Source organism: Kineococcus sp. G2, assembly GCF_037154035.1.
Classification (GTDB): Bacteria; Actinomycetota; Actinomycetes; order Actinomycetales; family Kineococcaceae; genus Kineococcus.
Window position 1 is genome coordinate 1 of record NZ_JBBBEM010000123.1, and the last position, 54,318, is coordinate 54,318.

At 72.8% G+C, this 54,318-nt stretch carries 47 protein-coding genes, 2 rRNA genes and 1 pseudogene; 18 read left to right on the top strand and 32 right to left on the bottom strand.

The window, feature by feature from the left end:
• A partial coding sequence (locus V9U69_RS17125; RefSeq protein WP_337063068.1) for a hypothetical protein occupies nucleotides 1-229 on the top strand: 229 nt, incomplete at its 5' end.
• A gap of 25 nt (nucleotides 230-254) precedes the next feature.
• Nucleotides 255-443: a helix-turn-helix transcriptional regulator gene (locus V9U69_RS17130; RefSeq protein WP_337063069.1), complete on the top strand. Its 189-nt coding sequence runs from the start codon at nucleotides 255-257 to the stop codon at nucleotides 441-443.
• A 113-nt stretch (nucleotides 444-556) separates the two neighbouring features.
• Here the strand turns inward: V9U69_RS17130 and V9U69_RS17135 are convergent.
• A protein-coding gene (locus V9U69_RS17135; protein ID WP_337063115.1) for an IS3 family transposase occupies nucleotides 557-1,725 on the bottom strand; the annotation gives its coding sequence in 2 pieces (ribosomal slippage) (nucleotides 557-1,437 and nucleotides 1,437-1,725; 1,170 coding nt in all).
• Nucleotides 1,726-1,807: 82 nt separating this feature from the next.
• Between V9U69_RS17135 and V9U69_RS17140 the strand changes: the two genes are divergently transcribed.
• The 3 genes from V9U69_RS17140 (at nucleotide 1,808) to V9U69_RS17155 (ending at nucleotide 6,610) form a co-directional block, all read left to right on the top strand.
• Entirely contained in the window at nucleotides 1,808-1,939 is a 132-nt protein-coding gene (locus V9U69_RS17140; RefSeq protein ID WP_337063070.1) for a helix-turn-helix domain-containing protein, read from the top strand.
• 2 nt (nucleotides 1,940-1,941) lie between these two features.
• The gene (locus tag V9U69_RS17145) at nucleotides 1,942-3,090 is read left to right on the top strand and encodes a site-specific integrase (protein ID WP_337063071.1); all 1,149 of its coding nucleotides are present in this window, start codon (nucleotides 1,942-1,944) and stop codon (nucleotides 3,088-3,090) included.
• 400 nt (nucleotides 3,091-3,490) lie between these two features.
• Nucleotides 3,491-6,610, top strand: a complete 3,120-nt coding sequence (locus V9U69_RS17155) for a DUF3427 domain-containing protein (RefSeq protein WP_442907807.1) — start codon at nucleotides 3,491-3,493, stop codon at nucleotides 6,608-6,610.
• Between the two features lie 88 nt (nucleotides 6,611-6,698).
• Here the strand turns inward: V9U69_RS17155 and V9U69_RS17160 are convergent, their stop codons facing one another.
• Both V9U69_RS17160 and V9U69_RS17165 read right to left on the bottom strand, forming a co-directional pair.
• Entirely contained in the window at nucleotides 6,699-8,801 is a 2,103-nt protein-coding gene (locus V9U69_RS17160) for a nuclease-related domain-containing DEAD/DEAH box helicase (RefSeq protein WP_337063074.1), read from the bottom strand.
• Nucleotides 8,798-10,369, bottom strand: coding sequence for a hypothetical protein (locus V9U69_RS17165; protein ID WP_337063075.1), 1,572 nt, complete (start codon nucleotides 10,367-10,369; stop codon nucleotides 8,798-8,800). Before V9U69_RS17165 ends, V9U69_RS17160 begins: the two co-directional genes overlap by 4 nt.
• 382 nt (nucleotides 10,370-10,751) lie before the next feature.
• On the opposite strand from V9U69_RS17165, the gene V9U69_RS17170 reads away from it, so the two are divergent.
• Nucleotides 10,752-10,973 (top strand): nucleotidyltransferase domain-containing protein, encoded by a 222-nt coding sequence (locus V9U69_RS17170; protein ID WP_337063076.1) that lies wholly within the window; start codon nucleotides 10,752-10,754, stop codon nucleotides 10,971-10,973.
• 49 nt (nucleotides 10,974-11,022) lie between these two features.
• Here the strand turns inward: V9U69_RS17170 and V9U69_RS17175 are convergent, their stop codons facing one another.
• The 4 genes from V9U69_RS17175 to V9U69_RS17190 all read right to left on the bottom strand — a co-directional run bounded on the left by V9U69_RS17175 (nucleotide 11,023) and on the right by V9U69_RS17190 (nucleotide 13,920).
• Entirely contained in the window at nucleotides 11,023-11,400 is a 378-nt protein-coding gene (locus V9U69_RS17175; RefSeq protein WP_337063077.1) for a hypothetical protein, read from the bottom strand.
• Between the two features lie 114 nt (nucleotides 11,401-11,514).
• A complete protein-coding gene (locus V9U69_RS17180) occupies nucleotides 11,515-12,333 on the bottom strand; it encodes a hypothetical protein (RefSeq protein ID WP_337063078.1) in 819 nt (272 codons plus the stop codon).
• Between the two features lie 61 nt (nucleotides 12,334-12,394).
• Nucleotides 12,395-13,654 (bottom strand): HipA domain-containing protein, encoded by a 1,260-nt coding sequence (locus V9U69_RS17185; protein WP_337063079.1) that lies wholly within the window; start codon nucleotides 13,652-13,654, stop codon nucleotides 12,395-12,397.
• The gene (locus V9U69_RS17190; protein ID WP_337063080.1) at nucleotides 13,651-13,920 is read right to left on the bottom strand and encodes a helix-turn-helix transcriptional regulator; all 270 of its coding nucleotides are present in this window, start codon (nucleotides 13,918-13,920) and stop codon (nucleotides 13,651-13,653) included. The genes V9U69_RS17185 and V9U69_RS17190 overlap by 4 nt, the downstream gene beginning before the upstream one ends.
• A 239-nt stretch (nucleotides 13,921-14,159) precedes the next feature.
• Here V9U69_RS17190 and V9U69_RS17195 point away from each other — a divergent pair, with 239 nt between their 5' ends.
• Entirely contained in the window at nucleotides 14,160-15,839 is a 1,680-nt protein-coding gene (locus tag V9U69_RS17195; RefSeq protein ID WP_337063081.1) for an amidase, read from the top strand.
• A 105-nt stretch (nucleotides 15,840-15,944) separates the two neighbouring features.
• Here the strand turns inward: V9U69_RS17195 and V9U69_RS17200 are convergent, their stop codons facing one another.
• On the bottom strand, nucleotides 15,945-17,192 hold the full coding sequence (locus tag V9U69_RS17200) for an ATP-binding protein (protein ID WP_337063082.1): 1,248 nt from the start codon (nucleotides 17,190-17,192) through the stop codon (nucleotides 15,945-15,947).
• A 125-nt stretch (nucleotides 17,193-17,317) separates the two neighbouring features.
• Nucleotides 17,318-18,283 (bottom strand): exonuclease domain-containing protein, encoded by a 966-nt coding sequence (locus V9U69_RS17205; protein WP_337063083.1) that lies wholly within the window; start codon nucleotides 18,281-18,283, stop codon nucleotides 17,318-17,320.
• Nucleotides 18,284-18,389: 106 nt separating this feature from the next.
• Here V9U69_RS17205 and V9U69_RS17210 point away from each other — a divergent pair, with 106 nt between their 5' ends.
• Nucleotides 18,390-19,919, top strand: coding sequence for an ATP-binding protein (locus V9U69_RS17210; protein WP_337063084.1), 1,530 nt, complete (start codon nucleotides 18,390-18,392; stop codon nucleotides 19,917-19,919).
• Nucleotides 19,920-19,931: 12 nt separating this feature from the next.
• Here the strand turns inward: V9U69_RS17210 and V9U69_RS17215 are convergent, their stop codons facing one another.
• On the bottom strand, nucleotides 19,932-20,705 hold the full coding sequence (locus V9U69_RS17215; RefSeq protein WP_337063085.1) for a hypothetical protein: 774 nt from the start codon (nucleotides 20,703-20,705) through the stop codon (nucleotides 19,932-19,934).
• Nucleotides 20,706-20,858: 153 nt separating this feature from the next.
• Here V9U69_RS17215 and V9U69_RS17220 point away from each other — a divergent pair, with 153 nt between their 5' ends.
• The 4 genes from V9U69_RS17220 (at nucleotide 20,859) to V9U69_RS17235 (ending at nucleotide 24,653) form a co-directional block, all read left to right on the top strand.
• Nucleotides 20,859-22,148, top strand: coding sequence for a four-carbon acid sugar kinase family protein (locus V9U69_RS17220; RefSeq protein WP_337063086.1), 1,290 nt, complete (start codon nucleotides 20,859-20,861; stop codon nucleotides 22,146-22,148).
• Nucleotides 22,145-23,191 carry a 4-hydroxythreonine-4-phosphate dehydrogenase PdxA gene (gene pdxA, locus V9U69_RS17225; RefSeq protein WP_337063087.1) on the top strand — a complete coding sequence of 349 codons (1,047 nt, stop codon included), beginning with the start codon at nucleotides 22,145-22,147 and terminating at the stop codon, nucleotides 23,189-23,191. The genes V9U69_RS17220 and pdxA overlap by 4 nt, the downstream gene beginning before the upstream one ends.
• 106 nt (nucleotides 23,192-23,297) lie before the next feature.
• A complete protein-coding gene (locus V9U69_RS17230) occupies nucleotides 23,298-24,161 on the top strand; it encodes a hypothetical protein (protein WP_337063088.1) in 864 nt (287 codons plus the stop codon).
• A gap of 45 nt (nucleotides 24,162-24,206) precedes the next feature.
• Nucleotides 24,207-24,653: a macro domain-containing protein gene (locus V9U69_RS17235; RefSeq protein WP_337063089.1), complete on the top strand. Its 447-nt coding sequence runs from the start codon at nucleotides 24,207-24,209 to the stop codon at nucleotides 24,651-24,653.
• A gap of 5 nt (nucleotides 24,654-24,658) precedes the next feature.
• On the opposite strand, the pseudogene V9U69_RS19400 reads toward V9U69_RS17235, so the two are convergent.
• From V9U69_RS19400 to V9U69_RS17300, 13 genes and pseudogenes are all read right to left on the bottom strand, one after another.
• Nucleotides 24,659-25,036 (bottom strand): annotated as a pseudogene (locus V9U69_RS19400) (very short patch repair endonuclease); the annotation flags it as partial.
• Between the two features lie 165 nt (nucleotides 25,037-25,201).
• Complete coding sequence (locus V9U69_RS17245) at nucleotides 25,202-26,812, bottom strand: amidase family protein (RefSeq protein WP_337063090.1); 1,611 nt, start codon at nucleotides 26,810-26,812, stop codon at nucleotides 25,202-25,204.
• Nucleotides 26,813-26,835: 23 nt separating this feature from the next.
• Nucleotides 26,836-27,027, bottom strand: coding sequence for a hypothetical protein (locus tag V9U69_RS17250; RefSeq protein ID WP_337063091.1), 192 nt, complete (start codon nucleotides 27,025-27,027; stop codon nucleotides 26,836-26,838).
• On the bottom strand, nucleotides 27,024-28,466 hold the full coding sequence (locus V9U69_RS17255) for an amidase (RefSeq protein ID WP_337063092.1): 1,443 nt from the start codon (nucleotides 28,464-28,466) through the stop codon (nucleotides 27,024-27,026). Before V9U69_RS17255 ends, V9U69_RS17250 begins: the two co-directional genes overlap by 4 nt.
• Complete coding sequence (locus tag V9U69_RS17260) at nucleotides 28,463-29,905, bottom strand: amidase (protein ID WP_337063093.1); 1,443 nt, start codon at nucleotides 29,903-29,905, stop codon at nucleotides 28,463-28,465. Before V9U69_RS17260 ends, V9U69_RS17255 begins: the two co-directional genes overlap by 4 nt.
• The gene (locus V9U69_RS17265; RefSeq protein WP_337063094.1) at nucleotides 29,902-30,147 is read right to left on the bottom strand and encodes a hypothetical protein; all 246 of its coding nucleotides are present in this window, start codon (nucleotides 30,145-30,147) and stop codon (nucleotides 29,902-29,904) included. Before V9U69_RS17265 ends, V9U69_RS17260 begins: the two co-directional genes overlap by 4 nt.
• Nucleotides 30,144-31,367 (bottom strand): MFS transporter, encoded by a 1,224-nt coding sequence (locus V9U69_RS17270; protein ID WP_337063095.1) that lies wholly within the window; start codon nucleotides 31,365-31,367, stop codon nucleotides 30,144-30,146. The genes V9U69_RS17265 and V9U69_RS17270 overlap by 4 nt, the downstream gene beginning before the upstream one ends.
• Entirely contained in the window at nucleotides 31,364-33,004 is a 1,641-nt protein-coding gene (locus tag V9U69_RS17275) for an ABC transporter substrate-binding protein (protein ID WP_337063096.1), read from the bottom strand. Before V9U69_RS17275 ends, V9U69_RS17270 begins: the two co-directional genes overlap by 4 nt.
• A 30-nt stretch (nucleotides 33,005-33,034) precedes the next feature.
• Complete coding sequence (locus tag V9U69_RS17280; RefSeq protein ID WP_337063097.1) at nucleotides 33,035-34,021, bottom strand: ABC transporter ATP-binding protein; 987 nt, start codon at nucleotides 34,019-34,021, stop codon at nucleotides 33,035-33,037.
• On the bottom strand, nucleotides 34,018-35,058 hold the full coding sequence (locus V9U69_RS17285) for an ABC transporter ATP-binding protein (RefSeq protein ID WP_337063098.1): 1,041 nt from the start codon (nucleotides 35,056-35,058) through the stop codon (nucleotides 34,018-34,020). The genes V9U69_RS17280 and V9U69_RS17285 overlap by 4 nt, the downstream gene beginning before the upstream one ends.
• On the bottom strand, nucleotides 35,055-35,936 hold the full coding sequence (locus tag V9U69_RS17290; RefSeq protein WP_337063099.1) for an ABC transporter permease: 882 nt from the start codon (nucleotides 35,934-35,936) through the stop codon (nucleotides 35,055-35,057). The genes V9U69_RS17285 and V9U69_RS17290 overlap by 4 nt, the downstream gene beginning before the upstream one ends.
• A gap of 128 nt (nucleotides 35,937-36,064) precedes the next feature.
• The gene (locus tag V9U69_RS17295) at nucleotides 36,065-37,009 is read right to left on the bottom strand and encodes an ABC transporter permease (RefSeq protein ID WP_337063100.1); all 945 of its coding nucleotides are present in this window, start codon (nucleotides 37,007-37,009) and stop codon (nucleotides 36,065-36,067) included.
• A complete protein-coding gene (locus tag V9U69_RS17300) occupies nucleotides 37,006-37,764 on the bottom strand; it encodes a GntR family transcriptional regulator (protein WP_337063101.1) in 759 nt (252 codons plus the stop codon). The genes V9U69_RS17295 and V9U69_RS17300 overlap by 4 nt, the downstream gene beginning before the upstream one ends.
• A gap of 208 nt (nucleotides 37,765-37,972) precedes the next feature.
• Here V9U69_RS17300 and V9U69_RS17305 point away from each other — a divergent pair, with 208 nt between their 5' ends.
• Nucleotides 37,973-38,833 (top strand): nuclease-related domain-containing protein, encoded by an 861-nt coding sequence (locus V9U69_RS17305; protein ID WP_337063102.1) that lies wholly within the window; start codon nucleotides 37,973-37,975, stop codon nucleotides 38,831-38,833.
• 35 nt (nucleotides 38,834-38,868) lie between these two features.
• Here V9U69_RS17305 and V9U69_RS17310 read toward each other — a convergent pair whose 3' ends face one another.
• From V9U69_RS17310 to V9U69_RS17325, 4 genes are all read right to left on the bottom strand, one after another.
• The gene (locus V9U69_RS17310) at nucleotides 38,869-39,093 is read right to left on the bottom strand and encodes a hypothetical protein (RefSeq protein WP_337063103.1); all 225 of its coding nucleotides are present in this window, start codon (nucleotides 39,091-39,093) and stop codon (nucleotides 38,869-38,871) included.
• A gap of 66 nt (nucleotides 39,094-39,159) precedes the next feature.
• Nucleotides 39,160-40,812, bottom strand: a complete 1,653-nt coding sequence (locus V9U69_RS17315) for a thiamine pyrophosphate-binding protein (RefSeq protein WP_337063104.1) — start codon at nucleotides 40,810-40,812, stop codon at nucleotides 39,160-39,162.
• Nucleotides 40,813-40,814: 2 nt separating this feature from the next.
• Nucleotides 40,815-41,591 (bottom strand): cyclase family protein, encoded by a 777-nt coding sequence (locus V9U69_RS17320; RefSeq protein ID WP_337063105.1) that lies wholly within the window; start codon nucleotides 41,589-41,591, stop codon nucleotides 40,815-40,817.
• 71 nt (nucleotides 41,592-41,662) lie between these two features.
• Nucleotides 41,663-42,811, bottom strand: a complete 1,149-nt coding sequence (locus V9U69_RS17325; protein ID WP_337063106.1) for an exonuclease domain-containing protein — start codon at nucleotides 42,809-42,811, stop codon at nucleotides 41,663-41,665.
• A 117-nt stretch (nucleotides 42,812-42,928) separates the two neighbouring features.
• Here V9U69_RS17325 and V9U69_RS17330 point away from each other — a divergent pair, with 117 nt between their 5' ends.
• From V9U69_RS17330 to V9U69_RS17340, 3 genes are all read left to right on the top strand, one after another.
• Nucleotides 42,929-43,999: an HNH endonuclease gene (locus V9U69_RS17330; protein WP_337063107.1), complete on the top strand. Its 1,071-nt coding sequence runs from the start codon at nucleotides 42,929-42,931 to the stop codon at nucleotides 43,997-43,999.
• A gap of 67 nt (nucleotides 44,000-44,066) precedes the next feature.
• On the top strand, nucleotides 44,067-44,678 hold the full coding sequence (locus V9U69_RS17335; protein WP_337063108.1) for a DUF6318 family protein: 612 nt from the start codon (nucleotides 44,067-44,069) through the stop codon (nucleotides 44,676-44,678).
• A 344-nt stretch (nucleotides 44,679-45,022) separates the two neighbouring features.
• Nucleotides 45,023-45,532, top strand: coding sequence for a PKD domain-containing protein (locus V9U69_RS17340; protein WP_337063109.1), 510 nt, complete (start codon nucleotides 45,023-45,025; stop codon nucleotides 45,530-45,532).
• Nucleotides 45,533-45,537: 5 nt separating this feature from the next.
• On the opposite strand, the gene V9U69_RS17345 is transcribed toward V9U69_RS17340, so the two are convergent.
• Nucleotides 45,538-46,398, bottom strand: coding sequence for a LacI family DNA-binding transcriptional regulator (locus V9U69_RS17345; protein ID WP_337063110.1), 861 nt, complete (start codon nucleotides 46,396-46,398; stop codon nucleotides 45,538-45,540).
• A gap of 68 nt (nucleotides 46,399-46,466) precedes the next feature.
• Between V9U69_RS17345 and V9U69_RS17350 the strand changes: the two genes are divergently transcribed.
• Together V9U69_RS17350 and V9U69_RS17355 are read left to right on the top strand one after the other, a co-directional pair.
• Nucleotides 46,467-47,612 (top strand): ROK family transcriptional regulator, encoded by a 1,146-nt coding sequence (locus V9U69_RS17350; RefSeq protein WP_337063111.1) that lies wholly within the window; start codon nucleotides 46,467-46,469, stop codon nucleotides 47,610-47,612.
• Between the two features lie 58 nt (nucleotides 47,613-47,670).
• On the top strand, nucleotides 47,671-49,026 hold the full coding sequence (locus tag V9U69_RS17355) for a 6-phospho-beta-glucosidase (RefSeq protein WP_337063112.1): 1,356 nt from the start codon (nucleotides 47,671-47,673) through the stop codon (nucleotides 49,024-49,026).
• An 8-nt stretch (nucleotides 49,027-49,034) separates the two neighbouring features.
• Here V9U69_RS17355 and V9U69_RS17360 read toward each other — a convergent pair whose 3' ends face one another.
• The 4 genes from V9U69_RS17360 to V9U69_RS17375 all read right to left on the bottom strand — a co-directional run bounded on the left by V9U69_RS17360 (nucleotide 49,035) and on the right by V9U69_RS17375 (nucleotide 54,169).
• Nucleotides 49,035-49,250 (bottom strand): hypothetical protein, encoded by a 216-nt coding sequence (locus V9U69_RS17360; RefSeq protein WP_337063113.1) that lies wholly within the window; start codon nucleotides 49,248-49,250, stop codon nucleotides 49,035-49,037.
• Between the two features lie 69 nt (nucleotides 49,251-49,319).
• Nucleotides 49,320-50,333, bottom strand: a complete 1,014-nt coding sequence (locus tag V9U69_RS17365; RefSeq protein ID WP_337063114.1) for a hypothetical protein — start codon at nucleotides 50,331-50,333, stop codon at nucleotides 49,320-49,322.
• 369 nt (nucleotides 50,334-50,702) lie between these two features.
• Nucleotides 50,703-50,819 (bottom strand): 5S ribosomal RNA (gene rrf / locus V9U69_RS17370).
• Nucleotides 50,820-51,012: 193 nt separating this feature from the next.
• Nucleotides 51,013-54,169, bottom strand: a 23S ribosomal RNA gene (locus V9U69_RS17375).
• Nucleotides 54,170-54,318: the final 149 nt, after the last annotated feature.

Sequence of the window (54,318 nt, forward strand, 5' to 3'; positions counted from 1 at the left end):
GGCCGGCGCAGCCCTCACCACACATCTGAAACAGTCACTGATTCTTCTTCGTCGCCTCGGTTGCCTGCGCCATCTCGTCTCCTACCGGGTCGCACTTCAACGGTCGCTGTCCATGACGGAGATCGCTCTTGCCGGTGACCACTGTGGCGACAACGGACGGGCCGCGCTACTTCAAGCCACGACACCGGAACTGGTCCAGCATCGAACGATTTCTCGAATCAGCGAATGACGACAACGCACGAGAGGAGAACCCCGTGACCCACCACCACGCGCCTGACCGGCTCTGGACGGTCCAGCAGGTCGCCGACTTCCTGGCCGTTCCTGTCACCACGCTCTACCAGTGGCGCTACCTCCACACCGGCCCCGCGGCGTACCGCGTCGGCCGGCACCTGCGCTACGACCCGGCCGCCGTGCGGGCCTGGCTCGCCGAGAACGCCGTCTGACCACCTGAATGACAAGACCGAGGAGACGAACGACATGGACAAGCTGTTGCTGACCGCCAACGAGGCCGCCGGGGTCTGCCCCTACTTCGGTTGACTCTCGCGGGTAGGGGCGGTCAAGCCGCGTGAGCGGCTTGGAGGAGTGTCTCGTACTCGATGGGCGTTAGTCGACCGAGCGCCCGCTGCCGGCGCCGGCGGTGGTAGGTCCGCTCGATCCAGGAGACGATGGCAATGCGTAGCTCCTCCCGGTTGGCCCAGCGCCGGCGGTTGAGAACGTTCTTCTGCAGCAGGCTGAAGAACGACTCCATCGCAGCGTTGTCCGCGCAGGTCCCGACCCGGCCCATCGACCCGCGTGCCTGCGCTGCCGAGAGGACGCGAAGGTAGCGGTGCGAACGGAATTGCGCTCCGCGGTCGGAGTGGACCACGAGCTCGAGGACATCGGTCCCGCCGCGCAACGTCAGCGCGTTCTGCAACGCCTGGACCGCGAGGTCGGCGGTCATTCGGGTGTCGATGGAGTAGCCGACGATGCGGTTGGAGCAGGCGTCCTTGATCGCGCAAAGGTAGAGCTTGCCCTCGGCGGTGGGGTGCTCGGTGATGTCGGTCAGCCAGAGGGTGTTCGGCATCTGGGCGGTGAACTTCCGGCGGACCAGGTCGTCGTGGACGGGCGGGCCTGGTCGGAGCCCTGCGCCGCGTCTGCGGGCGTGGGCTGAGAACAGCTTCTGCAGGCTGCACAGGCGCTGGACGCGGTTGCGCGAGGCTGTCACGCCTTGCTGCTCGAGTTCGTCAGCGATGAAGCGGTAGCCGAACTCGGGATCGTCGTGGTGGATGTCGATGGCGGCGTTAATGAGGTGGGCGTCGCTCCAGTCCCGGTCGGTGACGGGCGAGGTGCGCCATTTGTAGTAGGCCTGTTTGGAGAAGTCCAGCACCCGGCAGGCCACCGCGACGGGGATCCCGTCCTCGGCAAGGTCACGGACCAGCGGGTAGATCATTTTGGAAGGACGTCGCGGGCGAAGTACGCCGTTGCCCGCCGCAGGATCTCGTTCTCCTGTTCCAGCAGCTTGTTGCGTTTGCGCAGCTCTCGTAGCTCAGCGTCGGACTCTGCCGATGCCCCGTCAGGCGAGGTGGGGACGGTCAGGCCGTCCTCGCGGTCGGCGATCCTCAGCCAGCGACCCAGGCAGGACTCGGAGATCCCGAAGCTGCGGGCCACCTGGGCCCGGGTCTGCCCACCTTGGCGGGCGACGGCGATCACGTCGCGGCGGAACTCCTCGGGGTAGCGCTTGTGCACGATGGTCATCCTTCCAGCGAGGACCATGATCCTCATAGGTTGGAGTCAACCAAAGCGGGGGCAGACCCCCGCGGTGCTCGGGGTGGGCCGGTCGAAGGTGTACGAGCTGATGGCCGGCGGGCAGCTGCCGTCGGTGCACATCGGCAAGCTGCGCCGCATCCCGTCGACCTGCCTGGCGGAGTACGTCGAGCGGCTGCGCCAGGACGCGGCGTAGCGATGGCGGGCAGGGGCCGGCGCGGGCACGGGGAGGGCTCGATCTTCCAGACCGCGGACGGCCGGTGGCGCGCTTCGGTGGACCTCGGCTGGCACGACGGCCGGCGCCGGCGGAAGTACGCGCTGCGCCGCACCCGCCGGGAGGCGGCGACCTGGTTGCAGGAGACGCTGCAGGCGCAGCGCAACGGCACCCTTGTGCGGGAGTCGGTGACCGTCTCGGCGTGGTTCCCGACGTACCTGGAGAAGGTCGCGGCGCCGAAGGTCCGCCCGTCCACGCTGGTGAACTACGAGCGGGACTTCCGCCGGCACATCGAGCCGAGCCTCGGGCGGATCAAGCTGGACAAGCTGGAGCCCCGCCACCTCGCCGACCTCTACGCGGCGAAGACCGCGGCGGGGCTGTCGGCGGCGAGCGTGCGGCACATCCACGCCACGCTGCGCCGCTCGCTCAACGTCGCGATGAAGTGGGGCCTCGTCAGCCGCAACGTCGCTCTCCTCGTCGACCCGCCCTCGCGGCAGGAGTATCGCGTCGAGCCGCTGACGGTGGACGAGGCGCGGCAGGTCCTCAGCGCCGCCCCGGGTGAGCGGCTCGAGGCGCGCTGGGTCGCGGCGCTCACCCTCGGGCTGCGCCAGGGCGAGGCGCTGGGGCTGTGCTGGGAGGACGTCGACCTGGACACCGCCACCGTGCGGATCCGGCGGCAGCTCGCCCGGGGCCGGGCCGGGGAGCCGGCGCGCTTCACGTCGCTGAAGTCGGCCCGCTCCGCCCGGACGTTGTCGATGCCGCCCTACCTCGTCGAGGCGCTCCGCCGGCACCGGGAGGCGCAGGAGGTGGAGCGGGCGGCGGCGCTGGTGTGGGTGGACCCGCAGCTCGTCTTCACCACGCCCATCGGCTCGGCCCTCGACGCCAGCAACGACGCGAAGGCGTTCAAGGCGCTGCTGCGCGTCGCCGGGGTCCGGCCGGTCCGGCTGCACGACCTGCGCCACACGGCGGCCTCGCTGCTGCTGGCGCAGGGCATGCACCCGCGGGTCGTCATGGAAGTCCTCGGGCACTCCCAGATCGGCCTGACCATGAACACGTACTCGCACGTGATGCCGTCGATGCTGGGTGAGGCGGCGACGTCGATGCAGACGGCTCTCTGGGGTGAGCGGCCATGATCGGGGCCTTGGCTGCACCTTTGGCTGCACCTGAGCCGACAATCACGACCGCGGCGGGCGTTTCCGCAGGTCAGCGGGGAGCCGGCACGGGGACTCGAACCCCGAACCGCCCGATTACAAGTCGGTAGCCGGGGGACGCTTATGAGGCCTCATTTGGCGCGCTACAGATGAGAACGAGCGGCAGGTGGCCACGTAGCGATAGATGGCGCGCCATGAGGCGCACCGCACGGCTGGTCGGCCATGTCCACCTCATCGCCATACCGACCTATGGTCGATACCTTCATGTCCATGTCTGCGTGCACCAGGCCGGCTAGTCCGGTTCGACCGTCTCGGCTCGCAGCTCGACGCAGTAGCCGGCGATTAGCCAAGGCAGCGTGCGCTCGTCTGGGACAGTGAGTGGGTGAGCGAAGAGGGCCTTCCGTCGACCGACAACCTCGTCGAAGGCCTGCATGAGAGCCTCGTAGCCGCCGACCTGGACTTGGTCCTGCGCCAGGCTGAGAACTGGGCAACTGTCCTCCGCAGCGTCGACGACGCAGATGTACCCCACGTGCTCGCTCGGCACGTCAGCGCGGTCGTCCAGCGAGCGCTGGAGACGACGACCGATCACACCGACCGCCTCACCCTCGTCCGTGACCTGCTCGGCGTCCTCGGCGAGCACGGGGCGGTGCCCGTCCCCGACGAGAAGGGCGCCCCGCAGCAGCTGCTGGCGGCCCACCGGCGGCGGACCCTCGCCCAACCGTCGACCGTCCGGCCGGCGACACCGCTGTCGGAAGCGGCTCTGCTGACGAACAGCACCGCCGACCCGAGCCTCGCGGCGGAGCTGCGGGCGGAGCTGGCCAGCGCGGACCGCGTCGACCTGCTGTGCGCCTTCGTCAAGTGGTCGGGCCTGCGCCTGCTGGAGACCGCGCTGCGGGACCTCAAGGACCGCGGTGTGCCCTTCCGGGTCATCACGACCACGTACATGGGCGCGACGGAACGCCGGGCCGTGGACGCCCTCGTGGACGAGTTCGGCGCCGAGGTGAAGGTCATCTACGAGACGACCCGCACCCGGCTGCACGCGAAGGCGTGGGTGGTGCACCGCGCCACCGGCTTCAGCACCGCCTACGTCGGCTCCTCCAACCTGTCCCGCTCCGCGCTGCTCGACGGCCTGGAGTGGAACGTCCGCCTGTCCGCGGTGGCGAACCCGGCGCTGCTGACGAAGTTCGACGCGACCTTCGCCAGCTACTGGGAGAGCAGCAACTTCGAGGCGTACGTGCCGGCGCGGGACGCAGACCGGTTGGACGCCGCGCTCGCTGAGGCCGGCGGGCAGCGCGGCCCGGGGACGCCGGTCGACCTGTCGGGGCTGGAGGTGACCCCGCGACCCCACCAGCAGGAGATGCTCGAGCAGCTGGCCGGGGAGCGGCAGCTGCACGACCGGCACCGCAACCTCGTCGTCGCAGCCACCGGCACCGGCAAGACCGTCCTCGCCGCCTTCGACTACCGGCAGCTGCGCGAGCAGCACGGGCGCGACCTGACCCTGCTGTTCGTCGCTCATCGCCGGGAACTGCTGGAGCAGGCGCGGCGCACCTACCGGGAGGTGCTGGGCGACGGCGCGTTCGGGGAGCTGCTCGTCGGCGAGGAGCGCCCGCGCCGGGGCCGGCACGTCTTCGCCAGCGTGCAGTCGTTGAACGCCGACCTCCTCGCCAGCATGGACCCGCGCCAGTACGACGTCGTCGTGCTCGACGAGTGCCACCACGCCAGCGCCGGCAGCTACCAGCGCGTCCTCGACCGGCTGGAGCCGATCGAGCTGCTAGGACTCACGGCGACGCCGGAGCGCGCCGACGGCCAGGACGTGCTTGCGCTCTTCGGCGGGCGCACCGCGGCGGAGCTGCGGTTGTGGGACGCGCTCGCCGACGACCTGCTGGTGCCGTTCCACTACTTCGCCGTGGACGACGGCACGGACCTGCGCGACCTCACCTGGCGCCGCGGTGGTTACGACGTCGAGGGGCTGACGAACCTCTACACCGGTGACGACGCCCGGGCGCGGCTGGTGCTGCGGGAGCTGCGCCGCCGGGTCGGCGATGTGGGTTCGATGCGAGCGATCGGCTTCTGCGTCAGCGTCGAGCACGCGCACTACATGGCGCGCGTCTTCCGCGAGGCGGGCATCGACGCGCTCGCCGTCAGCGGCAGCAGCACCCCCGAGGAACGCACGGGGGCGCTGCGGCGGTTGAAGGACAGCGAGGTGCGCGTCCTCTTCGCCGTCGACCTCTACAACGAGGGCGTGGACGTGCCGCAGGTGGACACCGTCCTCTTCCTGCGACCGACGGAGTCCTCGACCGTCTTCCTCCAGCAGCTCGGCCGCGGTCTGCGCACCTCTCCCGGCAAGGCGGTGCTGACCGCGCTGGACTTCGTCGGCCACCAGAACGCCGACTTCCGCTTCGACACCCGCTTCCGGGCGCTCACCGGTGTCAGCCGCGGCGCGCTGCAGCACCAGGCCGAGCAGGGGTTTCCCTTCCTGCCGGCGGGGTGCTCCATCGTCCTCGACGAGGTGGTGCAGGACCGTGTCGTCACGAGCATCAAGCGCCAGCTCAGCCCGCGCACCCCGGGGCTCGTCAGCGAGGTGCGGGCGCACCCGAGCAGCAGCATCGCGGCCTTCCTCATCGCCAGCGGGCTCAGCGTGCGGGAGCTGCTCGGCGCCAACCGCTCGTGGACCGACCTGCGCCGCCGCGCCGGGACGGAGACGCGTCCGGCCGGCCCCGCGGAGGGCGCGCTGCTGAAGCGAGTGCGCGCCGTCACCCACGTCGACGACCGGCTGCGTCGCGATGCCTACGCCCGACTGCTCGCCGACGACGTCTCCCTCGACGCGCTCTCCCCCGCCGAACGCCACCTCGCCGGGATGCTCACCGCGGCTTTCTGGCCATCCGGTGCGCCCGGCGACCTGCCGCACGTCCTCGACGTGCTGCGGGGTGAACCCGCCGTCCGCGACGAGCTGCGTCAGCTCGTCGACATCGCCTTCGACGCTGCCCGCCACCCCACGGCGGCGCTCGCCGGTGAGCTGGCCGACCTGCCGCTGAGCGTGCACGCCCGCTACTCCCGTGACGAGATCGTTAGCGCGCTCGGCGTCGCCACTGCCGCTCGCCCGCCGATGTCGTTCCGTGAAGGTGTCGTCTGGGCGCCCGACCGGCGCACGGACGCCTTGCTCATCACCCTGACGAAGTCGGAAGCCGACTACTCCCCGACGACGATGTACCGCGACTACCCGTTGACGCGGGAGCTGTTCCACTGGGAGTCGCAGTCGCGCACGACGGTCGCCTCACCGACGGGTCAGCGGTACCTGAACCACCGCGCGATGGGCACCCACGTGCTGCTCTTCGCTCGGCAGCGCAAGCAGGGTGACCTCGGGGCGGAGCCGTACCTGTTCCTCGGTCCGGCCGACTACGTCTCGCACCAGGGCGAGCGACCCATCGGCATCACGTGGCGGTTGCACCACGCGATGCCGATGGACTTCTTCACCGAGGCGGCACTCGTCAACGCGAGCTGACCAGATCCGCAGTAGAAAGTGCCCGATGCCGCGTCCCTGCCCTCCTCGTCGATCATCTCGGGCAGCCGTGGTCCCGCTGCGCCGAGCGTCACTGCAGGAAGCCCAACCACAAGCTGTCGCGCGCCCTCGTCATCCCCACGTACAGCTCCCGCCGCTCCACCTCCAGCCGCTCCCGCCACGCGGTCTCCGACTCCCCCGGCTTGGCGGCGGACCCGCCCTCGCGCAAGCCGGGCAGGAAGACGTGCTTGAACTCCAGGCCCTTGGCCCGCTTGATGGTGCCGACCTTGAGCCGCCCGCACGTCTGCCCCACGTACTCCTCCAGCGGCACGAGCGGCAGCCCGGCTCGGCGCAGGAGACCGGCGTACCGGGACGCGTCCGCGGTGGTGGCGGTGAGCAGGGCGCAGTCCCCGAGACCGGCTCCCGAGGCCGCGAGGTCGGTCACGGCCTGGACGAGCGCCATCTCCAGGCTGCGCACGTCGGGGGCGTCGACGCGCACGGTCACCCCGCCGTCGCGGGCGACCTCCATCCGCCGGGCACCCGCTTCGAGGGAGTCGTCGAGGTCGCCGAAGGCGTCGGAGGCGACAACGGCCACGGCCGCCTCGAGGATCTTGGAGGCGTTGCGGTAGTTGGTCTCCAGGACGGTGGAGCGGCCGCGGACGTTGATGCCCGCTTCGGACAGGGTGAAACCGCCCGGGTAGACGGCCTGCTGGCCGTCGCCGATGAGCAGCAGCCCGTCGGGGCCGTCGCCGCCGAGCGCGTGCAGCAGCTGCACGCCCACGCGGCTGAGGTCCTGTACCTCATCGACGATGACGGCGACGTAGGGCTCCTCCAGCGGGCGCCGCAGCACCTCGGCAAGCGCGAGGAAGAGGAGGTCCGCCGCGTCATGCAGCTCGCGGGAGCGCAGCAGCTGGCAGTAGTGCGCATGCAGCTGCCAGACCGCCTCGCGCTGGGCGCGGTTCAAGGGCGTGGAGCGCCCCACCCGGGTGAGGTCGGCGTACTCGGAGAAGTCGGTCAACCCCCGCCCCTTGATGACGGAAGCGATCTCCTCCTTCCAGTACTGCACGGGCACCGGAACCTCGGCGAGCGCCGAGTAACGCCCCACGCTCGCCCACGACCGCCAGAAGCACGTGTCGGCGGCCTTGAGGTCGACGCGGTGGCGCACACCGCGCTCGGTGAGGAACCGCCGCGCCCACGAGTGCAGCCCGCGGAACTCGACCCGTTCGACGTGCTGGGGTGCCAGCCGGGCGAAGGTGGCAGCCAGCACGGTCGGCAGGGTGCGGACGAACGAGACGTACAGCAGCCGGCCGGGGCGGGTTCCGGCGAGGTAGGCGGCGCGGTGCAGGCCGATGACGGTCTTGCCGGTGCCGGCGGGGCCCCGCACCCGGGCGGGGCCGTTGCGGCTCTGGCGGACGAGCTTGGCCTGGCTGGGGTGCAGGAACGCCATCCAGTCCTCGATGGGGGCGGCGAGCGCACCGTCGAGGAGGGACGCTTCGAGTTCCTCGGCACTGAAGAGGGCTTGCTGCTCCGGCTGCTCCTCGGCGGCCTGCAGCGGCAGGACGGGCGGGACCACGACAGGGCTGATCTCGACCGGGCCGGCGTCCTCGTGGGGCGGGAAGTCGCGTTCGAGGACGGCCAGCACCTCGGGCAGCTTCTCGGCGTCGAGGCGATCGCCGCGGCGGTTGATCCACGGCACGAGGTGCTTCTCGCCCATCACCGTGACCCGGCCCAGGGTCAGCGGCCCGAACGCCTTGCCGACGAAGACGAGGACCGGCACCACCTCCAGCGGTGCGAGTCCCACCTCGGCGACGGTCTGCTCGGCGAGCTCGGCGATGCGCAGCACCTTGTCGACGTCGTCGTGCGCGTCCTCCTGCCCGCGGTACAGGCGTCCGTCCTCGACGTGCACCTCCCGCCAGTTCTTGACGTCGACGACGAGCACTCCGCCGGGACCCACGTGCAGCAGGTCCACGTTGGCCGCCCGGGTGCCCGGCCAACGGCGGTCGGCCAGCAGCGTCCAACCGGAGCTGGACATGGGCTGCAGCAGCGCACCGATCTTGCGCTCACCCGCACCGCCGGCCTCGTGGCGGCGGACGATCCGCTGCTGCTGCGCGGCGAGGCGCAGGTACTCCTCGGCGAGGGCACGCGCGCGTCGGGCCTCGACGTCCTGGGAGGCTCCCGCCGTCACGGCGCTCACAGGTCGTGCACCCCGACGTGGTGCACGACGAACCGCGCCGGGTCGCTCTGGTGGGCGAAGTAGACGCGCCCGCACTCGCGGGGGCTCTTGGCGTCGCCGAGCTTGACGTGCGGGACGCCGTCGAGGCGGTGGCCCTCGAACTCGAAGTTCGCGCGGCCGGACTGCTTGAGCGCCAGGTCGGTCGTGGCCACGTCGAGGCCGAACTCCGCCCGGAACCAGTCCGTCAACCGGCCGGTGATGCGGCCCTGGGAGTCGGCGAAGGCCACCGAGGCCCGGGCGAGCGTCACGAGCGCGGAACGCATGAGGTCCGGGTGCAGGTAGCCGGACTTGCGCCAACTGCGGGCAGCACCGCTGGTGAAGCGCAGCCGGCCGCCGCTGCGCTCCTCGAGGAAGTCCAGCAGCGGTCCAGCGTCGTCGGGTTCCAGCGGTGGGGCGTCCTCCCAGTCGGGGACGCGGTGGAGTGACGGGACCCGCCCGAGCCCGCCGAGGGCGACCGTCAGCGAGGCGACCTCGTCCTCGAGCCGGTGCACCTCCTGAACCCACTCCTCGATCTCGCACCGGGCCGCGTCGAGCTCGCCGCGCAGCGCGTCGACCTGCCGGTGCTCGTCCCCGGCGGCCGTGGCGGCCTCCAGCCGGCGCTGGGCGTCCAGGCGCGCCAGGGCGCGGGCCGCCCGCTCGGTCGTGCGGTACGCGACGTCGATGCCGCGGGAGACCACCGCCAGCGGGGCGATCATCCCGAGGACCTCGTCGACAACGTCGAGACCGCGCCGGGCCGCGATCCGCTCCGGGCCGAACACCGGGTGCGTCAGCGGCTCCAGGTGCGGCCAGACCAGCCGCGCACCACCGACGGGCACGTCGAGCCCGCGCCCCAGCCGGGCGACGAGGTCCCGGGCACCGCGCGAGCGCAGGCAGACGACGTTCGCCAGCCCCGGCAGCTCCAGCGCGGCGACGTCCGCGAACTCCAGGTGCCAGGTCTCGGCGGGTGCGACGAGCAGCACCGGCAACCGGTCGGTGCGGCGCAGCGCCTCGGCGAGCAGCTCGGCCTCGGCGGGGCCGGTGACGTCGGCGCGCCGGCCGTCGACGCGGCGGCCGTACGCGGAGACCACGAGGTCGGGGTCCTCGACGACGCGGCGCACGAGCACCGGGCGGCGCAGGAACGTCTGCGGTGCCGGGGCGATCCAGCCGCCGTGCGACTCGCGGCCGGTGACGACGCGCAGCGTCGCCGTGGGGTGGTCGGCTCCGGCGGCGAGCGTGACACCGGTGACGTGGGTGACCGGAACACCCTGAACGGGCACCCGCAGGTCGAGGCGCTGCGCGGTGCTGCTCGCGGTGGCCACCCGGTGCCAGGACAACTGCCGGGGACCGGCGGCGGCGGGCGAGCCGGGGTGGGGTTCCCGGCGGGTCAGGGCGCACGAGCCGTCAGCGGGCAGGGCGGCCAGGTCGGGCACGCCCTCGTGCCCGGTCTCCAGCCACTCCTGCACGTGCCGCAGCAGCACGTCGTGGACGGCGGGCGCGGTCGGGTGCGTGCGGGAGCGGACGTCGAAGTCGACGACGTACTGGACCTGCACGACCGCTCCTCCCCGTGCTGCTCGAGAACCTGCTGCGTGGTACGGCAGGTACGTGGAGTGTTGTCGACACGAGTCCGGAGCAGGCGGAGGTGCGGTACCGGAACGGAGCAGGCGAAGCACTCGAACGGCTGCAAGGGCTCTCCCACGGGGTAGGAGCAGGCCCTCGACATCGACCACTGGACCGGGGTGCAGTGGAGTGCTCGTATGTGCACTTCAGTGCACATACGAGCACTCCACCGGACGGGGGAGGTGGCGACGTGAACTGGGTCCAGCCTCTCTCCGCGCTGTTCCCCACCGTTCAAGGCGCCGTGCTCCACACCCTCTGGCGGCGCACCACTCCGATGACCGGACGCGGGGTACACCGCGCCGGCTGCGCGCTCTGGTGCACCAGCACCTCCCCGACGATCGGCACCTCTCGCTGGCCTGCTTTGGCTCCTTCGCCCGAGGAGAAGCGGGAGCGGACAGCGACACCGACCTCCTCCTCGTCGTCCCTGACGGCACCGCTGACGACACCACCGACCGAATCGTCGGCGACCTGGAGGTTCACGGTCGGCGGTGGACGGGCAACGAGGTGCAGGTGCGCACCGGCCATCGCCTCGGGTGAAGCTGGTCGTGGTGAGGCCTGCGTCACCGCGCCCCGGAACGCGGGCGGTTCACGAAGGCGCAGCCAGTTGACCCGAGGCGAGGAGCATCGCCGTGAACGCAGGGCACGCCTCGACGGCTGCCTGAACCTGCACCACCGCCTCCCGCACCACGTCGGGAGCGGTGACCTCCTCCACGGCCAACCGCCGCGACAACCTCAGGTGGCTGTACGCGCTCAGCTGGCCGAGCAGCGCAGCGGACACCTCGCCGACCGGCACCTCCGCGGCGGGTGCCGTCCAGTCCCCGGCGTCCACGACCAAGGCGAACGGAGAACCGTCGAGGGCGTTGAGCTGGGCCGCCAGGTCGGCGTGGTGGGGTGCCCAGGAGCGTTGCGCGGCGGCCCAGGTGGGTGGTTCCTGCACGTAGCCGACCTCCACGCCGGGGCGCACGAAGTCGAAGAGGACGTACAGGGCGATGCGGTCGCTCCCGGTCGTCCGCCGCGGCCAGGCGGTGGGCCAGTAGGCGGCGGCGAAGTGGTCGCGCGCCCACTCCTGCGGCCGCTGTCACCCCAGGCCGCCGGCGGTCCACAGACCCTTCTGGGGCCACCCCCATGCGATCCCGTCGTCTTCCAACCGGGCCGTCAGTTCCTGCACGAACGTGGAGATGGCGGGGTAGAGGCGCTCGGCCGCGACGCGGTGCGCGTCGGCGACCTGCTGGTAGTCGGTGACGTCGAAACCGTTGAACACCCTGGCCACTCCCCTGCGTTCCATGAGTTCGACCGTGTCGTCGCGCAGCGCCTGTTCGTGCACCGCGAGATCCCTCAGGCCCCGCAGGAGGTCGGCGACTACTCGCCAGGGCAGCCAGCGGACTTGCGGACGTCCTGCGGCGGCGCCCGCCCCGACCAGCTCGTCGAGCTCCTCGCGCGCCCGCGCCACGTCCACAGGCTCCGACATCCCGTTGGTCAGCGCCACGACGGTCGCGCTCAACCCTTGCGCGGCGGCACGTTCGGAGAGGGCGCACCACTGGACCGTCAGCTGCTGCAGCGTCCCGTGCCCATCCACCTGGTACCGGCCGAACCCGGCGTGGTACTTCGCCTCGACAGCGATCAGGTGACCGGCGACCTGCACGAGGACGTCGGGTTCGACCTGCCGCCCGGGCAGCAGGCTCACCGGCAGCTTCGGCCACAGGGTGATCGTCGCGCGCTCGACGTCGGCGGCTGAGAACTCGACCTCGGGCAGGGCGGCCGCGAGGAAGGGCTTCAACAGGCGCTGTCGCGGCAGGTAGCGCACCGCGGAGAACACGGCGTCCGTGAGGGTGTCCTCCATGCGTTCCGCCGCGAGCGTCGCCGCGGGGTCGAGCTTGCCCTGCAGTTCGGCGCGCACAGCGCGAGACTGCTCGTCGCGCTCGGCGGCGTCGAGCCGTGGCGTGTCGGACTCGGGTGCGTCAGGTCCGGCTCTGGGTGGTGAGCCTCTCGGCCCCGGCCGCGATCGCCGTGACCAGGTCCTCGCGCGCTCCCGCCAGCGTCACCACTGCCGGGTCGAGCGCCCGCTCGAGGACCTCGTCGAGCAGTCGTTCCACCGTTCGGGTGGGTAGCGGCCACGACGAGAACTCAGCCAGCACGTCGCTGCGGTCGACACCGTCGGCGTCCCACCCGCCGTTCACCGACACGGCCGTCCGGCGCTCCAGCGGCGCGGCGCCGGGCGTGCGGGCCAGGTGCAGGGTCGGCACGACGTCGTACAGCGGCGCCAACCGGGAGCCACCCTCGGTGTGCAGCAGGGAGAGGTTGCGGGCGTGGGCGTCGGCGTTGCCGACGAGCACCGTGGTGAGCAGCGCACGGGCGAGCGCCAGCAGCTCGGCTCGCGGGTCGGCGGTCACCGCCCGCACGACGGCGGCGATGTCCCGCCAGCCGGGCCCGCCGTCGGCCTGGTGCTTCTCGTCGGGCAGCCGTCCGCACGCCTGGCAGAAGTCCTCCTGGTGCGTGCGGACCACCCGGCCGTCCGCGCCGACGTGCCGGTCGTAGCGGGCGATGCTGAGCACCGGGCGGCCGGCCACCTCGAGGACCTCTGCGGAGGCGGTGTCGGCGCCGAGGTGGCGGGCGAAGGTCAGGCCGAACGCCTCGAGCTGCACGAGGTCGGGGAACGTGTCCGGTTGGGGTTTGAGCAGGTGCGTCGAGGGGGCGCCGCCGACGGGCCGCGCCCACGAACCGTCGGGGCGGCGGGCGAGCAAGAGCTTGTCCTGCCGGCCGGCGAGGGACAGCCGCACCCCGTGGCCCACGCCGAGGGGTTGCTGCGGCAGGGCCGCGAGCGCTTCCTCGAGCCCGCCGGCGTCCAGCGGCTCGGTGCCGCCGAGGTCGTCGACGGGGCGCTCACCGTCCGGGAGCACCTGGACGGCCCCAGCGCAGTCCGCCCCGATGGCGGCGAGGAGGCGGGCCACGTCACCGCGGGGAACGTCGAAGGTGCGCTCGACGGCGGTGCGGAACTCGCCCTCGGGCAGCAACCCCTCGATGAACGGCCGGGTGCTGCCGACGCTGTACGGGGCGGGTCGCACCGGCAGCGACGCGGAGAGGACGACGGCGCCGTTCCCCCACCGTTCGACCGCCGCCGGCAGGTAGCGGAGGCTGAGCTGCCGGCTGCGGACCTCCACCAGTTCCGCGACCGGCTCGCCGCGCAGCCACACGGCCAGGGGTGGTGTGCGCGGGGTCATGATCGCGGTGCGCCGGCGCCGCGGGGGACGACCGCGAGGTCGTGCCCGAGCACGGCGAAGAGGTCGAAGAGGCGCTTGACCTGCAACGACACCTCACCGGTCTCCAGCAGGCTGACGTACTGCCGGCTCACCCCCGCCCACTCGGCGAGCTCCTGCTGGTTCATCCCGGCCCGGTGGCGAAGGTCGGCGAGGGCCTGACCGAGCTGAGCGGGGGTCGCAGCGCGGCGCACTCCCGAGATGCCCGGATTTCCTGTCACACGGACCATCGTGCCTGTTGCCAGGAAATCCGGTCAAGCGGAGCGGGGGCGCACGTCCCCAGCTCGAGCGCCGACCACCTGGGGACGATCCGTGCTGCCAGGCGGCTCAACGGACAGTCGGAACTCGCGGGAGGAACACCTCCGTCACACCCGTCTCAGGCGTAACACAGCCGTCACCTCGGCGAAGCACCGGCGACCCCGGGCGCACCTACGGTCCGGCGCGACAGCCCGTCGTCCTCGGAGGTCCCGTGCCCGTCCCGTCCCGCGCCCGCCGCCGCTCCGCCGCGCTGCTGGCAGCCACCGCGCTCTGCCTCGCCCCGGCCCTCGCCCCCGCGAGCGCCTCCCCCACCCCGCACGACGAACTGCCCCGCGTCGTCGGCCTCAGCGTCAGCGACGAGCTGGACATGCTCGCCGCGGGGACGACGACCTCGGTGGAGCTGGTGCAGGCGTACCTGGACCGCATCGCCGCCTACGACGACGCCTACGCCGACCAGCCGGGCCTCCACTCGGTGGTGACCGTCAGCCCGACCGCTCTGGAGAACGCCCGCCTGCTCGACGCCGAGCGCGCCGCCGGCATCTCCCGCGGCCCGCTGCACGGGGTGCCGGTGCTGGTGAAGGACAACTACGCCACCTACGACATGCCGACCTCCGTCGGCAGCGTCGCGCTGGCCGACTACCAGACCCTCGAGGACTCCACGGCGGTGGAGCGGCTGCGCGACGCCGGGGCGATCGTCCTGGGCAAGACGAACATGGCCGAGTTCGCCTGGCACGGCACCTTCACGTTGTCCTCGGTGCGCGGGCGCACCGCCAACCCGTACGACCAGGACCTCAGCGCCTCCGGTTCCAGCGGCGGCACCGGCGCGGCGATCGCCGCGAGCTTCGCCGCTGCGGGTCTGGGCACCGACTCGTGCGGGTCGATCATCGGCCCCAGCGCGCACCAGAGCCTGGTGGGCTACCGCCCGACGATGGGCCTGACGAGCGTCGCCGGGATCGTGCCGCTGTCGCTGCGCCAGGACGTGTCCGGCCCGATGACCACGACGGTGGAGGACGCCGCCCTGCTCGGCAGCGTGCTCGCCGGTGAGGACCTCGCCGACCCGCAGACCGAGATCGCCGCCGAACAGGACCCGTCCACGTTCGTCCCGGGCCTGAGCGACACCGCCCTGGAAGGCAAGCGGATCGGCTACTTCCACTGGGACTACTCGGAATCCACCCCCGAGGGTCCCCGCCCGGGCACCGAGGAGGTGACGGGGATCGTCGACCGGGCCGTCGCCGACCTGGCCGCCGAGGGCGCGCAGATCGTCGAGGTGCCCTTCACCCGCGAGTTCGTCCGCGAGCAGCTCGCCAGCGGCGGGTGGATCGACATGCGCGCCAGCGTCGACGCGTTCTTCGCCTCGACGAAGGCCGAGTGGCCCGAGGGTCTGGCGGAGCTGACCGCTCCCGCCGACGAGCTGACGTTCTCCGACGTCGTCGCCGACGGCCGCTCGTCCCTGGAGCCGGAGACCCTCGACTCGTGGCTGGCGCTGGAGGACGTGCCCAACCCCGCCTACGACGCGGCCGTCGCCGCGCAGGAGGCCGGGAAGGACGCGATGGACGCCTTCTTCGAGCAGCACGACCTCGACGCACTGGCCATGCCGACGTCCGAGGCGCCGGCGAACGAGGACTGGGCCGGCACGACGTTCTGCGACGTCGGCGCCAACACGGGCGTCCCGTCGATCTCGTTGCCCGCCGGGTTCACCGCCGCGGGCCTGCCCGTGGGGCTGGAACTGGCCGCACCCCGCTCCACCGACGCGACGCTGCTGGCGATGGCCTACGACTACGAGCAGGCCACTCAGCACCGCCTGGCGCCGGCCAGCACCCCGGAACTGCCGCGCAACGGCACGATCCCGAAGGAGGTCGTCGCCACCGGCCCGGCGCGCGAGGACAGCTGAGCCGGGCGCAGCACCCTCCCGGCGCTCGGCGCGTGAGCGCAGGGGAGTCCCGCCGCCGCGAGGTGGCGGCGGGACGCCCCGACGTGCTCGGCGTGCCGGCGCCCCTCACGGCCCCAGGAGTGCGGCCGGCACGACCGCGATCCCGTCCCGCCGCCGGTACGCGTGCGGACCGGCGGTGACGACCACGGCGTCGAGCAGGTCCTCGCCGAGCTCACCCCGCAGCCAGGTCAGGTGCTTCACGTCGGCGTCGGTCACCGTCCCGGCGAGCTTCACCTCCACGGCGACGACCCGGCCGTCACCGCGTTCGACGATCAGGTCGACCTCGTGCTCACCGCCGCGCACGCGCAGGTGCCCGGTGCGCGCCTCGGCCGCCTGCGCGTACACGCGGACGTCGAGGGTGACCAGCGACTCGAAGAGCTGACCGAGCAGAGTCGCCTCACGTCCGGCGGTGGCGGCCGGAGCAGCACCGACGAGGGCGCCCGGGTCGACGCCGAGCAGGCGCGCGGCGAACGCCGGGTCCGCCAGGTGGTGCTTGGGCGCGGCGGCCAGGCGGGCCAGGTGGTTGCGCGACGGTGTCCACGCCGGCACCGGGTCGAGGAACCAGAGCCGTTCGAGGATGTCCCGGTAGGCGATCGTCGTCGTCTTGGCGGGTTTGTCGGCGTCGCCGGGGGTGGCGGCGTCGCGCAGGCGGTCGTAGGCGGTGACCGTGGACTCGGCGGCCGCGTAGGCGGCCATCCAGCGCCGCAACGGGACGGGGTTGCGCACCGCCCGGCCGAGGTCGGGGAAGTCCCGGTCGACGATGCTGTCGACGTAGCCGTCCAGTTGGGCACGGCGCAGCCGCGGGGGCAGGGGCCGGATCGCGGGCAGGCCCGAGGCGCAGATCTCCTCGGCGTAGTCCTCGACCCCCACGTCGGTCGCGCCCTCGACGGCCGGACGGCGCCCGCTCAGCAGTTCGGCGAAGGACACCGCCGGGACGGCCACCCCGCGCTCGGTGAGCGTCATGGGGCGCATCCGCAGCCGGACGATGCGCCCCGCGCCGCTGTGCACCCCGGCGTCGCGAGGGACCGCTGAGCCGGCGAGCAGGAAGGAACCGGGCTCCGCACCGTCGTCCACGGCCCGCCGCACGGCGTCCCAGGTGGCGGGCAGGTGCTGCCACTCGTCCAGCAGCACGGGAGCGGGTCCGCGCAGGGCGCGCGACAGGTCCGCCGCTGCGACGTCGCGCTGGGTCGGGTCGTCCAGCCGCACGACCGTGCGGGCTCGCTGGAGGGCGCTGCGGGTCTTGCCGACCCCCTTGGCGCCTTCCAGCGCCACGGCGGCCAGGCCGGGCAAGAGCTCGTCGAGCTCACGATCCACGACGCGGGGCGCGTACGGGGCAGGTGAAGACACAAGATCACGCTACCTTTCGCACGACTTCTACGCTACCTTTCGCGGCCCTCCTGGGCTACCAAATGCGGTCCTCCAGCGCAACTCAACGCCGATCACGCCTCCTTCGGCGTGCCCGGCGCGATGCCCGCCAACAGCGCCTCGAACGCCTTCTCGTCCACCACCGGCACCCCGTGCTTGCGCGCGTCGAGCACCTTGCGCACCCTGGCGTCCGGCTCGTTGGTCACCAGGAGCCCGGTGGTGCGGCTGACGCCGTTCATCACGTCCAGGCCGGCGGTGATCGAGCGGGCGATGAGGTCCTCGCGCGGGGTGGTCGTGTCGCCGCTGAAGACGACCTTGGTGCCCTGCACCAGCGCCTCGCCCGGCACCCAGCGCCCCGGGTCGGTGAACGCGCAGGGGGTGCGCGGTGCGGTGGCCGGGCGCCGCCAGCGCCGCTGCGCCGGGGTGGGCGGGTTCTGCAGCAACGGGATCAGCGGCAGGTCGATCCCCTGCTCGGCCGCCTCGCGCAGGGAGGCGCGCAGCACCTCGGTGAGCACGCGGGTGTCGTCGACGGCGTCGTGGGCGCGCTCCTGCGCCACGCCCCAGTGCGCGGCGACGCGGGCGAGGGTGAGGTCCGGCAGCGGCAGGCGCAGCCGCCGGCTCAGCGTCACCGTGCACAGGAAGTGCGGCACGCGGTGCTCGGCGCCGGTGCGCTTGAACTCCTCGTGCAGGAAACCCCAGTCGAAGGGGGCGTTGTGGGCGACGAGCACCCGCCCGGCGAGCAGGTCCGCGAGCTTGCCGACGACGTTCGCGAAGGCGGGGGCGTCGTGCAGCATCTCAGCGCTGATGCCGTGCACGTGGGTGGGCCCGGGGTCGCGACCGGGGTCCACCAGGGAGTCCCACGCACCCTCCACGCGCCCGTCCGCGGCCAGCTGCACCACCGCGACCTGCACGACCCGGTCGGCGGAGGCGTCCATGCCGGTGGTCTCGACGTCCACGACGGCGTAAGGGTGCGGGTAGCGGGCGACGACGTCCGCGGGGAGGGGGTCGGGCGGGTCAGCGGGCGGGGTGTGGGGGAGCACGAGCCCATGATGCGCGCCCGGTCCGACGGGAGTGGAAGCCTCGTTCCCACATGGTACATATACATAGTCCGTATCATGTAGATGTAGATGTAGATGAGGAGCCACCGTGCCCACTCCCGAGGAGGTGCGCGCGGTGCTCGCACTGCTGCGCCGGCACGGCGAGTCGGCCACCGTCGAGGCGAAGGCCGCGACCGGCGGACTGCCGAAGAGCGTCCGCGAGACGCTGAGCGCCTTCGCCAACGACCGCGGTGGGCTGCTGCTCCTCGGCGTGGACGAGGCCACCGGGTTCCGGCCCGCCGACGGCTTCGACGCCCCGCGCACCGCACGGCTCCTCGACGAGACCGCCGCCACGGAGCTGACCCCGCCGCTGCGCCTGGAGATCGACGTGGTCGACGTCGACGGCGCCCCGCTCGTGGCGGCCCGGGTCCCCGAACTGCCCGCCGACCGCAAACCGTGCTGGGTCACCGCGCGCGGCGAGCGCGCCGGCTCCTACACCCGCAGCCACGAGGGCGACCGGCTCCTCACCGACTACGAGACGCAGGCGCTGCGCGGGAACCGCGGCCAGCCGCTGCACGACGTGGAGCCCACCGGGGCCTCGCGCGAGGACCTCGACGACGACGCCGTGGCCGCCCTGCTCGCCCACGTCCGGCGACGCCAGCCCCGGGTGTTCCGCGACGTCCTCGAGGACGTGGCGCTGCAGCGCCTGAACGTCCTGGTCCGCCACGAGGGGCACCTGGTGCCGAGCCTGGCGGGGCTCCTGGCGCTCGGGACGTACCCGCAGCAGTTCCTCCCCCAACTGCACGTCTCCTTCGTCAACATCCCCGCCGCCGACATGGGCTCACTGCCCGTGGACGGGCCGCGCTTCCTGGACAACCAGACGCTCACCGGGCCGCTGCCGGTCGTGGTGGAGGACACCGTCGACGCCGTGGTCCGCAACATGGCTCGGCGTTCCACGGTCACCGGCACCGGGCGCGTCGACACCTACGACTACCCGGTCGAAGCCGTGCGGGAGGCGGTCGTCAACGCCGTCATGCACCGCGACTACGGGCCGCTCAGCCGCGGCACCCAGGTGCAGGTGGAGATGTACCCGGACCGCCTGGAGGTCGTCAGCCCCGGCGGCCTGTTCGGCCCCGTCACCACCGACTCGCTCGGTGAGCTCTCCTCCAGCCGCAACAGCCGGCTCGCCCTGCTGCTCGCGGACGTCCCGTTGCCGGGCACCGACCGGGTGGTGTGCGAGAACCGCGGAAGCGGGATCGCGGTGATGTCGGGCCTGCTGCGGCGCGCCGGGCTGCCCCTGCCGGAGTTCCGCACGAGCCTCACGCGCTTCCGGGTGGTCCTCCGCCGCACACCCGCGGTCGACGACGGGGGAATCGGCTCACGTGGCCGCACCACCGCACCCACCAGCGGCGGACCTGCTGCACCACAGACCTCCCCGACCCGGGCGAAGCAGCAACGCGTGCAGGCGTTGCTCGCCCTGCTCGACGACGGCCGGGAGCACCACGTCGCCGACCTGGCCTCAGCGCTGGGGCTCAACCGCCTCGCCGTCACCCGTTACCTCACCGAGCTCGTCGAACAAGGGCAGGTCGTGGCGACCGCTCCCCCGCGGGACCGGCGACGGCGGTACCGCACACCCTGACGAGCAGCTCCCTCAGACGGGTGCCAGCAGCTCGTGCGCCCCCGGCGTCAGGAGGTGCTCGACCCGGTCCCACGGCACCAGGTACTGCCGGGTGCCGTGCCCACCGAGCTGGTGGTCCTGGAACCAGAACGCGATCCCGTCCTCCCCGGACTGCCACGCCGCCCAGTTCACCTCCTGCGGCGCGAGCCCCTCGGGCTCGGTGACGGGCTGCCCCGCTGCGTCGGCGATCTCCTCCACCACGGGCGCGAGCTCCTCGAACGCCGCGCGCGGGTCGGCGAACACGTCGCCGAGGACCACCGGCCGTTCGCGCTCGATGTCCAGGACGACGGTGGTCACGGACATCGTCGGGTGGGCGGTGCCCTCGGTGAAGTCGACGAACTCCAGCACCACCTGCACGGTGCGCCAGTCGTCGGTGGTGACGGTGCCCTCCCCGGTGAGCAGGCGCGGCGGGTCCCCCTCGAGCACGGTGGCCGCGGCGGCTTCGACCACGTGGTCGGTGGAGGCGGTCACGCGGCGGTTCACCTCGCCGGCCACCGCCGGGCCCGCGGCGCGCGGGACGGTGACGTCCCACGTGAAGGTGCCGTCGGAACCCGTCAGGTGCTCCTCGTCCCACCGCAGCGCCTCGCGCGCGGGGATGGGCTCACCGCTCGACGTGGAGGGGGAGGCTGCGGTGGTCGTACTGCCCGGCGCTTCGGCAGGAGACGCCGGCTCCGCGCCGCACGCGGACGCGGTGATCCCCGCGAGGAGCACCGCGGCGCCCCAGCGCGCCGGGTGGGAGGTGGACATGGCGGGACCCTTCGCCGGGGACGAGAGGTCGGGACCCTACCGAGGCGTGCCCCACTGGCGAGGGGGTTTCCCAGGACGGCCCGCACGCCTGCTTGCGCCCGGCCGACCCCGCGTGCTCCCCTGACGGCCGGACGAGGCGAGGGGGCACGGGCGGTGGGCCGGAGCGAGCGCGGGCACGACGCCGCCGCACCCCCGGAGCCGCCGACGGAACCGCCGACGCAGCCGGTGCTGCTGGTCGCCGACGACCTCTCCGGCGCCGCCGAGGCCGCCCTCGCGCACGGCGGACCGAGCACGCTGCTGCTCGACCCGGGCACCCCCGCGCCGGGCGCGGACGTCCTCGTCGTGGACCTGCACTGCCGCGCCGGCTCGGCCGAGGCCGCCGCCGACGGGCTGCGCCGGGCGCTGGCGCGGCAGGCCACCGGCCCGGGCGGGCACCGGCGGCGGGTGGCGCTGAAGGTGGACTCCCTGCTGCGCGGCCACCTGGCGGCCGCCGTCACCGGCGCGCTCGCCACGGGCGCGCCCGTGGTGCTGGCCCCCGCGCTGCCGGTCGCGGGCCGCACCGTGCGCGGCGGCGTCGTGCACGTCGACGGCGTGCCGCTGCACCGCACCGGCGCCTGGCACGCCGAGCCCACGGCACCGCCGGTGTCCGTGGCCGCCGCCCTCGACGCGGTGCCCGCGCACGTGCTGGACCTGGACGCGGTGCGGTCCCCCACCCCCGCGCTGGCCGCGGCGCTCGCGGCGGCGGCCGCCCGCGGAGCGGTGGCGGTGTGCGACGGCACCGACGACGGCGACCTCGACGCCGTGGTGCGCGCGGCCACCGCCGTCGGCGCGGTGCTCGTCGGCTCCGCCGGCGTGGTCGCCGCCCTCGGCCGCTCCCGGCCCGCGACCCGCGCAGCAGCCCGCCAGGCAGCGCCGCCGGGGGGCGGGGACGTGCTCGTCGTCGTCGGCACCGCTGCCCCGGGCGCCCGCGCGCAGCTGCACGCCCTGCGGCGGGCGGGCGCGCGCGTCGTGGAGCTCAGCGAGGACCCGGCGGCGACGCCCCGGGCGCTGCGGGCGGGGTTGCGCAGCGGGTGCGCGGCGCTGACGCTGCCGCCCGGTCCCGTGGACCCGGCTCGCTCCCGGCACCTCGCCGGCGCGCTCGCGGACGTCGCGCGCGCCGCGGTCACCGCGCACCCGACCCCGCTGCACCTGGCCCTGACCGGCGGGGAGACCGCGCGCGCCGTCCTGGACGCCCTGGGGGTTCGGGTGCTGGAACCCCTGCGGCAGGTGCACCACGGCGCCGTCGTCTCCCGCGCCCCCGGCGGGCGCCTCGTCGCCACCCGCCCCGGCAGCTTCGGCGACGAGGGTTCCCTGCTCGCCCTGGCCCGGGCGCTGGGCGCCCTACCGGGGACCCCCGCACCGCACCTCGACGCCGTCCCGGAACGACAGGAGATCCCCCGATGAGCACCGCCCCCTCCCCCGCCGCCCCCGCGAGCGCGAACCCCGACCCGGGGACGCCGTTCATCGCCGTGACCATGGGCGACGGCGCGGGCGTCGGCCCGGAGGTGACCGTGGGCGCGCTGCTGGACGCGGGGGTTCTCGCGGAGTGCCGCCCCGTCGTCGTCGGCGACGCCGCCCGGTTGCGGCGGGCCGCCCACGCCCTGGGGGTGGACGCGCAGGTCGTCGCGGTGGGTTCCGTGGCCGAGGCGGAGTTCACACCGGGGCGCGTCAACGTCATCGACCTGGGACTGCTGCCGGAGGACCTGCCGTTCGGCGAGGTCTCCCCGGTGGCCGGCGACGCCGCGTACCACTACGTGCGGGTGGCCAGCGAACTGGCGCTGGGCGGTGCGGTGCAGGGGATCTGCACGGCCCCGTTGAACAAGGCGGCCCTGCACGCCGGCGGGCACGTCTTCCCCGGGCACACCGAACTGCTCGCGCGCCTGATGGGCGTGGAGGAGGTGTCGATGATGCTGTCGACGCCGCGGGTGAAGGTCATCCACGTCACCACGCACCTCGGTCTGATCGACGCGATCGCCCGCATCGAACCCGGCCTGGTGGAGCGCACCGTGCGCCGCGGGCACGCCGCGATGGTGCGCTCCGGGGTGGCCGAGCCGCGCATCGGCGTGTGCGCCATCAACCCCCACGCCGGGGAGGGCGGGCTGTTCGGGTACGGCGAGGAGGCCGAGAAGATCACCCCGGCGATCGAGGTGCTGCGGGCCGACGGGATCGACGCGCGCGGCCCGCTGCCCGCCGACACCGCGTTCTTCCTCGCCGGGCGCGGCGACTACGACCTGATCGTCGCGATGTACCACGACCAGGGGCACGGGCCGGTGAAGGTGCTCGGCATCGAGGCCGGGGTGAACATCACCGTCGGACTGCCCGTGATCCGCACCTCCGTCGACCACGGCACCGCGTTCGACATCGCCGGCACCGGCCGCGTCGACGTGCGCAGCATGGTGGAGGCGCTGCACCAGGCGGCGCAGATGTCACCGCGCCCCGGAGCCTGAAACCCGGGCTCCGGGCGCACGGTCCAGGTAGACGCCGTCGCCGGCGGTGCGGGCCCCCGGCGCGCCCACCCGTGACGGACCCGCGCCGCTCCCCTACGGTGAGGGCGTGGTCCCGGCCGACGCCCCCTCCGCCACCGCCGAGCACGGCCCCGGGTCGCCGCCCGCGCTGCTGGAGGCCGCCCTGCACCCCGGCGGCCTGCACCTGCGGCTGGACGGGCCGACCGCCGAGGACCTGCTCGTGGCGCTGTCCCGGGAGGACGCGGTGTGGGAGGACGTCGACGTCCTGCCGGCCGGCTCCAGCGGCGAGGTCCTCGACGTCGAGGCGAGCGCCGGCGACCGGGTGCTGCTGCGCTCCGAGGACGGCACCCGCACCTCCGGCGCCGTGGACGTCGTGGACCCCGACGTGGCCCCGCAGCAGCCGGAGGCGGACGGGGAGGAGCCCGAGGCGGGCACGTCTGACGAGGACGCCACCGAGGGCGAGTCCGAGGCCACCGAACTCGAGGAGGACGCGTCCGAGGACGACGACCCCGAGGGTCGTGAGGCGCTGTGGCAGGTCGCGAGCACCCTGGAGGAGCGTCACGGGGAGTGGAACGCGCACCCCGAGGGGCCGGTGCTGCACGTGCACGGCCGGTTCGGCAACACGTTCCGGGTGGCGGCCGAGGGGATCAGCGCGGGAGCCGGGGACGTCCGCGCCGTGTGCGCGATCTCCTCGCGCGGCGACTACACGCTGCTGGTGGTCGCGGGCCGGGAACTGCTGCGCGCCGAGGAGCGGGCGGGGGTCCCCACGCAGTGGCGCCACTACGACCTGCCCGCGCACCTGGACGCGGCGGCCCTGGCGCAGAACCCGGACGTGGAACGGCGGTGCCGGCGCCCGCAGCGCTCGCCGCTGCTGCCGCCGGAGGGGGCGCTGACGCTGCTGCGCGACGCGGGGATCGACGTGTCCGCTCCCCTGGACCGCTGCAGCGCCTGAACCGGGCTGCGGAGCGGCCGAGCACCCACCGTCGAGGAGGCACCGTTGCCCACCAGTTCCACCACCGGTGACCTGTTCGACCTGGGTCTGCCCGCGCTCGCGCACGGCTGCAACTGCCGCGGTTCGATGGCCGGCGGCATCGCCTTGCAGTTCCAGGAGCGCTGGCCGGAGATGGCGGAGGCGTACCGGCGGCGCTGCCTGGCCGGGGAGTTCCAGCTCGGTGACGTGATGCCGTGGGAGACGCCCGAGGGGTTGATCGTCTACAACCTCGGCACCCAGGTGGAGACGGGCGCGGACGCGCGGCTGAGCGCGATCGACATCGCCGTGCGGGGAGCGCTGGTGGACGCCGAGCGCCGGGGCCTGGGCCGGGTGGGGGTGCCGCGCATCGGGGCGGGCATCGGCGGGTTGGAGTGGGCGGACGTGCGCACGGTTCTGGAGCAGGCCGGGGAGGACTCCCCCGTGGAGCTGGTGGTCGTCACCCGGCCGCGCTGACGGTGCGGGGTGCGGGCGTGCACGACGCCGTGCACGCGGTCCGCGGCGGCGACGACGTCCTCGTGCTCCCACACGCGCACCACGTGCCAGCCGGCCGCCGCGAGCGCGATGTCCGTGTCGCGGTCCCGCGCGGTGATGCTGCTCAGCTTCACCCGCCACCAGGCGGCGTTCGCCCTCGGTGGGTGGACGTGCACCGGGCAGGAGTGCCAGAAGCAGCCGTCGACGAACACCGCCACCCGCGCGCCCCGGAACACCAGGTCCGCGCGGCGCCGCCGGTTCGTGCCCGGCGGCGTGGCGTCGACGAGGTAGCGCAGGCCGCGCCGGTGCAGCTCGCGGCGCAGCGCCAGTTCCGGTGCGGTGTCGCGGCGTCCGGTGCGGCGCATGATGCCGGCCACGGCGGCGCTGGACGCGGGCGGTGCGGGACCGGGTTCCTGCCACGCGCTCACCGGGGCACGCTACGGCCACCGCCCGCCCGCCGGGCGGCCCCGTCCACAGGGGACGACCCGCCGGGGCGCGGCGGTGGGTACCGCGCCCCGGCGGGTGGGGCCTCAGCTGAGCTCGAGGTCCACGTCCACGTCGAGCGCCTCGGCCGACCCGAGCGGCAGCCCCGGCGGGGTGAGGGTGCCGATGGCCTCCTCGACGACGGCCCCGGCCGCGAACGTCGTCGCGTCCTGGAACAGCCCGGCGACGAGCTGGATGGACGTGGGCATGCCGTCGCGGTCCCGCCCGGTCGGCACCGCCAGCGACGGGTGACCGGTCAGGTTCGTCGGCGCCGTGTTCGTCACCATGGTGGTGCCGCGGCCGAGGATGACGTCCTCGGGTTCGGGGTGGTCCAGCAGCTCGGGCGCCACCTGGGGGGTGGTGGGCATCGCCAGCAGCGTCGCCTCGCCCAGTGCCGCCTCGACCTGCTTCGTCAGCGCGTACCGCAGGTTCTGCGCCTTGGCGTGCAGGGTGCCGTGGTACTCGTCCTGCAGGTAGCGGCCGGTGAGCAGCCAGACCTTGTAGAAGGGGGCGAACTCGTCCGCCTCCAGCTTGCGGGTGAGCGCGAAGGCGTGGGCGCGGTTCTCGTCGACGACGCCGCGGTGGCCGAAACCGATGCCGTTGGACTGGTTCATCCCCCACGCCAGCGTGCACAGCAGCGCGGTCTCGATGGACCACGCGTCCTTCCACAACGGGACCGAGACCCGGGTGACCGTGGCGCCGGCCTCCTCCAGGGCGGTCAGGGCCCGCTCGAAGTTCGTCAGCACGTCCGGGTCGCAGATCGTCGGATCGACGGCCTCCTCCACCACGGCGATCGTCATCCCCGCCACCCCCCGGTCGAGGGATTCCACGCAGCGCGTCGGCTCGTTGGCGCCGCGCACCCACTGCGGGTCGCGCTCGTCGTGGCCGGTGAGGACGTCGGTGGCGATGGCGGTCGTCCGCACGGTGCGCGCGATGGGGCAGACGTAGTCGATGGAGTGGTCCATGTGCGTCACGCCGGCCGAGGGGATCGCCCCGTGGGTGGCCTTCAGGCTCACCACCCCGTTGAAGGACGCCGGGATGCGCGCCGAGCCGCCCTGGTCGACCCCCAGGGACAGGTCGACGTGGCCGGAGGCGACCGCCGAACCCGAGCCCCCGGAGGACCCGCCGGCCGAGCGGGTGCGGTCGTGCGGGTTGCGGGCCGGGGCGAAGAACGCCGACTCCCCGGTTCCCGAGGAGGAGAAGTCGTCGAGGTTCAGCTTGCCGACGAGGGTGCCGCCGGCGTCCAGCAGCCGTTCCACCGCCACCGCGTCCGAGGTGGGGGTGTAGGGGGCGACACGGGAACCGTTGGTCAGCGGCACTCCCGCCACCGCCAGGTTGTCCTTGGCCCCGAAGCGCATCCCGGCGAGCGGGCCGTCCGGTGCGCCCGGCACCAGGCACCGGCGCACGAAAGCGTTGAACGGGTCCTCCTCCGGCGTGGGCCGGCGTCCCGGGTCACGGGTGGTCCACTTCAGCGGGGCGTGGTCGAAGGGCAGTTCGTCGAGGCGGTCGATGGACGACAGCACCCCTTCGAGGACACCGGCGTACATCTCCGCCTCGGCGTCGGTCAGGTGCAGGAACTCGGCGGCGCCGGCCTCCTTGACCTGCTGGGCGGTCGGCTTGCGGATGAATCCGCGCAGTCGCGTGCTCGTGGGTTCCACGGTTTCCTCCTGGGTCCGGCGGGTCAGGCGAACGGGGTGAAGATGAGCTGCGGTTCCTCCTCCTTGACCATGGGGACGGCGTACATGGCGTCGATCTGCGTGCGAACGTCCGGGTAGGAGCGGACGATCGCGTCGAACTCCTCCGGGGTGACGGTCAGGCCGGCGGCGGTCAGCAGGACCTCGACGGACGTCTTCGGGTCGGTGGTGGTGCTCACGCGGCGACCTCCAGGGTCATGGCGGGGACGGCGAGGTGGTGGGTGGTGATGCGCTGGTAGGCGTCGGCGGCCTGGAAGACGGTCGCCTCCTCGAAGGGGCGGCCGGCGATCTGCAGGCCGAGCGGCAGGCCGGTGGAGGTGAACCCCATCGGGATCGACATGGCGGGCAGCCCGACGGCGTTGAAGTAGGGGGTGAGGACGGTGGCCATGACGAGGTCGAAGTCCAGGCCCTCCAGGAGCGGGGCGGCGATCGTCGTGGTGGGCGTCAGCAGCAGGTCGACGTCGGTCATGAGTTCCGTGGTCGCCTTGACCGTCGCACGGCGCACGCGCTGCGCCTGCACGTAGTCGGCGGCCGAGAAGAGCGCCCCCTTGACGATCGCCATCCGGGTCGGGGCGCCGTAGTCGGCCCACCGGGCCTGCAGGTCCCCGCGGTGGTAGGCGAACGCCTCCGCGCAGAACCCGTACGCCGTCGCCGTCATGGCCTCGGCGAAGTTCGGCAGCGCCACCTCCACGACGTCGGCGCCGGCGGCTGCCAGCACGTCCACGGCGGCGCGGAACGCGGCGGCGTTCTCCGGGTCGAAGCCCGGGGTGTCGAGCAGGTGGGTGGCCACGCCGATCCGCAGGCCGGTGACGTCGCCGGTGAGGGCCGCGAGGTAGTCGGGCACGTCGACGTCGGCGGTCGTCGGGTCGGACGGGTGGGCACCGGCCATGACGCCGAGCATGAGCGCGCAGTCGCGCGCCGAGCGGGCCATGGGGCCGACGTGGTCGTAGGAGAACCCCAGCGGGGTGCAGCCGGACTTCGGCACCCGGCCGAACGTCTGCTTCATGCCGCTGATCCCGCACAGGGCGGCCGGGTAGCGCACCGAGCCGCCGGTGTCGGTGCCCAGGCCGCCGAGGAACAGGCCCGCGGCGACGCCGTTGCCGGTCCCCGAGCTGGAGCCGCCGGTCCAGCGCTCGGTGTCCCACGGGTTGCGCGGGATCGGGAACGGCTTGGACGGGTCCGGGCAGCCGACCGCGTACTCCATGGTCGTGGTCTTGCCGGTGACGATCCCGCCGGCCGCCTTCAGCCGCGCCACGACCACCGCATCGCCCTGCTCGCCGAACGCGGGGTCCATGACGAGGCTCTGCGACGTGGTGGGGGTCCCCTCGACGGAGAGGATGTCCTTGATGCCCAGCGGGATCCCCGCCAGCGGTCCGGGGTCGTCCCCCGCGGCGAGGGCGGCGTCGACCGCGGCGGCCGCCTCCAGGGCAGCCTCGTCGGTGCGGTGCAGGTACACCCCGAGCGTGGCGTCGAGGGCGTCGGCCCGGGCGATCGACGTGCGCACCAGGTCGAGCGCCGTGGTGGTCCCGGCGCGCAGGGCGGCGGCGGCGTCGGTGATGGTGAGCAGCTCGGCGGCGGGGGTCGTGGCGACGGCGGTCAGGGGTTCGGTGGCGGTCATGCGGGCGCTCCAGCGGTCGAGGGGGCGGTGGCGTGCAGGGGTCCTTCGGCGGGCCTGGTCAGGTGGTGGGTGGTGGCGGCCTGGAAGGCGGAGGCGAGGGCGAGCAGGAGGGGTTCGTCGTGCGGGCGGCCGGCGAGCTGCACGCTCGTGGGCAGGCCGTCGACGAGCGGTCCGGGCACCACGAGGGCGGGGCTGCCGGAGTAGTTGAACGGCACGGTCACGCGGCTGGCGACGTCGAGCCAGTCGACGAGGCCGTCGCCGGTGTCCACGAGCATGTCCGCGAGCTTCGGCGGGGTGGTCGTGGCCGCCGGGGTGACGAACGCGTCGAGACCGGCGGCCGCCATCACGGAGTCCAGCTGCTGCTGGAACACCGCCCGGTAGCGCAGCGCCTTGAGGTAGTCCGCGGCGTGCACGTACGGGGTGGCGGCGAGGATCCCGGCGCCCATGGCGTCGCGGTCCTCGATGAGGTGGGCGACGTCGGCGTGCAGCGACAGCATCTCCGCGTAGATGACGGTCCAGCTCGCGGCGGCGATGACGTCGACCTCCTCGAGCTCGACGTCGACGACCTCCACGCCCGTGCCCGCCAGTTCCCCCAGGGCGGACTCGTACGCGGCGCCGACGGCGGGGTGCATCCGCTCCTCGAACCACCCGCGCAACCGGCCGACCCGGCGGCCGGCGACGCTCGCGCCGATCGCCGCGGTGTGGTCGGGCACCGGGCGGGCGGAGCTCGTGGGGTCCCCGGCGCTGGCACCGCTGACGACGTCCATCACCAGAGCGGCGTCGGCGGCGGAGCGCGTCATCGGCCCGGCGTGGTCCATCGTCCACGACATCCCCATGACGCCGTCGCGGGGAACCCGGCCGTAGGTGGGTTTCAGCCCCGTCAGGCCGCAGTAGCTGCTGGGGATGCGGATCGAGCCGCCGGTGTCGGTGCCGATGGCCAGCGGCAGCATGCGGGCGGCGACGGCGGATCCCGACCCGGACGAGGATCCCCCCGTGGTCCGCTCCACGTCCCACGGGTTCCGGCACGGCCCGAACGTGCGGTTCTGCGCGCCACCGCACGCGAACTCGAAGGTGTGCAGCTTGGCGAGCAGGACGCCGCCCGCCTCGCGCAGCCGGGCGGCGAGCGTGGCGTCGGTCGTGGGGACGTGGTCGGCGTACAGGGCCGAACCGCCCGTGGTGCGGATCCCGGCGGTCGCGACGATGTCCTTCAGCCCGTACGGCACACCCTCCAGCGGCCGGGCGGTGCCGGCCGCCCAGCGCTCCGCGCTGCGTCCGGCGGCAGCCAGGGCGTCCTCCTCCAGCGGGGTGAGCACGGCGTTGAGGACGGGGTCCACCGCGGCGACGCGGTCCAGGCAGTCCTGCACCGCCTCCACGGGGGACGCCTCCCCGCTCGCGTAGAGGGCGAGCAGCTCGGTGGCGGTCAGGTCGGAGAGGTTCACGCGCGCACCTCCCCCGTGGCGTCGAGCCGGCGCAGCGCGTGCGCGGGTTCGATGACCTCGCCGACGTAGGCGAGCGGTTTCGCGCGCAGCGCGAGGAGCGCGGGGCGCATCGCGAGGGTCTGCGCCAGGCCGGCGGCGCGGCGCTCGTCGGTCCAGTCCAGCCCCTGGTCCGCGGCCATCGCGTCGACGAGGGCCCGGTCCGGCAGGGGACCGGGGTTGTCGGGTGCGCCGGGTGTGGTCATGGCAGTGCCTCCTCCGGTGTGGTTGCTGCGGTGCGTGGTGCGGTCTTCGGGACGAGGTGGGCGGTGGGGACCCGGTGGTCCGCGGCCGGCCGGGGCCGGACGGCGAGCGCGAGCGCACCGGTGGCGAGCAGCGGCACGGTCCACAGCCCCAGGGCCGTCGCGGGTCCGGTGAGTGCGAGCAGCCCCGCGACGAGGGCGCCGAGCAGCAGCCCGGTGTCGCACGCGATCCGGTACCAGCCGAACGCGCTCTCCAGCTGCTGGGCGGTGTCCAGGACCAGCGCCGCGGGGAGCACCCAGGTCGCCCCGACGGTCACGCCGAGCGCGGCGCACCCGAGGACGAACGTCAGGGCCGTCGTGCCCAGGCCGATGAGGGTCAGGGCGACCAGGCCCCAGGCGCAGGCCACCGCCATCGCGGCGCGCCGGTCCAGCCGCGGGGGCAGCCGGGACGCGGCGAGCATCGCCAGGACGTCGGCCACCCCCAGGGCGGTGAGCGCTACCAGGAGCGTCCCGGTGCCCAGGCCGTCGCCGGCGCCGACGAGGGGGACGATCGTCACGGCCAGCCCGCTGCGGGTGGCCTGGCCGGCGCCGCTGAGCAGCAGCAGCCGCCGGGGCGGGCGGGGGCCGTGCCGTTCGGGCAGCCCCAGCCGGGGCCGGTGCGCGTTCGGCTCGCCGCGCACCGCCGCGGCGGCGAGGACCGCTGCCGCGCCGGCGACCGCGGCCGCCGCGGTGAACGTCGCGGTCACGAGGTCACCGCCGGCGAGGGCGACGGCGAGGGCCGCGACCGGGCCGGCGGCGATCCCGGCGAACCACGCCGCCTGGAAGGAGCCGAACCCGGCGCCCCCGCCGGCTCGGCCCCGGCGGGAGGTCAGCGCATACCCGGCCGCCCCGGTGAGCAGTGCCACCCCGGCGCCCTGCAGGGCGCGTCCGGCGAGGAGCATCGGGTAGGCCGCCAGTGCGGCGAGGCCCGCACCCGCGGCGCACAGGGCGAGCGAGGCGGTCACGGTGCGGCGCAGCGGCAGCCTCGGGATCCAGCGGCTCCCGAGGAGGCCGAGCACGACCACCGGCACCTGCAGGGCCGCGACCGCCGCACCGGCGCCGAAGGCGGTGGCACCGAGGTCGACGGCCAGCACCGGGACGAGGGGGCCGGTGAGACCCAGGGCGAGGCCCGACCCGGCGGTGACGACCAGCAGGGTGGTGCGCCGCTGCGCCGCGAGGTTCACTCGACCGTCACGTCGGTGACGTCGACGAACCAGGACTGCGGTTCCACGAACCCCTCGACGTTCGCGGCGAGGACGCGCGGGTTGCGGTCGTTGACCACGAACAGCCAGGGCGCCTGCTCGGTGATGACCGCCGACGCCTGCGCGTACAGGTCGCTGCGGCCGGCCTCGTCGAGGGTCTCCTTGGCCTGCTGGAACAGCGCCTCCACCTGCGGGTCGTGCCAGCCGGTGACGTTGGTGACGCCGGTGCCGAGCCAGTTGTTCCAGAAACCCTCCTGCTGGAACGACAGGCTGATGTTGATGGCGCTGGCTCCTCCGGGGATGCTGCCGACGAAGTAGTCGGTGAGCATGGAGGCCCACTCGATGGGCTGCAGCTCGACGGTGATGCCGACGGCGGCGAGGTCGCGTTGCAGGGCCTCGTTCATCGGCCCCGGGATCATGTTGCCGGACCCGCTCGTCGGGTACGACAGGGTGGCGGTGACGCCATCGGCGTACCCGGCGTCGGCGAGCAACTGCCGGGCCCGGTCGGGGTCGTAGCCGTACAGGTCGTTCTCGGGGCGGTAGGCGGCGTTCGCCTTCGGGCACACCTGCAGGGCGGGTTCAGCGGTGCCCTGCAGGACGTTGTCGCACAGCGACTGCCGGTCGATGGCGTAGTTCGCGGCCTGCCGGACGCGCACGTCGTTCCACGGCGCCTGCGTGGTGTCGAAGCACCAGGGCCACACGTGGTCGTAGCTGTTCGTCTCGACCTGGAACCCCGCCTGCTCCAGCGACGGCACGTCGTCCGGCGGGGGGACCTCGATCCAGTTGACCTCACCGGAGCGCAGGGCGGCGACGCGGGTGGTGGTGTCCGGGATGGGGCGCAGGATGAGCGTGTCGACCGCCGGCGCACCGCCCCAGTAGTCGGCGTTCGCCGCCAGCTGCAGGCTCTGGCCACGCTCGGCGCTGACGAACGTGAACGGGCCCGTGCCGACGGGTCCCTGCCCGAACCCGTCGTTGCCGGCCTCCTGGATCGCGGTGGGCGAGCCCATGTAGACGGTGGTGAGGTCGGAGGGCAGGTAGGCCCAAGGGCCCGCGCAGTCGATGCGGAGCGTGAACTCGTCGACCGCGGTGGCCGCGGCGATGCCCGCGATGGACAGCCCCGCCTGGCCGTTGAGCTCCTGGTAGAAGAACTCGAAGGACGGGTCGGTGTAACGGCGCAGGTTGAACACGGCGGCGTCGGCGTTCCAGGGGGTGCCGTCGTGGAAGCTCACCCCCTGGCGCAGCGTGAACGTCCAGGAATCGCCGGCCTCGTTCGGCTCCCAGCTCTCGGCGAGCCCGGGCACCACGGGGGGGATGACGCTCCCGTCGGTGAGGTCGAAGCGGGTGAGGCCGTCGTAGAGCTGGTTGGCGACGAACCGCAGGCCCTCGTACCCCTCGTTCTGGGCCATGCCCGTGTCCAGCAGGGGGATGTCGCTGGCCGTCATGCCGATGACGAGCGTGCCCGCCCCCTGGCTGCCGCCGCCCTCGCTGGCCGCCCCCGGTGCCGAGCAGGCGGCGGCGAGGGTGCTGAAGCCGGCGAGGGACGCGAGGAGGACGTTGCGGCGGGTCGCCCCCGCCGCGGCGGGGAGCGGTTCGGGGGTGGACGGCGCGGTGTGGGCCACGGGTGTTCCTCTCTGGCGCTGAGCCGGTGCTCAGGCCGGGGACGGAGCGGCGAGGGCGGGAGGGGACGTGAGGTTGAGGTGGCAGGCGGCCAGCGAGCCGGCCGGGGTCACCTCCAGCAGGGGGCGGTCGGCGGCGCACTTGTCCATCACCCAGGGGCACCGGGTGCGGAAGGTGCACCCGGAGGGCGGGTCGGCGGGGTCGGGTGGCTCCCCGGTGAGGACGATCCGCTCGCCGGGTGCGCCGGGCGCCGACGACAGCAGCGCCCTGGTGTAGGGGTGGGCGGGGTCGCGGTAGAGGGAACCCGCCGTGGCCTGCTCCACGACGCGCCCCAGGTACATGACGAGCACGCGGTCGCTGATGTGCTCGACGACGGACAGGTCGTGGGAGATGAACAGGTAGGAGACGCCGAGGTCCGCCTGCAGCTCCGCGAGCAGGTTGAGCACCTGCGCCTGCACGGACTTGTCCAGCGCGGAGACCGCCTCGTCGCAGACGACGAGGTCGGGGCCGGTGACGAGGGCGCGGGCGATCGCGGCCCGCTGCAGCTGCCCGCCGGACAGCTCGTGCGGGTAGGAGTCGCCCTGCTCGGCCCGCAGACCGCAGCGGACGAGCATGTCGTCGACGGTGGAGCGCCAGGTGCGGCGGGCGACGCCGTGCGCGCGGAGGTTGAACTCCAGGGAGGAGCGGACGGTCAACCGGGGGTTGAACGACGTCTGCGGGTTCTGCGGCACCAGCTGCAGGCGACGGCGGACCTCCTTCAGGTCCCGGCCGTGGGCGCGCAGCACGTCGGTGCCCGCGAAGGTCACCGCGCCCCGGTCGGGTTGGAGCAGCCGCAGGACCATCTTGGCGGTGGTGGACTTCCCGCACCCGGACTCCCCCACCACGCCCAGGGTCTCGCCGCGGGCGACGGTGAAGCTGACGTCGTCGGCGGCGCGGGTGCCGTTGGGGAACGTCTTGGCCAGGTCGACGACGTCGAGGAGCTTCTCCCCCGCCGGGCCGGGCGCGCCCGCGGGGCTCACGCCGCCACCACCGGGTTCGCGACCGGGCAGGCGGCCCGGTGGCCGTCGGCGACCGGCAGCAGCGCGGGGGGCTGCGTCCGGCAGGATTCCTCGGCGAGTGCGCACCGGTCGGCGAAGGAGCAGCCGTGGAAGCCGGTGCCGGCGACGGGCGGGGACCCGGGGATCGCCTTGAGGTGCCCGCGTTCGCTCGTGGGCCGGGGGATGGCGTCGAGCAGGGCCTGCGTGTAGGGGTGCCGGGGGTTCTCCAGGACCTGCTGCGCGGGTCCCTCCTCGACGATGGAACCGGCGTACATCACCGCGACCCGGTCGGCGACGTCGGCCGCGACGGACACGTCGTGGGTGACGAGCAGCAGGGCGGTGCCGAGCCGTTCCTGCAGGTCGCCGAACAGGTCGAGGATCTGGGACTGCACCGTGACGTCGAGGGCGGTGGTGGGCTCGTCGGCGAGCAGGACGACGGGGTCGCAGGCGACGGCGATCGCGATGGCGACGCGCTGGCGCATGCCGCCGGAGAGCTCGTGCGGGTGGGAGCCGGCGACCCGCGCGGGGCTGGGGATGCCCACCAGGGCGAGGAGTTCCAGCGCCCGGGCACGGGCGGCCCTGCGGTCGTCGACCACGCCGTGCAGGCGCAGGACCTGCTCGAGCTGCCGGCCCACCGGGCGCAGCGGGTCCAGGGAACCGTTGGGGTCCTGCGGGACCATCGCGATCGTCCGTCCGCGCACGGCGCGCACGGCCGCGGGGTCCAGCTGCATCAGGTCCTCCTCGCCGAGCACCACGCTGCCGGTGTGCCGGGCGGAGGAGCCGTACAGCCGCAGGATCGAGCGGATCGTCACCGACTTGCCGCTGCCGCTCTCCCCGAGCAGCACCAGCGACTCACCGGGACCGACGCTCACGTCGACGCCGCGCACGGCGAGGACCTGTCGGCCGCCGCGGTCGAAGGTGGTGGTCAGCCCGGTGACCTCCAGGGTCGGGCCGGCGGTGGGCGCCGGTGCGCCCGGCCGGGCGGGGGCGGTGCCGGGGGTCTCGGTGGGGCTGGTCACGAGGCGTCCGTCCTCACGTTGAAGAAGTCGCGGAGGCCGTCGCCGAGGACGTTGAACGCCACGGAGACGACGAGGATCGCGACGGCGGGCACGAGCAGGAGCAGTGGTGCGGTGAACAGGTACTGCTGCATCTCGCTGACCATCACTCCCCACTCGGCCGTCGGCGGGGAGACGCCGAGACCGAGGTAGCTCAGCCCGGCCGCGTAGACGATGGACAGGCCGACCAGCGCGGTGGCGTAGACGGCGACGCCGGGGGCCACGTTCGGCAGGACCTGCCGCAGGGCGATCGACACCCGGCCCGCGCCGGAGACCTGGGCCGCCGCCATGAAGTCGGCGGACTTGATGCGCATCGCCTCGGACTCGGTCACCCGCGCCACCGGGGGGACGAGGATGACGGCCAGCGCGATGATCGCGTTGCTGATGCCCGACCCGAGCGCGGCGGCGATGGCGATGGCCAGCAGCACGGCGGGGAAGGCGTAGAGCACGTCGAGCGACCGCATGACGAAGGTGTGCACCCTCGGGTGGCCGAGGGCGGCGACCAGTCCGAGGACGATCCCGACGGCTGCGGCGAAGACCACCGGCAGCAGGCCGGCGAGCAGGGAGGGCCGGGCTCCGTGCAGCAGGCGCGTGAGGACGTCGCGACCCTGCCCGTCGGTGCCGAGCAGGTGCCCCGGGGAGCCGATCGGCTGGAGGCGTGCCGCGAGGTCGCCCTCCAGCGGCCCGTAGGGCGAGATCAGCGGGGCGAGCAGCGTGAGCGCCGCGACGACGGCGAGCACGACGGCGGACACCAGGGCCGGTGCGGGGAGCCGGCGCGAGCGCCGGGCGGTGCGGGGCCGGCTGACCGCGGCCGGGGCGAGCGCAGGTGCTTGGGTGGTCATGGTTCCTCCTGGCGGTGGGGCGGCAGGCGGGTCCTCGGTGGTTCCCGGGTGATCCCCGGGCAGGACGGACCGTCCGGTCCGGTGGGACCGGCGCGAGGAGTTCTCCGGGGAGGTGCGCGGGTGGGGGGCTACGCGCGGACCCGGGGGTCGATGAGGCTGTGCAGCAGGTCGACGACGACGTTGATGAGGACGAAGGCGAACGCCGCCACCATGACGCCGGACTGGATGACCGCCAGGTCGCGCTTGGAGATGGAGTCGAACACGAGCTGGCCGAGGCCGGGCCAGGAGAACACCGTCTCGACGAAGACGACACCGCCGAGCAGGTACCCGACCTGCAGGCCCGCCACCGTCAACAGGGTGGGGGTGGTGTTGTGGAAGGCGTGCCACAGGATGCGGCGCTCGCTGAGCCCACGGGCCCGGTAGGAGTCGATGAAGTCCATGCTCATCACGTCCAGGACGGTCGAGCGGAACATGCGGGCGATGATCCCCGCCGGCACCAGGGCCGCCGTGATCCCGGGCAGGACGAGGTGCCAGAGCAGGTCGCCCCACGTGCCCCCGCCGATCGCGGAGTACATCCCCGACACCGGGAACCACCCGGTGCCGTTGGCGAGCACGATGATGAGCAGCAGACCGATCGTGTACTGCGGGGTGGAGATGCTGAACAGCGCCAGGGCGTTGCTGACGGTCGCCGCCACCCTCCCCCGCCGCAGGGCCGCCACCGCGCCGAGCACCAGGCCCAGGACGACGGCCAGCACGGCGGAGAACGCGGTCAGCCACAGCGTGTTGACGAACGCGTCGGTCACCAGTTCCAGGACCGGGCGCTGCTGGGCGATGGACTGGCCGAGGTCGCCCTGGAGCATCGCGGCGAGCCAGCTCAGGTACTGCACCGGCAGCGGCCGGTCCAGACCGAGCCGAGCCGTGAGCGCCTCGCGCGCCTCCGGGGTGCTCGTGGGCCCGAGCATGCTCGCCACCGGGTCGCCGGGGATGATCTTGATGGTGGTGAACACCACGAGCGAGACGCCGAGCAGGATCGGCACGCTCAGCAGCAGTCGTCGTGCGAGGAACTTCGTCACTGTCGACCCCTCTTCCTCGGCATGCGGGAGACCAGAGCGAGCTTGTCGCTGCGCAACCGCCCGAAACCCATCTCGACGGGCCGGCCGGAACCGTCCAGGCTGATCCGGCGGAACAGCATCACCGCCCGGCCGGCGGGCAGGCCCAGCCGGAGCGCCGTGGGACCGTCGGCGTTCACCGCCTCGAACGCGATCTCGGCACTGCCCAGGTCCACCCCGCAGTTCTCCATGTGCTGGTAGTAGTCACCGGTGAACGTGCTGCCCTGCATGCCTCGTGCGTCGGACTCCCGCACGTAGCTGGAGGCGATGTGGTAGATCGCACCGTCCACGTGCATCTCGACGTCCAGGTGCCGCACCAGTTCGGTGGTGGAGATCTGCAGACCGGCGGCGATGGGTCCGGGAGCGGGCATCACGTCGACGACGGAGAGGCGACCGGTCACCGTGCGCTCGCGCCGGTAGTGCCGGCCGATGTCCGCGCTGAGCGTGTCCAGCGGGTGCATGGCCTGCCGGTCGACCAGGTAGGTGCCCGTCCCCTGCCGACGTTCCACCAACCCCTCGGTGCGCAGCATCTGCAGCGCACCGCGCACGACGCTGCGGGTGGTGCCGTACTCGAGCATGAGCTCGTGCTCACCCGGGAGCACGGAACCGGCGTCGAAACGGCCACGACGGATGTCCTCCCGGAGCAGGTCCCGGACGAGGACCACCCGGGGGTCCGTGAGGGGCTGCGGTGGGGCGGGAACCGCCGTCGCGATGGGCATGACCGAACGTTGGCCCGCGGGAGTTTCTATCGAATGTCTCGTCCGTGACGAGGAAGTTACGCCGCCCAGGAGCACCGCCACCCGCCCCTGACCTGCGAAGACGCTGCGCAGCGACGTCGATCGGCCGAGAACTGGCAGGACACGGCCCGCTTCGCCCGATCGGGTGGTGTCTGCTCAGGCTGCCGTGGCGGCGTGCCGAGGAACCGGCGTGGTCCCCCCCTCCTCCGTGCAGTCCGCCGGCCGCGGCGCCGCCGAGCAGGCGCGCAGGCACGCCGCGCGCGCCGAGGAGCTGCGCCGTGAACTGGCGCGGGTGGAGCGCGAGCAGCGCAACTGGGAGGCCGGGGCGGAGGGTGAACGCCTCGTCGCCGAAGCCCTCGCCGTCCTGGAGGCGGACGGCTGGACGGTCCTGCACGACGTGCGCTGGCCGGGCCGGCAGCGCGCCAACCTGGACCACGTCGCGATCGGCCCCGGCGGCGTCGTGGTGATCGACAGCAAGAACTGGACCGGTGCGGTGTCGTTCCGCGAGGACGAGCTGCGCGTCGGGAACCGGTCGATGGCGAAGGAGCTCACCGGGGTCGCGGCGGCGACCGCTGCCGTGACGGCGCTCGTGCCCGCCCGGCACCGCCGCGACGTGCTCGGGGTGCTGTGCCTGGTGCAGCAGCCCGTCGCCGCCCGCGAGGTGGGCGCGATCACCGTCGTCGGCCGCACCGCCGTCGTGGAGCTGCTGCGGGCCCTGCCGCCGGTGCTGACCGCGGGCGACGTCGCCCGCACCGCCCGCACCCTCGCGGCGGAGCTCGCGGGCCCCTCGTCCGGCGAGACACTCACCACCGCCGACGTGCCCGCGCCACGGTCGGCGCCGCGGCGCTCGGTACCGCAGCGTCAGGCGCGGCGGGCACCCCGCAGGACGGCACGGCGGCGGCACCCCGTGCTCCGGGCGCTGCTGCGCGCCGCGCTGGCCGTGGTGGCCCTCCTCGTGGCCCTGGCACTGGTCCAGAGCACCGCCGAGTCGCTCACCGAGCAGCTGCGGCAGCTCCCGGCGGGCACGCAGCAGCCGGCCACCGGCCCGTGACCCGCACCCGCGGGATCACGAGGTGATCGGGTCCGTCAGAGCTTGTCGAGCTTGAGCCCGTTCACGGACCGCTGCTCACCGGAGGAGAAGCGCACGTTGACCCAGCCGTCGGCTTCGGTGGAGGAGACGGTGCCCAGGCCGAACCGGTCGTGGGTGACGCGGTCGCCGGGGGCGAAGTCGTCCGCCTTCGGCTGGGGCGGTGCGGGCTGGAACGGGCTGGTCGGGAGGTGACGCCGGGTCGCACTCGCACGTGGTGACATGTCTCGAGTGTCCCCCAGGTCCGCGGCCCTGGGAACCACCGTCACCCGTTGGACCGGTCCGGTCCCTCAGTGCCCCTTGAAGGCCTCCGCCAGCCACCACGCACCGCCGTCGCTCGCGATCTTCGCGTCGACCACGAGCGGAGCGGTGCGGGGACCCGCCAGCCACACGTCGAGGGCGTCGAGGTCGGCGACCGTGCGGACGACGACGCCGTCGGCGCCGTACCCGCGGGCGATCGCCGCGAAGTCCGTGTCGGGGAAGGTCACGGTGGAGGTGTCCGCGCCGGTGGGGCCGAAGTGGTGCACCTCCGCGCCGTAGGCGGCGTCGTCGTAGACCACCACCACCAGCGGCAACCCCAGGCGCACCGCGGTCTCCAGCTCGGCGGCCGCCATGAGCAGCCCGCCGTCACCCGTGCCCAGCACGGGCAGCCGGTCCGGGCGCGCCAGCGCCGCACCGATCGCCGTGGCCAGGCCGAGACCGACGGACTGGAACGCCTGCGTGAAGCAGAACCCCTGCTCGTCGGGCACCGACAGGTAGGCGCTGGGGTACCCCATGAAGTTGCCGGAGTCCACGGCGACGACCCGCTCGGCGGGCAGGCGCCGGTCCAGCTCCCGGCTGAGGACCCGCGGGTCGATCGCCGTGGCGGTGGACAGGTCGTCGACCTCCACGTCCACCCACCGGCCCTCGCGGGCGATGCGCCCGGCGACCTGCGCGGTGCGGTACCCCGTGGCGGGTTCCGCGGGCAGTTCAGCCAGCAGCGCGGCGGCCGTCTGCGCCACGTCCCCGAGCACGCCGAGGTCGACCGGCCGGTTCACCCCCAGCGCGGCGTCCTCCAGGTCGACCTGCACGACACGGGCACCGTCACCGATCAGGGTGCCGTGCCGCATCGTCCACATGTTCAGCGTGCACCCCCACCCGACGACCAGGTCCGCGCCGCGCACGAGGTCAGCGGTGGTGGGTGAGGAGAAACCCCCGGAGATCCCCAGGTCGAACTGCTCGCCGTGGAACAGGCCGTTCGCGACGGCCGACGTCGCCAGCAGCGCCCCGCAGCGGGCGGCGAGTTCCCGCAGCACCGGCCCGGCGGAGCGTGCCCCGCGGCCGGCGACGAACACCGGCCGCTCGGCGGCGCGCAGCAGCGCGGCGAACTCCGCCACCGACCGGCGCCCCGGACGCATCGGCTCGGACACGGGGATCGGGGGAACCCTTCCCGGCGTGCCGTCCGGAACCGGTTGCGCCTGCACGTCCAGCGGAAGGTTCAGCACGACGGTGCGGCGCTCGTTGCGCGCCGTCCGCACCGCCCGCACCACGTCCGCGAGCGCGCTGGACGCCGAGTGCACCCGCTCGGGCACCGCGCCCACGCTGCGGGCCAGTGCGTCCTGGTCGATGCGGAAGTTCGACCGGACGGCGGCACCGGCCGTGTCGGCGGTCAGCACGAGCAGCGGCGTGCGGGACTTGGCGGCCTCCGCGACCCCGGTGACCGCGTTCGTCAAACCGCACCCCTGGTGGGTGGTGACCACGGCGAGTTCCCCGCTGGTGCGGGCGTACGCATCGGCCATCGTCGCCGCACCGCCCTCGTGACGGGCCGCGGTGAACGGCACGCCGTGCTCCACGAGGGCGTTCGTGACGGCGAAGTTCCCGCTGCCGACGACACCGAACGCCCGGGCGACGCCGAGCTGCGCGAGCGCCCGGCCGACCAGTTCCGCGACGGTCGGGTCCCCCACCGTCAGGACCGCTCGACGAGCGCGAACACGCGCGCCGGGCTGCCCGTGCCCCCCACCACGGGCAGCGGCGCGACGACCACCACGGCTCCCGTGACCGGCAACCGGTCGAGGTTCTGCAGCTGCGTCAGGCCGTACTTGTCGGCCCCCAGCAGGAAGTGGTGCGCGGGGAACAACGGGTCGAAACCACCCGCGGCTCCGGCGTCGATGCCGACGGTCTCCACGCCGTACCCGGACAGCTGCGTCTCCTCCGCCAGCCAGCGCGCGCCCGCCACGGAGATCCCCGGGGTGTGCGGGCCGGACTCGTCGGCATTGAGGAACTCCTCCTGCGATCCCGCGCGCGAACTCCAGCCGGTGCGGAAGAACAGCCACCCGCCGGCGGGGAACCTCCCGTGCTCGGCCTCCCACGCCCGCAGGTGCTCCGGTTCCAGCAGGAAGTCCGGGTCCGCCTGCGCCTCGGCGGTCTTGTCGACCACGGCGACGGGGCCGACGAGCCGGGCCGGTGCGATGCGGTCCACCGACAGCCCGTCCCGGCCGGTGATCCAGTGCACGGGCGCGTCGAGGTGGGTCCCGGTGTGCTCACCGGTGTGGATGTCGTTCCACGCCCACCCGGGCCCCGCCTCGTCGAAGTCGCTGACCTTCTCCAGGCTCAGCGGGATCGTGTTGGCGAACGGGGCGGGCAGCTGCAGCACCGGGGTGTCCGGGCTCAGCGGCGCCGTCAGGTCGACCAGTTCCACGTCGCCGGTGGACAGGGCGGACAGCAGGGTGGACAGCGTGCTCACGATCGGCCTCCCGGGGCTCTGGGTGGGCGCATCGTGGCAGAGGCGGGTGCGACGGCGGGCACCGCCGACCGTCAGGCCGCCTCGGGGACCGCCGCCGGCACGCACAGCCGCCAGCCGTCGCCGTGCCGCTGCACGTCCGCCACCACCACGTCGCCGGAGGCCGCCGACGCGTGCAGGGTGGCGAGCGCCAGCACCGACCCGTTCGGAGCCCGCACCCCCAGCACCAGCGGCCCCACCTCGGCGAGCCCCGTCCCCGCCGGCGGTGCGGCGAGGACCACCACCCGGTGCACGTCGCCCGGTGAGGCGTCCAGGTGCAGCCACACCTCCGCCTCCCCGGCGGTGTCCACGTCCAGCACGACGGTGCCGTCCAGGGAGGCGCGGGTGGTGCTCAGCGCGGCCCCCAGCGGCAGGCCGAGCGCGTCGAAGCGCTGCACGCCGACCTGGACGCGGTGCGCGGCGCGCGCCCACCGCACGTCCAGCAGCCACGGGCGCCCGCTCGGCGGCAGGTCCAGCACGTCCCCGGCTGCGAGGACGCGCCGCTCCACCGCAGCGGCGGGAGCTGGGGTGCTGCTGCGGCGCGGCGAACGGGGGCGGGGAGGCGGCGGCTCGGTGGAGCATCGGGTCAGCGGCAGGTCCAGGTCGTGCGCCGCCGCCGCGTGCAGCGCGTGCCGCAGCACCTCCACGAGGACGCGGGTGTCGTCCTCCGCGTCGTGGGCGCGCAACTGCTCCACCCGCCAGTGCGCGGCGAGCGTCGCCAGCTTCAGGTCGGGCACCGGCAGGTCGAGGCGCTTGGCGAGGTTGCGGGTGCACAACCGCTGCTCCACGGCCAGCTCCACCCCGGCGCGCCGCATCTCGGCGGCGACGAACCCCCAGTCGAAGACGGCGTTGTGGGCGACGAACACCCGCCCCGCGAGCAGGGCGGCCAGCTCCTCGGCGACGTCCGCGAACAGGGGCGCGCCGCGCAGGCGCTCGGGGGTGATGCCGTGCACGTGCACCGGCCCCGGGTCGCGCTGCGGGTCCACCAGCGTGGACCAGGACGACTCCACCGCGCCGTGCTCGTCGAGCAGCGTGACCGCGACCTGCACGACGCGGTCCTTCGCCGCGGAGAAGCCGGTGGTCTCCACGTCCAGGGCTGCGTAGCGGTGCGGGTAGCGCGCGCCGATCGACGTCGGGGCCTGCCTGCCGTCGGGGAGGGCGGGGCCGGGGTGCAGCGACGTCATGGTGGATCTCCTAGCGTGGGGAAGTACCACGACGGTGCCACGCCGGTCGGACACCCGGCGGGCAGCGACACGGCACGTCCTCGCCCACTCACCCGATCGGTGACGTAGCGTCCACCGGTGAGCACGATCCCGGAGCCGCTGGAGGTCGGCGCCCGCGTCGCCGAGCTGCTCGCGACCGGCCGACGCGTGTCCACCTACAAGCTGGCCGCCCTCAGCGCCCTCCTGCAGCACTGCCTGGAGCACCCCACCGCCCCCGACGCGCCCCTGCGGGTGCCGATCGGCGACCTCGCCGACCGGGTGGTCGACCTGTACTGGCCGCAGGTCCGCACCTTCTCCGGCGTCGGAGTGCTCCGCCAGAACGAGCAGTCGGGGCGCTCGCTGCCCGACGCGGTGCGCGAGCTGCGTGCCGATGCGGACGCCGCGGGCCTGACCACCCCCGCCCAGCTGCGCGCCGCCGACCCGGACCGGTGGGCCCGCCACCGCCGGGCCGTCGCCCAGACGCTGGCGCAGCAACCGCTGTTCGCCCTGCAGCGCACCGGCACCTCCGCCCCCGGCACCCCGTTCCTCTACGACGACACCTGGCTGCACAAGAAGATCACCGTCGCGGAGCTCGACGCGCACGGCTGGGCGGTCGAGCTGCACCCCGGCGTCGCCACGGCCCTCGCCCGCGTCGCCGGGCTCCTGCAACCGGTGCTGCAGCAGTGGTGGGTCGCCGACGTGCAGCGCATGAACGCCGCCGAGCTCGACGCCCCCGACCTGCACGGGTTCCTCTTCGGGGCCGCCCGCACAGCCGTCGCCCGCCTCGCACCCGCCCTCACCGACCTGCAGGCCGGCCGGTGCTTCTACTGCGGCGGCCCCCTGCGCGCCGGCACCCACGTCGATCACGTGCTGCCGTGGTCGCGCGTCGCCATCGACGGGGTCGTGAACCTCGTGGTCGCCGACGCCCGCTGCAACCTCGCCAAGTCCGCCACCCTGCCCGCCGTGGAACACGTCACCCGCGCCCTCGCCCGCGACGACACCGACCTGCGGGCCGTCGCCGAGCCGCTGCGCTGGCCTCTGGAACGTGAACGGGTCACCGGCGCCGCGGCGGGCCTGTACGGCACCAGCCCCGCGGGGACACCGCTGTGGCGGGCGCCGGGCGTGTTCGACCTGCTGCACCCCGGTGGCGCCGCCCGGTTCGTCGCTTGAGCGGGGTTTCCCACAGCCGAACGGGTGACAACCGCCGCGGACGTCCTCCGGGCCCTACCGTCCCCGGGTGCCCCTCGCCGCCCGCGCCCCGCTCACCTGCGCCGCCACGGCGCTCGCCCTGCTCGCGGCGTGCGGCACGGACGAGACGGTCACCCCTCAGCCGACACCGTCCGCCCCCGCGCCTCCCGCGAGTTCCGCACCGGTCACCCCGGAGGCCGCCCCCGCAGTGACCGCGACCGCGGTCGCGGAACCGTCGCCCACCACGGCCCGTCCCACGTTCCCCGTGACGGAGTTCACCGAGGACGACGCCATCGCGTTCGCGGCGCATTACCTGAAGACTCTGAACCACGCGCACCTCACCGGCGACTCCGCAGCCATCCGCGACATCAGCGAGGCAGACTGCGGTGCCTGCCAAGACGACGCCGAGGTCGTCGACGTTGCTCACGCAAAGGGGATCACTTGGGAGAACCGGGAGGTTCGATTCAGATCCGCTTATGTTGAGCACTTCGACCCAAAGTCTGGGGAAGCTGGAGTTCAGTTGCAGATGGACGTTCCATCGGGTCGCCTCGTGAACGCTGACAACACCACACTGGCCGACCTCCCTGGCACAGAGTTCAGCGGACTGATGCAGCTGAAGTTTCACAACGGGCGATGGCGAGTATGGGAGATGCCTCGATGAGTCCCCGGGCACGACTCATACTCTCTGCGCTCGTTTACACGGCGGCTATGTCAAGCGGAACCGAAGCGATGGCTGATATTCGTGGACCGTCTTGGAGCAGCGCGGTCGACGAGTCCGAGATTGTTGTCAACGGGTCAGCGGTAAGGCCCGGGAAGAACTATGCCGAGACCACGGGCAATGGGCGTATCCCCTCCTCTACCGCTCTCACCCGTGAACACACCCTCACCGCCCCCTGCGCAGGCCCCGACGGCCCCGACGACCCCCGCGGCGGCGCAGACTCCGCGTGCAGCGCCTCGGCGGTCTGCGGTCCCGGCGAAGTCTTCCTCACGGACTGGAGCCGCCCCGTGGGCGGCGGAGCGTGGAAGCGCGGCGGCAGCTCCTGCCGCCCCACGACCACCGCGGTCGGTGAGCCGGTGGTGCTGCCGACCGTCACCGTGGAGGACGTGCGGCGCGTCGGCCTGCCGCCGTCCACCGCGAACCTGCAACCCGCCGGTGGGCACGTGGTGCTCAACGTCCCGGTGAACGTGTACGCGCAGGCCGCACCGGTGACGCGGCAGGTCGAGGTGCTGGGTTTCCCGGTGACGATCCGGGCGACGCCCGAGGCGTTCACGTGGACGTTCGGCGACGGCGGGGCGCTGGGCCCCACGGCCGACCCGGGCGCGCCCTACCCGGCGATGTCGACGACGCACACCTACACCCGCCCCGGCACGTACCCGATCACCCTGACGACGACCTACTCCGCGGAGTACGCGATCGCCGGCCTGCCGTTCCAGCCCGTGGACGGCACCGTGGACGTCTCCGCACCGGCGGCGACCGTCACGGCCCACGAGGGCACGACCGTCCTCGTCCGGTGAGGTCCTCAGCGCACCGGGCCGGTGCTGGCGCGTTCCGCCACCCGAACCGGGGGCCCGGGCCGCGGCCCGACGGTTCCGCGCAGCAGCAGGTCGAGGACCGCGTCACCGAGCCGCACCCCGTGCTCGTGGACGTCCACGTTCAGCGCCGACAACCCGGGCACGGCCATCTCGCACAGCGGTGAGTCGTCGCACGCCAGCACGCTGACCGCGCCGGGCACGTCGACACCGCGGCGTGCCAGGTCCTCCGTCGCGGCGACGGCCATGACGTCGTTGTCGAACACCAGGGCGGTCGGCGCCACCGGTGACCCCAGCAGTTCCCGCGCCGCCGCCACCCCGCGGGCGGCCGTGTAGTCGGCTTCGACGCAGCGGACGTCCAGGCCGCTGCGCACGGCCTCCTCGCGCATGCCGGCGGTGCGTTCCTGCGTGTGCACGAGCTCTCCCGGACCGGCGACGCGGCCGACGACCCGGTGCCCCAGGGACGCCAGGAGACGCAACGCCGCGCGCATCGCACCGGCGTCGTCGGTGACGACGCTGCTGAACGACGCGTCGGGGTGGTGACCGGCGAGCACGGCCGGCAACCCGAGCCGCCGCAGCTCGACGGGCCGGACGTCGCCCACGGTGAGGTTCACGACGACGACCGCCTCGACGGTGCCGTGACCGGCCCACCGCCGGTACGTCTCCACCTCCGCGGCCTCGTCGGCGACGACCAGCAGGAGCACGCTGCGCCCCTCGGGGCGCAACCGCGCCTCCATGCCCCCGACGAGTTCCATGAAGAACGGCTCCACGCCCACCCGGGGAGCACCGCCGGCCAGCACCAGGCCGACGAGCCCGCTGCTGCCGCCCACCGTCCCCGTCGCCCGTCGCACCGGCCGATTGTCCACCCCCCCGTGACCGCTCCCGGACGCCCGCACGGGGCGGGTGGCATGCTTCCGTGGTGTCCGAGACGGAGGTGCCGGTGCCGCGCCGCACGAGCGCCCGGGAACGGGTGCTCGACGCGATCCGCGCGCGTGAGCAGCTCAGCCGCGTGGAGATCGCGGCGATCACGGGTCTGACGGAGGCGTCGATCTCCACCACGGTGCGCCGGCTCATCGCCGACGGCCTGCTCGTGGAGACCGGTCGCACCCCCACCGGCGGCAAACCGCGCACGATGCTGCGCCTCGACCCCGGCGCGCGCACCGCCGTCGGGATCCACGTGGACGCGACCACCACGACGCTCGTGCTGACCGGGCAGACCGGCGGCATCATCTCCCGCACGGCGCGCCCCGCCCGGGTGAGCGCCGCCGAACTGGCGGCGGACGTGGCGGTGCTGCTCGAGGCGACCGGTGCGGACCGCCGCCGGTGCCTGGGCGTGGGGCTGGTGCGGGCGGAGCGGTCCACGCCCGTGCCGGAGGACCTGGTGGCGGACCTGGGGCGGGAGACGGGCTGGCCGGTGCTGGTCGAGAACGATGCGACCGCCGCCGCCGTGGGTGAGTACTGGGTGGCGCGGGTGGACGCCCGGCGTTCCTTCATCGCCCTGTACATGGGGGCGGGCATCGGTTCCGGCATCGTGCTCGACGGGCGCCCCCTGCGCGGCCGCGGCCCGGGCGCCGGGGAGTTCGGGCACGTCTGCCTGCAGGTGGACGGCCCGGAGTGCTGGTGCGGCGCCCACGGGTGCCTGGAGGTGCTGGCAGGTCCGCGGATGGTCGTGGCACGGGCTCGCGAGGACACCGCGACCCGCCGGGAGGCCGGTCTGACGCTGCGGACGGTGGCTCCCGTCGCGCAGGAGTTCGCCGCGATCGCCCGCGCCGCCCGCACCGGCGCCCCCCGGTGCCGTGCGCTGCTGCAGGACTCGGCGCGGCTGGTGGCCGCGGCCGCGGAGTCCGCGGTGAACCTGCTCGACGTGGACCTCGTGGTGCTGACCGGCCCGAGCTTCGCGGTGGCCGCGTCCCTCTACGGGCCGGCGATCACCGAGCGGCTGTCGGCCGCGGACGCGCGCACCTGGCACCGCGACGTCACCGTCACCGTCTCCAGCGCCGCCGCGACCGCTTCGGCGACGGGGGCAGCGGCCCTGGTGCTGCAGCAGCACAACCTGGGGGACTGAGCCCGGCGCTGTTACGGTTCCCGGGACACTGCGGGCCGATCAGGAGGGCGAGCACCCCGTGAAGCTCTGCGTCCTGGGCGGTGCGGGTTTCCGCACCCCCTTCGTCCACCAGGCGCTGCTGCGCGACACCGGCTCACCTCGCGTCGAAGAGCTCGCGCTCTTCGACACCGACCCGGTGCGGCTCGACGGCATGGTCCGCGTCCTGCGGGAGATGGCCGCGGAGTTCCCTCGCCCGCCCCGCCTCGCACCGACGACGGACCTGACGGAAGCGCTGCGCAGCAGCGACTTCGTGTTCGCCGCCGTGCGCGTCGGCGGCCTGCCCGGCCGCTGCCGCGACGAACGCGTGGCCCTGGACCTCGGCCTGCTGGGCCAGGAGACCACCGGACCGGGTGGCATCGCCTACGCGTTGCGCACCGTGCCGTTCATGCTGCACGTCGCCGAGCAGGTGCGCCGCCACGCTCCCGCTGCGCACGTGCTGAACTTCACCAACCCGGCCGGCATCGTGACCGAGGCGATGCAAGCGGTGCTCGGTGACCGGGTCCTCGGCATCTGCGACACCCCGTCCGGGCTGGTGCGCCGAGTCGCGGACCAGCTCGGGCTGGACCACCGGCGCGTTCAGCCCGACTACGTCGGCCTGAACCACCTCGGCTGGTTGCGGGGGTTGCGGCACGACGGCGTCGACGTCCTGCCGCGCCTCCTGGCCGACGACGCCTCGCTGGGCGCGCTGGAGGAGGCGGCCGTCTTCGGCGCCGGTTGGCTGCGGACCCTGGGGGTGATCCCCAACGAGTACCTCTACTACTACTACCGCCACCGCGACGCGCTGCGCAGCGCACTGGCCGCGGAGGAGACCCGCGGCGAGCACCTCCTGAGCACCCAGGGAGCTTTCTGGGAGGAGCTGGCGCGCACCCGCGAGGGCGGCGCGGCGCAGTTGTGGCGGGCGACCGTCAACGAGCGCAACGCCACGTACATGGCGGACGCCCGGGGCGGTGCGGTGGCGGAGCACCCCGACCGGCCGGAGCTCGACCCCGACCAGCAGGGTTACGCGGGTGTCGCCCTGCAGGTGATGGCAGCCATCAGCCGCGACGAGCGCGCCACGATGATCCTCAACGTCCGCAACCGCGGGACGATCACCGGCCTGCCCGAGGACGCCGTCGTGGAGGTCCCCACCGCGGTGGACGCCGGCGGGGTGCACCCGCTGACGACGGCCCCACCCGATCTGCACCAGCTCGGGCTCATGCAGCAGGTGAAGGCCGTCGAGCGCCACGCGATCGCGGCCGCCGTGCACGGCGACCGCGACGAGGCGCTGCGGGCGTTCGCCCTGCACCCGCTGGTGGACTCCGTCGCACTGGCCGGGGACCTGCTGGACGGGTACGTGGAGCGCATCCCCGAGGTGGCGGCGGTCTTCCGGCGCTGACGCCTCACTCACGACCGGGGGGAGGCGGCATCCTCCACCGCGTCGTAGGCCCCGACCGCGGCCTCCACCCGCCCGGCCAGCTCCTCGAGGCCCTCAGCCGCGCCGTGCGCCGCCTGCGCCAGCGTGGCGAAGAAGGCGTGCGCCGCCTCCGCCGCCCTCCCCGCGCACCAGCTGTCGGCACCGGCCGCCCGGGCGCTGAGCGCAGAGCGGTGCTCCGCAGCCATCCGGGACCCCTCGCGCAAGCGCCCCACCGCTGCGGACATCTCGTCGGTCACCACGCCGTAGCGCACGGCTCAGCCCTCCTCGCGCCAGGGGAAGGAGCGCGCGCGCCAGCGCAGTCGCTGGAGCCAACCGCGCAGGTCACCGGGGAGCACGGCACCCCCGGCCCCCAGGACTGCTGCCCGTACGCCGTCGTCGTCGAGGCGGTCGAGGTCCTGCAGCTCTTCCAGGAGGTGGTCCACCACACCGGACGGTTCCTGCCGCAGCAGTGCCTGCTGCGCAGGCCACGGCTGAGCGTCCAACCGCTGCAGGGCAGGACCGGTGTACGCGGCGAGCACGGCACCGAGGTGCGGGAACCGTTCCGTGGAGCCGCCCGGAGGCAGTTCGGGGTGCGCGTCGAGGACGAGGGGAGACGCCCCCGACCCGCGCTGCAGCACCACCGCCACGTGCTGGGCGGTCGTCGAGAGGGCCGGGTGCGTCAGCTCCACGGACCCCACGGGCCGTCCGGCGTCGACGACCACCCGTAGCCGGCGCGAGCCGCCGGCATCCGCGAGCCACCGCTCGAGCGCGTCCGTCCGGGTCTCGAGCACGGCGCTGACCAGGTCACCGACCGAGACGTCGGGGTCGAAGCGCCCGACGCGGTGGAGCGCAGGCGCTTCGCGCACCGGTGAACGCGCGGGGCCCTGCGCGAGCCGTCGCTCGAACCACTCGCCCCACACCGACCAGGACACCCCTTCGGGCGGCTCGCCGGGGACACCGGTCGCCGTCGTCACCAGGTCAGCGGGCCCCGCTGCGGTCCTGGACCCGGCGCGCCACTGCTCGAGGGCCGCCGCCGCGGTCATCGGGTCGGCGGTCGCCAGTGCGTCGACGGCGGCGCGGGGGTCGAGCCAGTCCTCGATCGCCGTGGTGGCCGCCAGCAGCTGCAGCAGCTCCCACCGTTCCTCCCCCACCGGCAGGTCCTCCGGCACGGAGCTGAGGATGAGCGGTGTCGGACCGGAGAGGTCGAGGCGCACCACTGCACACGTGACCGCCCGCTCGACGACGCCCGCCTCAGTGCGCACGAACAGCGTGCCGACGGAGTCGGGCACAGGGAGCCGCAGCTCCACCCACGGGACCCGCAGGTTCGCAGCCCGGCGCACCCGCGCTTCGTGCGCTCGCAGCGCCTCGGTGGTCCACGCTTCCGCGACCGACCGGTCCGCCCAGCGCGACGCACGATCACCTGGGGGCAGCACACGAACCGGTGGACGTTCGAACGACGACATCGATCTCCTCAGGAGGTGAGGAGGACGACGCTAGTCGGCTGCCGTGGGCCACCCGGAGCTGTCCACAGGCAGGGCGGTGGTGGTGGTGTGTGAGGCACCGCCGATCCTGCCCGGGCCTTGGACGCAGGAAAGGCCCTGCACCCCCCCTTCTTCAAGAGGAGTGCAGGGCCTTCCTGTGTTCTCACAAGCGTGAGTGGCCGGCGGTGACCTACTCTCCCACCCAGTCTCCCGGGCAGTACCATCGGCGCTGGTGGGCTTAGCTTCCGGGTTCGGAATGTAACCGGGCGTTTCCCCACCGCTATGACCACCGGACCACAAGGGCCAGGAACCATCAACTGGTTGTGTCCTGAGAGCCACACAGTGAACGCGCTACCTGACCCATCGAGTGCTCCTCCAGCGTGATACCCCACCCTGAAACCGCAGATTCCTTCGATGCTTCGTGCTCGTCTTCCTCGACCCAACCACCCACCACCACCACCTAGTGCGGTGAGGTCTGGTGTGCGCTGGTAACAAGTGATCGGCTTATTAGTACCGGTCAGCTCCACAACTCGCTAGTCGTTGCTTCCACACCCGGCCTATCAACCCTGTGGTCTCCAGGGAGCCTCCCACCCCTTTAACGGGGCACGGAAACCTCATCTCGAAGCAGGCTTCCCGCTTAGATGCCTTCAGCGGTTATCCCTTCCGAACGTAGCCAACCAGCCATGCCCTTGGCAGGACAACTGGCACACCAGAGGCTCGTCCGTCCCGGTCCTCGCGTACTAGGGACAGCTCTTCTCAAGTTTCCGACGCGTGCAGCGGATAGGGACCGAACTGTCTCACGACGGTCTAAACCCAGCTCGCGTACCGCTTGAATGGGCGAACAGCCCAACCCTTTGGACCTACTCCAGCCCCAGGATGCGACGAGCCGACATCGAGGTGCCAAACCATGCCGTCGATATGGACTCTTGGGCAAGATCAGCCTGGTATCCCCGGGGTACCGTTTATCCGTTGAGCGACCGCGATTCCACACTCCACGGCCGGATCACTAGTCCCGACTTTCGTCCCTGCTCGACATGTCTGTCTCACAGTCAAGCTCCCTTGTGCACTTGCACTCAACACCTGATTGCCAACCAGGCTGAGGGAACCTTTGGGCGCCTCCGTTACTCTTTAGGAGGCAACCGCCCCAGTTAAACTACCCACCAGGCACTGTCCCTGATCCGGATCACGGACCGAAGTTAGACATCCAGAACGACCAAAGTGGTATTTCAACGTTGACTCCACGACCCCTAGCGTGACCGCTTCACCGTCTCCCACCGATCCTACACAAGCCGTTCCGAACACCAATACCAAGCTATAGTGAAGGTCCCGGGGTCTTTCCGTCCTGCTGCGCGTAACGAGCATCTTTACTCGTAGTGCAATTTCGCCGAGTTCGCGGTTGAGACAGCGGGGAAGTCGTTACGCCATTCGTGCAGGTCGGAACTTACCCGACAAGGAATTTCGCTACCTTAGGATGGTTATAGTTACCACCGCCGTTTACTGGCGCTTAAGTTCTCAGCGTCCTCCACACGAGGTGGAGTAACCGGTCCCCTTAACGTTCCAGCACCGGGCAGGCGTCAGTCCGTATACATCGTCTTACGACTTCGCACGGACCTGTGTTTTTAGTAAACAGTCGCTTCCCCCTGGTCTCTGCGGCCCTCAAACGCTAGCCGGCAAGCGGCTTCACGTCTCAGGCCCCCCTTCTCCCGAAGTTACGGGGGCATTTTGCCGAGTTCCTTAACCACGATTCACTCGATCGCCTCGGTATTCTCTACCTGACCACCTGAGTCGGTTTAGGGTACGGGCGGCTCGAACCTCGCGCCGAGGCTTTTCTAGACAGCATGGGATCACCCTGCTTCCCCCATACGGGGTCACCATCAGGTCTCAAGCTCGACATCTAAGTCAGAGGTGCGGATTTGCCTACACCTCGCCCTACACCCTTGGACGTGGACAACCATCGCCACGCGGAAGCTACCCTCCTGCGTCACCCCTGTTACTACGCTTGCCTACTACCGGATCGGGCCACACGCTCCACCACCTCACGCCCGAAGGCAACGAGGGGCTTTGGGTGCTTAGCATCACCGGATTCGACATGGACGGTTCTACACCGGTACGGGAATATCAACCCGTTGTCCATCGACTACGCCTGGCGGCCTCGCCTTAGGTCCCGACTGACCCAGGGCGGATGAACCTGGCCTTGGAACCCTTGGTCAATCGGCGGCCGGGTTTCTCACCCGTCATTCGCTACTCGTGCCGGCATTCTCACTCGTGTGCAGTCCCCGACACAATCACTCGGCCGCTTCACCCCACATACGACGCTCCCCTACCCACCCACGCACCTGCCCCCACCACCCACAAGGAGGAACGGGAGAAGTTTCCCGTGTGAGTGCCACAGCTTCGGCGATGTGCTTGAGCCCCGCTACATTGTCGGCGCGGAATCACTTGACCAGTGAGCTATTACGCACTCTTTCAAGGGTGGCTGCTTCTAAGCCAACCTCCTGGTTGTCTGCGCAACTCCACATCCTTTCCCACTTAGCACACGCTTAGGGGCCTTAGCTGATGATCTGGGCTGTTTCCCTCTCGACTACGAAGCTTATCCCCCGCAGTCTCACTGCCACGCTCTCACTTACCGGCATTCGGAGTTTGGCTGACGTCAGTAACCCGGTGGGGCCCATCGGCCATCCAGTAGCTCTACCTCCAGCAAGAAACACGCGACGCTGCACCTAAATGCATTTCGGGGAGAACCAGCTATCACGGAGTTTGATTGGCCTTTCACCCCTACCCACAGCTCATCCCCCAGGTTTTCAACCCTGGTGGGTTCGGTCCTCCACGCGGTCTTACCCGCGCTTCAACCTGGCCATGGGTAGATCACTCCGCTTCGGGTCTAGAGCACGCGACTAAAACGCCCTGTTCGGACTCGCTTTCGCTACGGCTACCCCACCCGGGTTAACCTCGCCACGTACCACTAACTCGCAGGCTCATTCTTCAAAAGGCACGCCGTCACAGAGAACGAGTCTCTGCCCCGACGGATTGTAGGCACATGGTTTCAGGTACTATTTCACTCCCCTCCCGGGGTGCTTTTCACCATTCCCTCACGGTACTTGTCCGCTATCGGTCATCAGGAAGTATTTAGGCTTACCAGGTGGTCCTGGCAGATTCACACGAGATTTCACGAGCCCCGTGCTACTCGGGAGATGCGCCCAGACAGGCCGCAGCATTTCGCCTACGGGGGTTTCACCCACTACGCCGGACCTTCCCAGATCCTTCGGCTATACCACGACTTTCTCACTGCCCGAAGCGTCGGTAGCCGCTTCCAACACACTCCCACAACCCCGCAACCGCAACCCCTACCAGGTCTCCAACGGAAACGGTTTAGCCTCATCCGCGTTCGCTCGCCACTACTGACGGAATCACATGTTGTTTTCTCTTCCTGTGGGTACTGAGATGTTTCACTTCCCCACGTGCCCTCCACAAACCCTATACATTCAGGTGCGGGTGCCCGCCCATGACGACGGCCGGGGTTCCCCAGTCGGACACCCTCGGACCACCGTTCGGTTGCCACCTCCCCGAGGCTTATCGCAGGCTCCCCCGTCCTTCATCGGCTCCTGATGCCAAGGCATCCACCATGCGCCCTTACACACTTGCCACCACCACACACCACACCCCACCCGAGGACGGGACGTGCCGCACAGCAGCCCAAGCCAAAGAACCCAAACCACAAAGACACAGAAAAAATCTACTCGACGAAGCACCACGACAAAGAAACACTCACAGACGGTGCACCAAACACACCATC

Excerpts from the sequence above, each read along its gene's own strand:
- V9U69_RS17145 (WP_337063071.1), top strand. The coding sequence starts at position 1,942 with ATGGCGGGCAGGGGCCGGCGCGGGCACGGGGAGGGCTCGATCTTCCAG.
- V9U69_RS17185 (WP_337063079.1), bottom strand. The coding sequence starts at position 13,654 with ATGACCCCGCGCACACCACCCCTGGCCGTGTGGCTGCGCGGCGAGCCG.
- V9U69_RS17190 (WP_337063080.1), bottom strand. The coding sequence starts at position 13,920 with ATGGTCCGTGTGACAGGAAATCCGGGCATCTCGGGAGTGCGCCGCGCT.
- V9U69_RS17215 (WP_337063085.1), bottom strand. The coding sequence starts at position 20,705 with ATGTCCACCTCCCACCCGGCGCGCTGGGGCGCCGCGGTGCTCCTCGCG.
- pdxA (WP_337063087.1), top strand. The coding sequence starts at position 22,145 with ATGAGCACCGCCCCCTCCCCCGCCGCCCCCGCGAGCGCGAACCCCGAC.
- V9U69_RS17255 (WP_337063092.1), bottom strand. The coding sequence starts at position 28,466 with ATGACCGCCACCGAACCCCTGACCGCCGTCGCCACGACCCCCGCCGCC.
- V9U69_RS17265 (WP_337063094.1), bottom strand. The coding sequence starts at position 30,147 with ATGACCACACCCGGCGCACCCGACAACCCCGGTCCCCTGCCGGACCGG.
- V9U69_RS17290 (WP_337063099.1), bottom strand. The coding sequence starts at position 35,936 with ATGACCACCCAAGCACCTGCGCTCGCCCCGGCCGCGGTCAGCCGGCCC.
- V9U69_RS17300 (WP_337063101.1), bottom strand. The coding sequence starts at position 37,764 with ATGCCCATCGCGACGGCGGTTCCCGCCCCACCGCAGCCCCTCACGGAC.
- V9U69_RS17310 (WP_337063103.1), bottom strand. The coding sequence starts at position 39,093 with ATGTCACCACGTGCGAGTGCGACCCGGCGTCACCTCCCGACCAGCCCG.
- V9U69_RS17325 (WP_337063106.1), bottom strand. The coding sequence starts at position 42,811 with ATGACGTCGCTGCACCCCGGCCCCGCCCTCCCCGACGGCAGGCAGGCC.
- V9U69_RS17360 (WP_337063113.1), bottom strand. The coding sequence starts at position 49,250 with ATGGCTGCGGAGCACCGCTCTGCGCTCAGCGCCCGGGCGGCCGGTGCC.